The following is a 54,673-nucleotide window of genomic DNA, read 5'->3' as shown; positions in this document are numbered from 1 at the left end:
CCGCGTGTCGCACTCCGCCGCCTGCCCGGCCGTCAGCACGACATCGTGCTCCCCCAGCACCACCCGCAGCCGGCCCGAGAGCACGTACAGCCACTCGTACCCCTCGTGACGGCGCGGCTCGGGCCGCTCGTCGCTCTGCGGCACCAGCACCTTGTACGCCTGGAGCCCCCCGGGCTGCCGGGTCAGCGGCCAGAAGGTCCGCCCGTGCCGGACGAGCGGCTCGGACCGCACCCGGGGATCCCCCGTCTTCGGCGCCCCCACCAGCTCGTCCAGCGCCACCTGATGCGCCTGCGCGATCGGCAGCAGCAGCTCCAGCGACGGCTTGCGCAACCCCGACTCCAGCCGGGACAACGTACTGACGGAGATCCCGGTCGCCTCCGACAGCCCCGCCAGCGTCACCTGCCGCTCCTTGCGGATCCGCCGCAGCCGCGGCCCCACCTCGGCGAGAACTTCGTCCGTACTCATACCGCGCATTGCATTTTCGGCAACACGGTTTGTCAACCCCGCACACACTCCCCGCGCCCGCCGGGATGTGCGCGAGCCACCCCCGTAGGACCATGGCCGTATGCTCCTGGCCCGGCTCGCCGAGGTCTCCCGGGAGGTCGCCGAGACGCCGGCGCGCTCCCGCAAGACGGCCCTGCTCGCGGACCTCTTCCGCGAGACCTCCCCCGCTGACGTCCCCGTGGTGATCCCCTACCTGGCCGGCCGCCTCCCCCAGGGCCGACTGGGCGTCGGCTGGAAACTCCTGAGCCGTACGACGGACCCGGCCCCGACGCCGACGCTCACCGTCGCCGAGACGGACGCCCGCCTCACCGCGCTCGGCAAGGTCGCGGGCACCGGCTCCCAGGCCGAACGCGCCCGCCTGCTCACGGAGTTGATGGCGAAGGCCACAGCGGACGAACAGCGCTTCCTGCTGGGCCTGTTGACCGGCGAGGTCCGCCAGGGCGCCCTGGACGCGCTCGCGACGGAAGCCCTCGCCCAGGCAACCCAGGCTCCCCCGGCGGACGTTCGCCGAGCGGTCATGCTGGCGGGCTCCCTGCAACCGGTCGCCCGAGCCCTCCTCACCGACGGCCCGACGGCCCTCGCGGACTTCCGACTGACCGTGGGCAGACCGGTGTTCCCCATGCTGGCCCACACCGCGGCCTCGGCCGAGGAGGCCCTCACCAAGCTCGGCCCCTGCGCGATCGAGGAGAAGCTCGACGGCGTCCGCGTCCAGCTCCACCGCGACGGCTACGAGGTCCACGTCTACACCCGCACCCTCGACGACATCACCGACCGGGTCCCCGAACTCACGGACGTCGCACGCCGGTTGAAGAGCACCGCGTTCATCCTGGACGGCGAGATCCTGGCCCTGGACCCGGCCACGAACCGCCCGCTCCCCTTCCAGGAGACCGCCGGACGCGTCGGCTCCCGCGTGGACGTCACGAAGGCCGCCGAGACCACCCCCCTGTCCCCCGTCTTCTTCGACGCCCTCTCCGTCGACGGCCGCGACCTCCTCGACCTCCCCTGCACGGACCGCCACGCGGAACTCGCCCGCCTGGTGCCCGAGCCGATGCGGGTCCGCCGCGAGATCGTGAGCGAAACCGCCCCCGCCGAGACCTTCCTCGCGAAAACCCTGGCCAGAGGCCACGAGGGCGTCGTACTGAAAGCCCTCGACTCCCCCTACAGCGCGGGCCGCCGAGGCACCTCCTGGCTCAAGGTCAAGCCCGTCCACACCCTCGACCTCGTGGTCCTCGCCGTCGAACGCGGCCACGGCCGCCGCACCGGCAAGCTCTCCAACCTCCACCTCGGCGCCCGCACCGCCGACGGCGGCTACGCGATGCTCGGCAAGACCTTCAAGGGCATGACGGACGCCATGCTGACCTGGCAGACCGAACACCTCACCACGCTGGCCGTCGCGGACGACGGCTGGACCGTCACCGTACGGCCCGAACTCGTCGTCGAGATCGCCTACGACGGCCTGCAACGCTCCTCCCGCTACCCGGCCGGCGTCACCCTGAGGTTCGCCCGCGTCGTGCGCTACCGCGAGGACAAACGCCCCGAGGAGGCGGACACCGTGGAGACCCTGCTCGCCGCACACCCGGAGGTACGGCCGTGAAGCGGAGCGCGGGCCTGCTGCTGTTCCGGCGCCGGGACGGCCGTACGGAGGTGCTGATCGGGCATATGGGCGGGCCGTTGTTCGCGCGGAAGGACGCGGGGGCGTGGACCGTGCCCAAAGGGGAGTACGGGCCGGACGAGGCTGCCTGGGACGCGGCTCGGCGGGAGTTCCGGGAGGAGTTGGGGGTGGCGGCGCCCGAGGGGGAGGCGGTCGCGCTCGGGGAGGTCACGCAGGCGGGCGGGAAGCTCGTCACCGTGTGGGCGGTCGAGGCGGAGATCGACCTGACGGCGTTCGCACCGGGGACGTTCCGGATGGAGTGGCCGCCCAGGTCGGGGCGGATCCAGGAGTTCCCCGAGCTGGACCGGGTCGCCTGGTACGGCCTCGACGAGGCGCGCGGCCTCCTCGTACCGGCCCAGGCCGCGTTCCTCGACCGGCTCGCGCGGGCGTGAGCTGTCCGGGCGCGGGATCCGGGAGTTCCGCAACATCACGACCGTTTGGCACGGTGTGTGACGGTTACGCGGTTACGATCGGGGCGTGAACCGGGAAGTGACACTGCCTCTGATCGTCGACGACCGGGGGGACTTGCAGGTGGCGGCGGCCGACGTGAGCAAGTTGCTGCGCACGCTGGGCGGGAGGTGGCTGCATCTCGTCGAGGCCGGGGAGTCGGGGTGGGACGAGGAGACGGTGGCCGATCTGACCATCGAGCTGGCGAAACTGGCCGACCGGATCGACGTCGCGTGCATCGCGCACAGTAGCGGGCGGTCGTCGTAGGGGGTCGCTGGAATGGAGTAGTTCCGCGCGAGATCGCCTGGCCCCCGAGTGATCGTGAGGGAAGCATCCCCTGGCGAAAGCAGGCTCGGCTCATGGCTACTTTGTGCAGGCCCTCGGTGTCGGTGCCGGAGTATGTGATCACGATGGAGGAGACGCTCCAGCTGGCGCGGGAGCGGCACGCGGATCATCCTCAACTGCCGCTGGCGCTGCGGCTGATCGAGAACACGGGGGTCAGGACGCGGCACATCGTGCAGCCGATCGAGGAGACGCTCAAGCACCCGGGGTTCGAGGAGCGCAACCGGGTCTACACAGCGGAGGCGAAGGCGCGGGTGCCGGCGGTGGTGCAGCGGGCGCTGGACGACGCGGAGCTGCTCACGACGGACATCGACGTCATCCTGTACGTGTCGTGCACGGGCTTCATGATGCCCTCGCTGACCGCGTGGCTGATCAACGAGATGGACTTCGACCCCTCGACCCGCCAGATACCGATAGCCCAGCTCGGTTGCGCGGCCGGCGGTGCGGCGATCAACCGGGCGCACGACTTCTGCACCGCCTACCCGCAGGCCAACGCGCTGATCGTGGCCTGCGAGTTCTGCTCCCTGTGCTACCAGCCGACGGACCTCGCGATCGGCTCCTTGCTGTCCAACGGCCTCTTCGGCGACGGCATCGCGGCGGCGGTCGTGCGCGGCCGGGGCGGCGAGGGCATCGCGCTGGAGCGCAACGGCTCGTACCTGATCCCGAAGACCGAGGAATGGATCATGTACGACGTCCGGGCGACCGGTTTCCACTTCCTCCTCGACAAGCGGGTCCCGGGGACGATGGAACCCCTCGCGCCGGCCCTCCAGGAGCTGGCCGGCACGCACGGCTGGGACGCCGCCGACCTGGACTTCTACATCGTCCACGCCGGAGGCCCCCGCATCCTCGACGACCTGAGCAAGTTCCTCCAGGTCGACCCCGACGCCTTCCGCTTCAGCCGCGCCACGCTCACCGAGTACGGCAACATCGCGAGCGCCGTCGTCCTGGACGCGCTGCGCCGGCTGTTCGACGAGGGCGGCGCCCCCGACCGGGCGCGCGGTCTGCTCGCCGGGTTCGGGCCCGGGATCACCGCCGAGATGGCGCTCGGACGCTGGAGCCGCTCATGACCGAGGAGACCATCGCCCAGGCGGTACGGCAGTGGCCCGCCCTCGATCTCCAGGGCACCGAATTCGACCCGGTCCTGCGGGAGTTGATGGCCGAGGGCCCGGTGACCCGGATCCAGCTCCCGAACGGCGAGGGCTGGGCCTGGCTGGTGACGCGCATGGACGACGTACGGTTCGCGGTCAGCGACCCGCGCTTCAGCCGCGAGGCCGTCATGGACCGCCCGGTCACCCGGCTCGCCCCGCACTTCATCCCCGAGCGCGGCGCGGTCGGCTTCCTCGATCCGCCGGACCACACCCGGATCCGGCGCTCGGTGGCCGCCGCGTTCACCACGCGGGGCGTCGAGCGGATCCGGGACCGCTCCCGGGCGATGCTGGACGAGATGGTCGACGCGCTGCTCGCCGAGGGCCCGCCCGCCGACCTCACGGCGGCCGTCCTCATGCCGTTCCCGACCGCCGTCATCTGCGAGCTGATGGGCGTCCCCGCAGCCGACCGGCACGTCATGCACACCTGGACCCAGCTCATCCTGTCCTCCACGCACGGCCGCGAGGTCAGCGAGAAGGCCAAGGCCGAGATGGGCGCCTACTTCGCCGACCTGATCGCCCTGCGCGAGAGCTCCACCGGCGAGGACGTCGCCTCGCTGCTCGGCACGGCCGTGGGGGGCGGGGACGTCACCCTCGGCGAGGCCGTCGGGCTCGCCCTCCTCCTCCAGATCGGCGGCGAGGCCGTCACGAACAACTCCGGGCAGCTCTTCCATCTCCTGCTGTCCCGGCCGGAGTTGATGACGCGGCTGCGCGCCGACCCGGCGATCCGGCCCCGGGCCATCGACGAGCTGCTGCGCTGGATCCCCCACCGCAACGCCGTCGGGCTGTCCCGTATCGCGACCGAGGACGTCGAGATCAGGGGGGTGCGGATCCGGGCGGGGGACGCGGTGTACGTGTCGTACCTCGCCGCGAACCGGGACCCCGCCGTCTTCCCGGCGCCGGACGAGATCGACTTCTCGCGCTCCCCTAATCCGCATGTGGCCTTCGGGTTCGGGCCGCACTTCTGCCCCGGCAACATGCTGGCGCGCATGGAGGAGGAGTTGCTCCTCGACGCGGTCCTGGACCGGCTGCCCGGGCTGAAGTTGGCGGTCCCCGCCGGTCAGGTCCCTTTCAAGAAGGGTGCGTTGATCCGTGGCCCCGAGTCGCTGCCGGTGACCTGGTGACGGGCGGCGAGGGTCTCCTCGTACCACCGGGGCACGGGCGGGTCGTCCAGACGCCGGCCCAGCGGGTGACGTTCAAGGTGACCGGGGAGCACTCGCGGATGGCGTCCACGTTCGAGGTGGAGGTGCCGCCGGGGTTCGACGTGGGGGCCCACGTCCACACGCGCAGCGAGGAGTTGTTCTACGTCCTCGAAGGCGAGCTGGACGTCCTCGCCTTCGAGCCGCGCATCCGCACACCCGACAACTGGCAGCGCTGGGAGTCGAGTTCGGGAGGCCGGGTGGTCCGCGCGACCCCGGGCACGGTCATCGTCGTCCCCCCGGGGTGCCCGCACGCGTTCGCGAACCCGACGGACGCTCCGGCGAGGATGTTCTTCCAGGCGTCGCCGCCCCCGGATCACGAGCGCTACTTCGAGGAGCTGCTGGAGATCCTGGGGAGCGGCGGCCCGCCGGACCACGAGGCGATCGAGGAGTTGCGGAGGCGCTACGACATCGAGCAGCTCACGCCTCTGAGACACCGTTAGCGGATGGCCACTCCGGAGAGGGTGCGGGCGATGACCAGCTTCTGGATCTCGCTCGTGCCCTCGAAGATCGTGTAGATCGCGGCGTCCCGGTGCATCCGCTCCACCGGGTACTCCCGCGTGTAGCCGTTGCCGCCGAGTATCTGGATCGCCTGGCCCGTGACCTTCTTCGCCGTCTCGCTGGCGAACAGCTTCGACATGGAGCCCTCGGCGGCGGTGAACGGCTTGCCGTTGATGGCCATCCACGAGGCACGCCAGACCAGCAGCCGGGCCGCGTCGATCTGCGTACGCATCTCCGCGAGCTGGAAGGCCACGCCCTGGTTGTCGATGATGGGACGCCCGAACTGCTCGCGGGTCTTGGCGTAGTCGAGGGCGACCTCGTACGCGGCGCGGGCCGTACCGACGGCCATGGCGCCGACGGCGGGCCGGGACGCCTCGAACGTCGCCATCGCGGCGTTCTTGACGCGCTCGCCCCCGCTCTTCGCCTTCTCGTGCGCGCGGGCGATCCTCTCGTCCAGCTTCTCCTTGCCGCCGAGGAGGCAGGAGCCGGGGACGCGGACGTTGTCGAGGACGACCTCGGCGGTGTGGGAGGCGCGGATGCCGTGCTTCTTGAACTTCTGGCCCTGGGAGAGGCCCTCCGTGCCGGGCGGGATGATGAAGGAGGCGTGGCCCTTGGAGCCGACGTCGGGGTCGACGACGGCGACGACGACGTGGACGTTGGCGATGCCGCCGTTGGTCGCCCAGGTCTTGGTGCCGTTGAGCACCCACTCGTCCTTGGCCTCGTCGTACACGGCGCGCGTGCGCATGGAGGCGACGTCGGAGCCGGCGTCGGGCTCGGAGGAGCAGAACGCGGCGACCTTCACGTCGTTCGCGTCGCCGTACATCTGGGGGATCCAGGTGCCGATCTGTTCCTCGGTGCCGTTCGCGAGGACGCCGACGGCGGCGAGGCCGGTGCCGACGATGGACAGGGCGATGCCGGCGTCACCCCAGAACAGTTCCTCCATGGCCATGGGGATGCCGAGGCCGGTTGCGTCGAAGTACTGCTGGGCGTAGAAGTCCAGGGAGTAGATGCCGACCTTGGCGGCTTCCTGGATGACCGGCCAGGGAGTCTCCTCGCGTTCGTCCCACTCCGCGGCGGCGGGGCGGATGACGTCGGCGGCGAAGCCGTGGAGCCAGTCCCGGACCTCTTTCTGCTCGTCGTTGAGTTCCATGGTGAACTCGGCCATGACTCCTCCAGCGCGGCGGTGCACAATGCATGTGTTACTAGCGGTAACCCAAGTGTGTTACCCGCCAGTAGGAAAAGTCAACTCCGGACGCAGGTGTTAGTTTTCGCAGGCGTGACGGAAACACCACGGGAGAGCGAAATGGACACCACACAGCGGACCGACCAGCAGAGGTCTGCTGACCGTCGCCGGCGGGAGTTGCTGGAGGCGGCGGACCGCGTGGTGCTGCGGGACGGGCCGCAGGCTTCGATGAACGCGATCGCCGCAGAAGCAGGTATTACCAAGCCGATCCTCTACCGGCACTTCGGGGACAAGGGCGGACTCTACGCCGCGCTCGCCATGCGGCACACCGACGCGCTGCTGGCGTCGCTGCGGGCCGCGCTGGACGCCCCGGCGGAGCGGCGCGAGCGGGTCGAGGCGACCCTCGACACGTACCTCGCGGCGATCGAGGCGCGGCCTCAGGTGTACCGGTTCCTGATGCACCCGGCGGAGGGGGATGTCGGACGGCACTCCGCGCCGCTGCTGAAGCGCATGGGCGAGGAGTTGGCCCAGGTCATCGAGGAGCGGTTGGATCTGGGGCCGGGTGGGCAGCAGGTGGCCCGGGTGTGGGGGCATGGGATCGTCGGGATGATGCATGCGGCCGGGGACTGGTGGTTGGGGGAACGGCCTTGTGAGCGGGCCGAGTTGGTGCGGATTCTGGCGGATCTGTTGTGGGGGAGGCTGGCGGCGGCTGGGGATCGGATCGGGGGGCCTGGTTTCTGAGCGATTCGGGGTGCGCGTGCTTCGTGGCTTGTCGCGCCCACGCGGCGGTAGCCGCAAATCGATACAGCCCCGCGCCCCTAAAGAACCTCAGCTCCCCTGAGTCCAAGAGGCTCGGCGTACCTGTCTCAACAGTCGCTTCCGCCGCCAGCCCCCCACCTGGTCCGCGTACGTCATTCCCTCCAGGTGGTCCATCTCATGTTGCAGGCACCTGGCGAAGAACCCTGTGCCCTCAACTGCAATCTTCTCCCCCGTCACCGTGTAGCCCTCGATCACCGTTTCGTCGTAGCGCTCCGTGCCCGCCTCCAGGCCCGGCAGGGACAGGCAGCCCTCCGGGCCCCGGATCGTCACGCCGTCCACACTGATGACGCGGGGGTTGACGAGGTGGCCCACGTGGCGGACCTCCTCGTCGTCGGGGCAGTCGTACACGAAGACCCGCAAGGATTCGCCGACTTGGTTCGCCGCGAGGCCGACGCCCTGGGCCGCGTACATCGTCGCGAACAGGTCCTCCACCAGGGACGCCAGTTCGGGCGTGAAGGCGGGGACCTCGGTGCAGGGCGTGTGGAGGGCGGGGGCGCCGTGCAAAGTGATGGGGCGGACTCGGCCGCGGGTGCCCGGGATGGAGCGGTGTGGCATGGCCGTAAGGGTACGGTCCTTTGTGACACGCGCATGTCGAACGGCCGTGAGACGGTGGCGGGATTCGGGAGTGCGAATGGATCTCGATAGGCTGGCCACACACCACGTTGTCGTCAGGCAGAGGCGCGGCGCGTACGAAGGAGGATCGAGGACTGATGGCAGGCAACTCGGACCCGCTCACGCCGCGGGCCAAGATCGCCGTGACCGCGGGCAAGGCGGTCGCCGCGGCGTCGCGGGCCGCCGGCCGCGGCAGCGGTTCGGTCATCGGCGGCAAGGTCGCCCTGAAACTCGACCCCGACCTCCTCGCCCGGCTCGCGCAGAGCTTGGACGTCGTCCTCGTCTCGGCCACCAACGGCAAGACCACCACGACCCGGCTGATCGCGGAGGCGCTGCGCGCGGCGGGCCCGGTCGTCTCCAACGCGCTCGGCGCGAACATGCCGGCCGGCATCACCTCGGCGCTCGCGGGCGGCTCGGACGCGCGCTACGGCGTGATCGAGGTCGACGAGAAGTACCTCGCCGGAGTCGCCCGGGACACCGACCCGAAGTGCATCGCGCTGCTGAACCTCTCGCGTGACCAGCTCGACCGCGCCGCCGAGACCCGCATGATGGCGGAGGCGTGGCGCGAGGGGCTCGCCGGTTCGAAGGCGGTCGTCGTCGCCAACGCGGACGACCCGCTGGTGGTGTGGGCGGCGTCCTCCTCGCACAACGTGATCTGGGTCGCGGCGGGGCAGATGTGGAAGGACGACGCCTGGTCGTGCCCCTCGTGCGGCGGTGTCCTCCAGTGGCCCGGCGACGACTGGTACTGCGCGGAGTGCGGTTTCCGCCGCCCGCAGCCGAGTTGGGCGCTCTCCGGTGACCACGTCATCGACCCGCACGGCTCCGCCTGGCCGATCCACCTCCAGCTCCCGGGCCGCGCCAACAAGGCCAACGCCGCGTCCTCGGCCGCCGTCGCCGCCGTGTTCGGGGTGCCGCCGCAGGTCGCCCTGGAGCGCATGTACCAGGTGCAGGCGGTCGCCGGCCGGTACGACGTCGTCCAGTTCCAGGGCCGCGACCTGCGGCTGCTGCTGGCGAAGAACCCGGCGGGCTGGCTGGAGACGTTCAGCCTGATCGATCCCGCACCGGCGCCGGTGATCCTGTCGGTGAACGCGCGCGGCGCGGACGGCACGGACACGTCCTGGCTGTGGGACGTCGACTACACGCGGCTGACCGGCCACCCGATCTGCGTCATCGGCGACCGCAAGCTCGACCTCGCGGTCCGCCTCGAAGTGGCGAACCAGCACTTCCAGGTGTTCGACACGGCCGACCAGGCGGTGGCGGCGTGCCCGCCCGGCCGGATCGAGGTCATCGCCAACTACACCGCGTTCCAGGACCTGCGCCGCCGCGTCGGCAACTGAGGGGATTCAAGCAGTGAGCGACAACCAACTGCGGGTCGTCTGGGTCTACCCCGACCTGCTGAGCACGTACGGCGACCAGGGCAACGTCCTGGTCGTCGAGCGGCGGGCGCGGCAGCGCGGTCTTGACGTGGCGCGGCTCGACGTCCGCAGCGACCAGCCGATCCCGACGTCCGGGGACATCTACCTGATCGGCGGCGGCGAGGACCGTCCGCAGCGGCTCGCGGCGGAGCGGCTGATCCGGGACGGGCACCTGTACCAGGCGGTGAACAACGGGGCGATCGTGTTCGCGGTGTGCGCCGGGTACCAGATCCTGGGCCACGAGTTCGTCAACGACCAGGGCCAGCGTCAGCCGGGCCTCGGGCTGCTCGACGTGACGACGACGCGCGGCGAGGGCGAGCGGTGTGTCGGTGACGTCCTCGCGGACATCGACCCCCGCCTCGGGCTGCCGCAGCTCACCGGGTTCGAGAACCACCAGGGCGTCACGCATCTCGGGCCCACGGCACGGCCGTTCGCGCGCGTCCAGATGGGCAAGGGCAACGGCACGGGCGACGGCACGGAGGGCGCGTACAACGACACCGTGTTCGGGACGTACATGCACGGCCCCGTCCTCGCGCGCAACCCGCTGATCGGTGACCTGCTGCTGAAACTCGCACTCGACGTGAACGCGCTGCCGCCGTGCGACGACCGCTGGTACGAGGCGCTGCGGGGCGAGCGGATCGCCGCTGCTCAGCAGCCTGCCTGAGCCGGTTGTTCATCTGCTTTTCGGGGCACCGTCAACAGCCCGTCTGACGGTGCCCCCGCGCAGGTGAGCGGGTGCGTCCAGCAGACGGACGCACCCTTCGGATCGCCCCCTTCCTGACGTTAGGGTGTGCGGGAATCGTGCCGGACGACGTGGTCCGGTCCCCGGCCCACGTGAAGAAGGTTGTTGCGGGCTATGCGCATTGGTGTCCTCACGTCCGGCGGCGACTGCCCCGGCCTGAACGCCGTCATCCGGTCCGTCGTGCACCGTGCCGTCGTCGACCACGGCGACGAGGTCATCGGTTTCCGGGACGGCTGGAAGGGCCTCCTGGAGTGCGACTACCTCAAGCTCGACCTCGACGCGGTCGCGGGCATCCTCGCGCGCGGCGGCACGATCCTCGGCTCCTCCCGGGTCCAGCCCTCCCATCTGCGCGACGGTGTCGAGCGGGCCAAGGGGCACGTCGAGGAGCTCGGGCTCGACGCGATCATCCCCATCGGCGGTGAGGGCACCCTCAAGGCGGCGCGGCTCATGTCCGACGCGGGCCTTCCCGTCGTCGGCGTGCCGAAGACCATCGACAACGACATCGCCGTCACCGACGTCACGTTCGGCTTCGACACGGCCGTCGGCGTCGCCACCGAGGCCCTCGACCGGCTCAAGACCACCGCCGAGTCGCATCAGCGCGTCCTCGTCGTCGAGGTCATGGGGCGGCACACCGGGTGGATAGCTCTCCACTCCGGGATGGCGGCCGGCGCGCACGCCGTCGTGGTCCCCGAGCGGCCCTTCGACATCGACGAGCTGACCCGGCGCGTCGGCGAACGGTTCGCGGCGGGCAAGCGGTTCGCGATCGTCGTCGCGGCGGAGGGGGCCAAGCCCAAGGCCGGGACCATGGAGTTCGACGAGGGCGGCAAGGACGTCTACGGCCACGAGCGGTTCGCCGGCATCGCCCGTCAGCTGTCCATCGAGCTGGAGGGGCGGCTCGGCAAGGAGGCCCGCCCGGTGATCCTCGGCCACGTCCAGCGGGGCGGCACCCCGACCGCGTACGACAGGGTCCTCGCGACCCGCTTCGGCTGGCACGCCGTCGAGGCCGTCCACCGGGGCGAGTTCGGCAGGATGACCGCGCTGCGGGGGACGGACATCGAGATGGTGTCGCTCGCGGAGGCGGTGGAGACGCTGAAGACGGTGCCGCAGGAGCGGTACGACGAGGCGGAGTGCGTGGTCTGAGGTAGGTGCCCCCGGTGGCGGTCGCCGCCGGGGGCAGTCCTACTCTTGTGGGGGCATATCCCCCACTATCTTGGAGCCGCTCTTATGGATCACAGCGGGCACGGCATGACGATGGATCTGCCGCCGTTCACGCTGGGGCGGGGGTTGGAATGGTCCGCTGATCCGTTCTTCCTCATCGCCTGCATTCTCGGAATCGGGCTCTACGGGTGGGGTGTACTGAAACTCCGGCGGCGCGGGGATTCCTGGTCCTGGCCGCGCACCATTTCCTTCGTGCTCGGCGTTCTCACCGTCGCGCTCGTGATGTGTACGAAGCTCAACGACTACGGCATGGTCATGTTCAGCGTGCACATGGTGCAGCACATGGTGATCAGCATGGTCTCGCCGATCCTCGTGCTGCTGGGGGCGCCGATGACGCTGGCGCTGCGGGCGCTGCCGGTCGCGGGGAAGGGGCGCAAGGGGCCGCGTGAGCTGCTGCTCGCGCTGCTGCACAGCCGGTACATGAAGGTGATCACGCACGCCGCGTTCACGATCCCGCTGTTCATCGCGAGCCTTTACGCGCTGTATTTCACGCCGATCTTCGACACGCTGATGGGGTCGAAGGCGGGGCACATCGGCATGATGGTGCACTTCTTCGCGGTGGGCATGGTGTTCTTCTGGCCGATCATCGGCGTGGACCCGGGCCCGAACCGGCCGGGATATCTGATGCGGATGCTGGAGCTGTTCGCGGGAATGCCGTTCCACGCGTTCTTCGGTATCGCGTTGATGATGGCGTCGGAGCCGATGGTGAAGACGTTCGAGAACCCGCCCGCTTCCCTCGGCGTCGACGCGCTGTCGGACCAGAGCGCGGCGGGCGGCATCGCGTGGGCGTTCAGCGAGATCCCCTCGGTGATCGTCCTGATCGCCCTGCTCTTCCAGTGGTACGGCTCGGAGCAGCGCCAGGCGAAGCGCAAGGACCGCGCGGCCGACCGGGACGGTGACAAGGAGCTGGAGGAGTACAACGCCTATCTCGCGTCCCTGAACTCACGCGCACGCTGATCTCAAGGCACCATGGAACGTGGACACGCCCTGTGGAGGGCGGCCCTGAGGAGGGTGTCGCGATGGCCGGTTCCACGGACAGTTCCACCAAGACCATGGGGGTGGTCACCGTCGGCGGACTCGTCGCGGTGACGGCCTACACGGTCGCGCTCGGCAGCAACGGCTGGCTGTGGTTCGGCTGGGTCGTGCTGGGGCTGATCACGCTGGCGCTGGTAGTGATGCGCCGGGCCTGAGGCTCACTGGGGTGCCAGTCGGGCGGCCGGGTGGACGCCCGGCTGGTACTTCGGGAGGCGGGCGGTGATCTTCATGCCCGCGCCGACGGCCGTCTCGATGACGAGGCCGTAGTCGTCGCCGTAGACCTGGCGCAGGCGGTCGTCGACGTTGGAGAGGCCGATGCCGCCCGAGGGGCTGACCTCGCCCGCGAGGATGCGGCGCAGGAGGTCGGGGTCCATGCCGGCGCCGTCGTCCTCGATGACGACGGTGGCCTCGGCGCCGGTGTCCTGCGCCGTGATCCTGATGTGGCATTTGTCGGACTTGCCTTCGAGGCCGTGCTTCACCGCGTTCTCGACGAGGGGTTGCAGGCACAGGAACGGCAGGGTGACCGGGAGGACCTCCGGGGCGATCTGGAGGGTGACGGCGAGCCGGTCGCCGAAGCGGGCCCGCACCAGCGCCAAGTAGTGGTCTATGGCGTGGAGTTCGTCGGCCAGCGTGGTGAAGTCGCCGCGCCTGCGGAACGAGTAGCGCGTGAAGTCCGCGAACTCCAGGAGCAGTTCCCGCGCCCGCTCCGGGTCGGTGCGCACGAACGAGGCGATCACCGCGAGGGAGTTGAAGATGAAGTGCGGCGAGATCTGCGCGCGCAGCACCTTGATCTCCGCCTCGATCAGCCGGGTACGGGAGTCGTCGAGATCGGCGAGTTCGAGCTGTACGGCGACCCAGCGGGCGACCTCGGCCGCGGCCCGCACCAGGACGGCCGACTCGCGCGGCGCGCACGCGACGAGCGCCCCGTGCACCCGCTCGTCCACGGTGAGCGGTGCGACGACGGCCCACCGCACGGGACAGTCGGGCACCTCGCACACCAGCCGGAACGCCTCGCCCCGCCCGGTCTCCAGCGCCCCCGACAGCCGCTCCATGATCTCGGCCCGGTGATGCGCGCCCACCCCGTCCCAGGCGAGCACGTTCTTCTCGTCGGTGAGGCACAGCGCGTCCGTCCCGAGCAGGGAGCGCAGTCTGCGCGCCGACTTGCGTGCCGAGTCCTCGGTGAGCCCGGCCCGCAGCGCGGGCGCCGCGAGGGACGCCGTGTGCAGGGTCTGGAACGTGGCGTGCTCGACCGGCGTGCCGAGGCCGCCGAGGGATTCGGGGCGCGCTGTCCTGCGGCCCAGCCAGAACCCGGCGGCGAGCAGGGGGAGGGCCGCGACGAGAAGCCCGGCGAGAAAGCCGCTCATGGACCGGGCTCCGGGGTGTGGGGGGCGGGGAGGGGGGATCCGTACGAGGGTGGCCGGCCGTGGGGAGGCGGGCTCTCGCCGGACGGCGGACGGGACTGCGGCGGGACCCGGTCACGCGGGGATCCGGCATCCGCCTCCGGCGACGCGCCCTCGGGGGGCGCTGCTCCCGGCCTGCGGTCACGCGGGGACCCGGCGTCCGGCTCCGGCACCCCGGCCTCGCTCCCGGCCCGTCCCGGCTCGCGCTCACGCGGTCGTGCCGTGTCCCGAACCGGCCACGGCCCCGTTCCCGGCGCCGGCTCTCCGCCACGCGCCGTACGCCCGGCGCCCGCCCCCTCCTCCCCCAGCTCCTCCGGCAGATGGAAGCGCGCCAGGATCGCCGCCGTCCCCGCGGGCACCCGCCCCGGGGTCGCCAGGGAGATCAGGATCATCGTCAGGAAGCTGAGCGGGACCGACCACAGGGCGGGCCAGGCGAGGAGGGCGTGGAAGGTGCCCGTCACCGGGAGGCCCGCCATCGTCGTCGCCACCGCCACGAACGCCGAGCCCCCGCCGACCAGCATGCCCGCCGCCGCGCCCGGAGGGGTCAGGCGGCGCCACCAGATGCCGAGGACCAGCAGGGGACAGAAGGAGGACGCGGAGACGGCGAAGGCGAGGCCGACCGCGTCCGCGACCGGGAGGCCGCCGACGAGGAGGCTCGCGGCGAGGGGGGCCGCCATCGCCAGGGCCGTACCGAGGCGGAAGTGGCGGACGCCGCGGGTCGGCAGGACGTCCTGGGTGAGCACGCCCGCGACGGCCATCGTGAGGCCGGACGCCGTGGAGAGGAACGCGGCGAAGGCGCCGCCCGCCACCAGGGCGCCCAGGAGGTCGCCGCCGAGGCCGCCGACGACGCGGTCGGGCAGCAGGAGGACGGCCGCGTCGGCGTCGCCGGTGAGGGCGAGTTCGGGGGCGTAGAGGCGGCCGAGGGCACCGTACAGCGGGGGCAGGAGATAGAACGCGCCGATGAGGGCGAGGACCGCGACCGTGGTGCGGCGGGCGGCGACGCCGTGCGGGCTGGTGTAGAAGCGGACGACGACGTGCGGGAGGCCCATCGTGCCGAGGAACGTCGCGAGGATCAGGCCGTACGTCGCGTACAGGGGGCGTTCCTCGCGGCCCGCCGCCAGGGACGTCGACATGCCGTCGGCGGCGCCGCGGTCGGCGGTGGGGACGTCCGCGCCGCGCGGGAAGACCAGCCTCGTGCCGCGCTCCACGCGGTGGGTGCCCATCGGCAGGCTCACCTCCGTGCCGGTGTACCGGCGGCCGTCCACTGTTCCGGTCACCTTCACGGTCAGCGGGCTCGCGAGGTTCAGATCGAGGGAGTCGTCGATGCGGACGGAGCGCTGTTCACGGAAGGCCGCGGGCTCGTCGAAGGCTTGTTTCGGACCCCCGTCGCCGTGCCAGGCCAGGGCGAGGAAGAGGGCGGGGACGAGGAGGGCGGTGAGTTTCAGCCAGTACTGGAAGGCTTGTACGAAGGTGATGCTGCGCATGCCGCCCGCCGCGACCGTCGCGGTGACGACGACGGCGACGATGACCCCGCCGAGCCAGCCCGGCGCCCCGGTGAGGACCGTCAGTGTGAGCCCGGCGCCCTGGAGCTGGGGCAGCAGGTACAGCCAGCCGACGCCGACGACGAAGGTCCCCGCGAGTCGCCGTACCGTCCTGGAGGCGAGCCGCGCCTCCGCGAAGTCGGGGAGCGTGTAGGCGCCGGAGCGGCGCAGGGGGGCGGCGACGAAGAGGAGCAGGACGAGGTAGCCGGCGGTGTAGCCGACCGGGTACCAGAGCATGTCGGGGCCCTGGACGAGGACGAGTCCGGCGATGCCGAGGAAGGACGCGGCGGACAGGTACTCGCCGCTGATCGCGGCAGCGTTCAGGCGGGGGCCGACGGTGCGGGAGGCGACGTAGAAGTCGGACGTGGTGCGGGAGATGCGCAGGCCGAAGGCGCCGACGAGGACGGTCGCGACGACGACGAGCGCGACGGCCGGGATGGCGTACGAGGAGTTCATCGGGCCCCGGTGCTCACTTGTCTGCGGTCACTTGTCTGCGTTCATTTGTCTGCGGTCATTTGTCCTCGACCAGTCTCACGAAGTCCCGTTCGTTGCGTTCGGCGCGGTGGACGTACCAGCGGGCCAGCAGCACCAGGGGGAGGTAGAGGCAGAAGCCGAGGATCAGCCAGGTCATGCGGCGGGCGCCGGGCATCGCCGCGAACAGCAGGGGCAGGGGGCCGACGAGGAGGGCGAGGACCGCGAACACGGTGAGCGCGGCGCGCAGCTGGGAGCGCATGAGGGAGCGGACGTAGGTGTGGCCGAGGGTGGTCTGCTCGTCGATCTCGGTGCGCGGCCGGTAGGCGCCGGACGGGCGCCTGGTGCGGCGGGCCGGTCCGGTGACGGTGACGCGGCGCTCGGCGGGGTCCTGGTTGGGCACCTTTCAGAGTCTCCTCGTCGGCGGCGGGCCGTAGGGCGTCTTCACGTTCTCCTCATCAGCAGGTCCCGCAGCTCGCGCGCGTGGCGGCGGGAGACCTGGAGCTCCTCGCTGCCGACGAGGACGCTCACCGTACCGGCGTCCAGGCGCAGTTCGCGTATGTGGCGCAGGGCGACCAGGTGCCGGCGGTGGATGCGGACGAACCCCCGGGAGCGCCAGCGCTCCTCCAGGGTCGACAGGGGGATGCGGACGAGGTGACTGCCCTGGCCGGTGTGCAGGCGGGCGTAGTCGCCCTGGGCCTCGACGTGGGTGATGTCGTCGACGGACACGAAGCGGGTGACGCCGCCGAGTTCGACGGGCAGGTGGTCGGGGTCGGGTTCGTGGACGGGGATGTGGGGGGCGGCGCCGCGCAGTTCGGCGACCCGGCGGACGGCTTCGGCGAGGCGCTCCTTGCGGACCGGTTTGAGGACGTAGTCGACGGCCTTGAGGTCGAACGCCTGGACGGCGAAGTCCTCGTGGGCGGTGACGAACACGATCAGCGGGGGCCGCGCGAAGCCGGTGAGGAGCCGGGCGAGGTCGAGTCCGTCGAGGCCGGGCATCTGGATGTCCAGGAACACGACGTCGATGGCCTCGGGTCCGCCGGGCCCCGACTCCAGGGCCCGGTTGATGCGGCGCAGCGCCTCGGTCGCGTCACCGGCGCCCTCGACACTGCCTATGCGCGGGTCGGCGTTCAGCAGGTAGAGCAGCTCCTCCAGGGAGGGGCGTTCGTCGTCGACGGCGAGGGCGCGCAGCATGAATGGGGAGTGTAGGGGGGAACGGGGCCTGTGCACATGTACCCGGCATCGGCGTATCCGCTGGATACAGTGCCCGCATGAACTCTGGCGACGACCTCGACCGGAAGATCATCACGGCGTTGATGGCGAACGCGCGCTCCAGTTTCGCCGAGATCGGGGCGGCGATCGGGCTGTCGTCGACGGCGGTGAAGCGGCGGGTGGACCGGCTGCGGGAGGCCGGGGTGATCACGGGGTTCACGGCGACGGTGCAGCCGGCGGCGCTCGGGTGGCGCACGGAGGCGTACGTGGAGGTGTACTGCGAGGGCGCCGCGCCCCCCAGGCGCCTCGCGGAGGTCGTGCGCAACCATCCGGAGATCACCGCGGCGATGACGGTGACCGGCGGCGCGGACGCGCTGCTGCATGTGCGGGCGCGGGACGTGGAGCACTTCGAGGAGGTTCTGGAGCGGATCCGGACCGAGCCGTTCATCCGCAAGACGATCAGCGTGATGGTGCTGTCGCACCTGCTGCCGGAGGCCCCGGAGGCGGGGGCCAGCCATCCCGCACCGGACGTGCGTGAAGAGGGCTGAACACGCAGCGATCGTGCGTCGACACGCAACGTCGGTTCCTTGTCCTGCGTACCGGTGAGTTCCTACCGTTGATCACACCTCGTAGATTTCACAGGAAATGCGGAGGAACCCCTCTGTGTCCTACTCCCGTGTGCCGCGCCCCCGGCGGTTCCTCGTCTGCGAACCCCGGCACTTCGCCGTGCAGTACGCGATCAATCCCTGGATGCACCCCGACAGACCGGTGGACGTCGACCTCGCGCAGGAGCAGTGGCAGTCGCTGATCCGCGCCTACCGCACCCACGGCCACACCGTCGACACCGTCGAGCCCGCCCCCGGCCTGCCCGACATGGTGTTCGCCGCGAACTCCGCCGTCGTCGTGGCCGGCCGGGTCCTCGGCGCCCTCTTCCACGCGCCCGAGCGGCGCCCCGAGTCCGTCCACTACGACACCTGGTTCAAGGCCGCCGGGTACGACGTACGCCGCCCCGAGTACGTCGTCGAGGGCGAGGGCGACCTCGTCTGGACCGGCCGCTACCTCCTCGCCGGGACGGGGTTCCGCACGACGCGGGACGCGCACCACGAGGCGCAGGAGTTCTTCGGCCGGCCGGTGATCGGGCTGACGCTGACCGACCCGTACTTCTACCACCTCGACACCGCGCTGTTCGTCCTCGACGACGACAACATCTCCTACTTCCCCGAGGCGTTCTCACCGGGCAGCCGCGAGGTGCTGGCGGCCCTGTACCCGGACGCGGTCCTCGCGACCCGTGACGACGCGCTCGCCTTCGGCCTCAACTCCGTCTCCGACGGCCGCCACGTCTTCATCGCCCCGCGCGCCGAGGCACTGGCCGCCCGGCTCGCCGACCACGGCTACGTCCCCGTCCCCGTCGACCTCTCCGAGTTCCACAAGGCCGGCGGCGGCATCAAGTGCTGCACCCAGGAGATCCGCTGATGACGATCATGTCCGAGCTGCGTACCTCTGCCGAGCTGATCAGCGCCGAGGAGCCGGTCCTCGCCCACAACTACCACCCGCTGCCCGTCGTCGTCGCCCGCGCGGAGGGCGCGTGGGTCGAGGACGTCGACGGCCGCCGCTACCTCGACCTGCTCGCCGGGTACTCGGCCCTCAACTTCGGCCACCGCCACCCGGCGCTGATCGAGGCGGCCCACCGCCAGCTCGACCGTCTGACGCTGACCTCCCGCGCCTTCCACAACGACCGGCTCGCCGAGTTCGCCGAGCGGCTCGTCGCGCTGACCAGCTACGACATGATGCTGCCGATGAACACGGGCGCGGAGGCCGTGGAGAGCGGCATCAAGCTCGCCCGCAAGTGGGCGTACGACGTGAAGGGCGTCCCCGCCGGGCAGGCGACCATCGTCGTGGCCGCCGACAACTTCCATGGCCGCACGACGACGATCGTCAGCTTCTCCACGGACGAGACCGCGCGGGCCGGCTTCGGGCCCTTCACGCCGGGGTTCCGGATCGTCCCCTACAACGACCTCGCGGCCCTCGAAGCGGCGATCGACGACACGACGGCCGCGGTGCTGATCGAGCCCATCCAGGGCGAGGCCGGGGTCCTCATCCCGGAGGACGGATACCTGTCCGGCGTACGGGAGTTGACCCGTCGGGCCGGGTGCCTCTTCATCGCCGACGAGATCCAGTCGGGGCTGGGGCGGACCGGGCACACCCTCGCCGTCCAGCACGAAGGGGTCGTCCCTGACGCCGTGTTGCTGGGGAAGGCGCTGGGCGGCGGGATCGTGCCGGTGTCCGCCGTCGTGGGGCGGCGGGAGGTGCTGGGGGTGCTGCGTCCCGGCGAGCACGGCTCGACGTTCGGCGGCAACCCGCTCGCCGCGGCGGTCGGTACGGCCGTGGTCGACCTCCTGGAGACGGGCGAATTCCAGCGCCGCGCCACCGAGTTGGGGGGTGTCCTGCGCGACGGCCTCACCGACCTGGTGGGCCGCGGCGTCGTCTCCTTCCGCTCGCGCGGACTGTGGGCGGGCGTCGACGTCGACCCGGCGCTCGGCAGCGGGCGCGAGATCAGCGAACGGCTCATGCGCGAAGGGGTGTTGGTGAAGGACACCCACGGCTCGACGATCCGCATCGCACCGCCGCTGTGCATCACGGAGGAGGAACTGCGGTCGGCGATCGGGGCGTTGGGGAGGGTGCTGGGCTGATCGCGGCCCGGGTTCCCTCTACGCTTGGCCCTGCGGTGACAGGTCCAGCGAGCAGGGGGAACCCAGGTGTCCAGCGATCCGGACGAGTACGAGGACGGGGACGGGGGCGTCGACAGGCAGGTCTCCGTCGGCCATATGCCGTCGGGCTCCATCACGGTGGGGCCGATGAGCTCGGAGGGGCCTGCGGAAGGGCCGCTGCGGGCGATCCACGAGGTGCGCGAAGACCTGGCCCGCCTACGGCCGGACGTCCTCGACTCCCGCCTCGACGGGATCCTGGCCAGGGCCGAGGCGCAGGTTGAGCACGCCGGGCAACTGCCGCTCCCCCTGGCCCGGTCGCTCCACTCGGAACTCACGCGTTCCTCGGTCGCTTCCCTGTTCTCCTCGGCCCTGCGCCTGGCCGAACTGCTCGCGCAGTACGCCGAGCCCGCCCCCGTGTACCCCCCGCCGGTCGCCGAGGCCGACGAGGAAGTCGCCGACTTCGACTCCTACACCCCCGCCCCACCGCAGGGCTCCTCTTACGGCTCCGCCCCCGGCACACCCGCCAAGCACACCCCGCCCGGCCCCGGCACCGGTTCCGACGACGACGAATGGCCCGATCCGCTCGATGGGTGACATAGCCAAAGGCGCGCTGGGCGGAGCCTGGACGCTGCTCGTCGGCTGGATCCTGCCCACGGCGCTGAACCTCGCGGTGCTGATGTTCGCCGTCGCGCCGAGCCTGCGCGGGCTGGGCCCGTTCGACCGGGTGCGGGCCCTCGGCTCCGGGCACACCGGGATCCTGCTGCTGACCGGCGCACTGCTGATCGGGCTCGCCGCGAACGCGTGCCAGAACGCGCTGTACCGGCTCCTTGAGGGGTACCTGCTGTGGCCCGCGCGGGCCTACGACGCCGGGTGCCGGCGCAGCCGTCGTACGAAGGAGCGGCTGGCCGGGCGGTTGACGGTGCTGCGGCTGGAGCGGCGGCGGCACGAGCGGGGGGCGTTGTCGGAGGCGGATGCCGGGGAGCTGGCGCGGTTGCTGGGGGATCCGGGGATCGCGCGGGCCGTGCCCGGGGACCGGCGCCGGACCGCCGCTCAACGGGCCCTGCTGCAGGAGCGGTTGGCGCGGTACCCGATCGCCGACGACCAGATCGCGCCGACCCGGCTCGGGAACGCGATCCGGCGGTTCGAGGAGTACGGGGCGGACCGGTACCGGATGGACACGCAGCTCCTGTGGAACGAACTCACCGGCTGCGCACCGGATCAGCTCACCCGGCAGACCGAGATCGCCCGCGCGAGTGTGGACTTCTTCGTGGCGCTCCTGTTCGGGCACGCGGCGGTGATGGTGCTGGCGGTGCTCGCACTGGCGGCGGGCGACCGGCCGGACGTGCCGTTGCTGCTGGTCATGGTGGGTGTGCTCGCGGTACTGCTGCCGGTCTGGTACCGGTCGGCGGTGACGGCGACGGACGAGTGGGCGGCGGCGGTACGGGCGCTGGTGAACGCCGGACGCAGGCCGCTCGCGGGGGCGTTGGGGCTGAGGGTTCCTCAACAGCTCGCGGACGAGCGGGAGATGTGGGCGATGGTGTCGCGGCTGTCGCGGATCCCGTACCACGAGCGGGCGTCGGCGCTGGACCGGTACCGGATCACCGGGGACGCCGGAGTCGCGGGAGACGCCGACGGGCAGAGCTGAGGAAGCTCCGGCCGGGTCCGTTCCCGTGTCGTGCGGGCCCGCCTACACTGGCTCCACTTGATGTACCGGCTGACCTGCCGGAACGTCGGAGCGAGGAGCGGGCCTTGTTCTATCAGCTGTTGAAGCACGTGTTGCTGGGCCCGTTGTTGAGGGTGCTGTTCCGGCCGAGGATCGAGGGGCTGGAGAACGTGCCGGAGGACGGGGCGGCGATCGTCGCGGGGAATCACCTGTCGTTCGCGGATCATTTTCTGATGCCGGCGGTCATCAAGCGGCGGATCACGTTCCTCGCGAAGGCCGAGTACTTCACCGGGCCCGGGGTGCGGGGGCGGCTGACGGCCGCGTTCTTCCGGAGTGCCGGGCAGATTCCCGTGGACCGGTCGGGGAAGGAGGCCGGGCAGGCGGCCATCCGGGAGGGGCTCGGGGTGCTGAGCAAGGGGGAGTTGCTCGGCATCTACCCGGAGGGGACCCGCTCGCACGACGGGAAGCTGTACAAGGGCAAGGTCGGGGTCGCGGTGATGGCGCTGACCGCCGGGGTGCCCGTCGTACCGTGCGCGATGATCGGCACGTTCGAGGCGCAGCCGCCCGGGCAGCGGTTCCCGAGCCTGCATCCGGTGACGATCCGCTTCGGCAAGCCGCTCGACTTCTCCCGGTACGCGGGCATGGAGCACGAGAAGGCGATCCTGCGGGCCATCACGGACGAGATCATGTACGCGATCCTGATGCTGTCCGGCCAGGAGTACGTCGACCAGTACGCGGCGGTCGCGAAGGCCCAGACATCGGCGCAGCCGCAGAAGTTCCCTCGTATGCCGCTGAGTTGACGTACACGACGTACGAGGGGACGGCCCCGGCGGAGACCGTCCCCTCGTTTCGTCGGGACGCTTACGGCTTCGGCGTCGCGTGCGGTTCGCACACCACGTCGGCCGCGTCGAGCGTCCCGCGCAGGAGGTACGCGTCGACCCGCTGGTTGACGCACGGGTTGACGAGGGCGGTCACACCGTGGGAGCCCGCGTTCTTCTCGGTGATGAGGCGGGAGCCCTTGAGGCGCTGGTGGAGCGAGACGGCGCCGGTGTACGGGGTGGCGGCGTCACGCTCGGACTGCACGATGAGCGTCTGCGGCAGGCCCCGGTTCGTCCGAACCTCGACCGGCGTCTGCTGCTTCGCCGGCCAGGTCGCGCACGGCAGGTTCAGCCAGGCGTTGGCCCACGTCATGAACGGGTGGTCCTTGTGGAGGCGGGTGTTGTCCCGGTCCCACTTCTTCCAGGACGTCGGCCACTTGGCGTCCGCGCACTCGACGGCCGTGTAGACGGCGTTGCCGTTCTCGGCGGTGGCGTTGCCTGCCGTGTCGGAGAGGTCGGGCGCGGCGGCGTCGATGACGGCCTGGACGTCCCCGGCGGCGTACTTGCTGAGGACGGTCGCGGTGGAGACCCACGACGAGTCGTAGTACGGCGCGCTCTGGAAGAAGCCGATCAGCTCGGCCGGTCCGACGACCCCGCCGAGGGGGGCCTTCTTCGCGGCGGCCCGCAGCTTCAGCCACTGCGCCTGGACCTGGCCGCGCGTGGTGCCGAGGTGGAAGGCGGCGTCGTTGGCGGCGACCCAGTCCTGCCAGTCCTTCCAGCGCGTCTCGAAGGCGACGTCCTGGTCCAGGTTGGCCTGGTACCAGATCTTCTCCCGCGAGGGGTCGACGACGCTGTCGAAGACCATGCGGCGCACGTGCGTCGGGAACAGCGTGCTGTAGACGGCGCCGAGGTAGGTGCCGTAGGACGCGCCGAGGAAGTTGAGCTTCTTCTCGCCGAGCGCGGCGCGGATGACGTCGAGGTCGCGCGCGCTGTTCGGGGTCGTCATGTGCGGCAGCATCGCGCCGCTGCGCTCGGCGCAGCCCTCGGCGTACTCGCGGGCGAGCTTGCGCTGGGCGCGCTTGTCGGCCTCGGAGTCGGGCACCGGGTCCATCTTGGGCGCCTTGACGTACTCCTGCGGGTCGACGCAGGAGATCGGCGCGGACTTGCCGACGCCGCGCGGGTCGAAGCCCACGAAGTCGTACGCCTTGGCCGTGTTGACCCACACGGGCGCCTTGGTGGTGACGCGGCGCGGGAAGCGCAGGCCGGAGGCGCCGGGGCCGCCGGGGTTGTAGATGAGGGCGCCCTGGCGCTCCTCGGGCGTCCCGGTGTTGCGGATGCGGTCGACGGCGAGCTTGATCTGCTTGCCGTACGGCTTCGCGTAGTCGAGCGGCACGCTCACGAAACCGCAGGTGATCGGCTTCTCCAGGCCCCAGTCGGCGGGGCAGTCCTGCCAGTCGACACCGGCCTGCGCGGCCCGTGCGGCGGCGATCGCGACGCCGGCGGCCTCACGGCCCTGGCCGTGGCCGTAGCCGCTGGTGGCGCTCGCGGTGGGGGCGGCGACCGCCCCGGCTATCAGGGTCGCCGTGACGAGCACTCCGGCAGAACCCAGCGCGGCGGTTCTTCTGTGGGGTCTCAAATGCGGTCTCCCTGTACGAAGTTGACGAGTCAGTACGGGAGGGATCCTGTCTGTTGTGCGTTTCTTGTGAACAGAGCCGGCCACCGTTCTTTGCCAATCCGATAAGCGGATGACGATGTCCGTTCGCCGGATCTCTCACCCCAGTTGGGCCAGCGCCTCGTCCAGCACCCGCCGCAGCACGAGCCCGTTCGGTGCGAGCGCGGTCACGAGCGCGGCGGGACCGCTCAGCGGTACGACACTGGCGGCGCCGTCCGCGAGAATCCGCGCCGGCACCGGGGTGTCCGCGAACTCGGGGCGTACGACGAGGAGTTGGCCGACCGCGCGGTGGCCGCCGAGGACGGCGGGGCCGTCCCAGCCGCCGGGTGCGCCGGGGCCGCACGCCAACTCCTGGTCCAGGACGGTGCGTTCGCCCGCGGTGAGCGTCAACCGGCTGGTGAGCCGCCCGGGTTCCTCGCCCGCCCGGCCCAGCACCTGTTCCTCGCGGAAGACGAGCCGGGCGCCGGGGGCGGCGTCGACGCGCGTCGTGACGTACAGGTCGCTGCCGTGTGCGGAGATCAACGGCTCGGGGAGCCAGCGGAGTTCGGCGCCTTCGTGGACCGTCAGGCGGACGTCGTAGCGGGCCTCGCCCTTGTGCTGGCCCGGCAGGGCGATCGTCGCGGCGGCGGAGCCGACGGTGAGGCGGGCGCCGGTCTCGATGTCCGCCTCGACGCGGAAGCGGTCGCCGCCGAGGGGGCCGCTCATCGCGCCGACGAGCAACGCCTTCGCCTCGCCCTCGCGTTCGCCCCGGGTGCGGCGCAGGGCGAGGGGGCCGTCGCTCTCCAGGACCGGCAGCGCGGTGCCGCCCCGGCCGTCGGGGGTGGCCCGCAGGCGGGCGGTCGCCTCTACGCCGTCCACGCACGCACCTGCGCCCGCACCCAGGCGGCGACCTCGGTGACGCCGGCCTCGCTCCTCAGCGACTGGAAGGCGACCGGGAGTTCGGCGCGCTGCGCCTTCGCGTCGGCGGCCATCCGAGCGAGGTCGGAGCCGACGTACGGGGCGAGGTCGGTCTTGTTGACGACCAGGAGGTCGGCGGTCGTGACGCCGGGGCCGCCCTTGCGGGGGATGTCGTCGCCGCCGGCCACGTCGATGACGAAGATCTGCGCGTCCACCAGGCCCTTGGAGAAGGTCGCCGTCAGGTTGTCGCCGCCGGACTCGACGAGGATCAGGTCCAGGGGGCCGACGGTGTCCTCCAGGTCCTCCACGGCCTCCAGGTTCGCGGAGATGTCGTCGCGGATCGCCGTGTGCGGGCAGGCGCCGGTCTCCACGGCCGTGATGCGCTCGGGCGGCAACACGGCTTCCCTCAGCAGGAATTCGGCGTCCTCGCGGGTGTAGATGTCGTTGGTGACGACAGCGAGGCTCAGCTCGTCGCGCAGTTCCCGGCAGAGGGCGGCGACGGTGGCGGTCTTCCCGGAACCGACGGGGCCGCCGAGGCCGATACGGACAGCGCGGCGGGTGCCGTCGGGGCGGTGGGCGTCGGCGCTGGGGGCTGCGGCGTGGGAGTGGGGGTGGTCGAGGTGCATGGGGTGGCTCCTGGAGGCCGAGGGACAGGGGGATGGTCGAAGCCGGTGTGCCGGCTTCCTCACGACGCGAAGAGGCGGGCCGACCGGCTCGCGTGCACCTCCGCTCCCAGTTCCAGGAGGGGGGACGACGCGGCCGGCAACGCGTCCGGGTCCCTGAGGGACGCGGCCTCCACGGCACGGTCCACGACCCGGTCCAGTTCCGCGGCCAGCCGCGCCAGTACTCCGGTCGCGTCGAACGGGTTCAGGCTCAGCAGGCGCACCACCGCGCTCGCCGGTCCGCTGACACTCTCGTACGCCCCGCAGTACGCCGCGTCGCGGGGGCCGAGTCCCGCCGCGCGGGCCGTCACCCCCAGCACCACCGGCTGGTGCGCCCCCTTGGGGAACTCCCGGGCCAGCGCGTCGAGTTCGGGGTCCGGCCAGGTCGCGCGAGCGGCGCGCAGCAGTTGGCGGCCCAGCTTGCGGGAGGCGAGGCGCAGCGCCGGAGCGGGAGTCCGGGCGTCGGTCGCCCCGTCCAGCACCACCGGGTCGGCCCCCGCCGCCGAGGCGGCGGCGAGGGACGCCGCGACCAGCCCCGCCGTATGCAGCCGCCCCCGGCAGAACGCCTCCAGGCTCTCGACTCCCGTGATCCGCCCGGCCCGTACCGCCTCCTCGGCCCCGCCGGAGTGTGCGTGCCCTCCGGCGGGGAAGCGGCCGTCGGCGAGGATCAGCAGTGCTGCTCTGGACATCAGAAGAGGAAGTACCGCTGGGCCATGGGCAGTTCCGCCGCCGGCGTGGCCTCCACCAGTTCTCCGTCGATGTGGACGGCGAAGCTGTCGGGGTCGACGCGGACGTCGGGGCGGGCGTCGTTCTCGCGCATGTCCGCCTTGGTGACGCCGCGCGTGGAGTCGATGGCGACGAACCGCTTACCGAGTTGGAGGCGTTCGGGGAGCCCGTCGTCGATGGCCAACTGGGCGACGAAGTTGAAGGAGTTGGCGGCGGGGGCGCGGCCGATGGCGCCGTACATGGGGCGGGGCAGGATCGGCTGGGGCGTCGGGATGGAGGCGTTGGCGTCGCCCATCTGCGCGTAGGCGATCTGGCCGCCCTTGACCACGAGGTGGGGTTTGACGCCGAAGAACGCGGGCTCCCACAGGACGAGGTCGGCGAGCTTGCCGGTCTCGACGGAGCCGATCTCACGGGCGAGGCCCTGCGCGACGGCGGGGTTGATCGTGTACTTGGCGACGTAGCGCCGTACGCGGTGGTTGTCGGCGCGGCCGTCGCCCGGCAGTGCGCCCCGGCGGCGTTTCATGACGTGGGCGGTCTGCCAGGTGCGCAGGATGACCTCGCCGACGCGGCCCATGGCCTGTGCGTCGGAGGAGATGATCGAGATCGCGCCGAGGTCGTGGAGGATGTCCTCCGCGCCGATGGTGGAGGGCCGGATGCGGGACTCGGCGAAGGCGAGGTCCTCGGGGACGGCCGGGTTGAGGTGGTGGCAGACCATCAGCATGTCGAGGTGTTCCTCGGCGGTGTTGACGGTGTAGGGCCGGGTGGGGTTGGTGGAGGAGGGCAGGACGTTCGGCTGGGAGACGACGGTCATGATGTCGGGCGCGTGCCCGCCGCCCGCGCCTTCGGTGTGGTACGCGTGGATGCCGCGTCCGCCGATCGCGGCGAGGGTGTCGGCGACGAACCCGGCCTCGTTGAGCGTGTCGGTGTGGATGGCGACCTGGATGCCGGTCTGCTCGGCGACGGTGAGGGACGCGTCGATGACGGCGGGGGTGGATCCCCAGTCCTCGTGGAGTTTCAGGCCGAGGGCGCCGCCGCGGATCTGGGAGAGCATCGCCTCGTGCGAGACGGTGTTGCCCTTGCCGAGGAAGCCGATGTTGAGGGGGTACTGCTCCATCGCCTCCAGCATGCGGGCGAGGTGCCAGGGCCCCGGCGTGACGGTCGTCGCCTTGGAGCCCTCGGCGGGCCCGGTGCCGCCGCCGACGAGGGTGGTGACGCCGGAGGCGAGGGCCTCGTCGGCGATCTGCGGGCAGATGAAGTGGACGTGCGCGTCGACCCCGCCCGCCGTGACGATCCGCCCGTTGCCCGCGATGACCTCGGTCTCGGGCCCGATGACGAGGTCGGGGTGGACGCCGTCCATGGTGTCGGGGTTGCCGGCCTTGCCGATGCCGGTGATCCGCCCGTCGCGGATGCCGATGTCGGCCTTGACGATGCCCCAGTGGTCGACGATCACGGCACCCGTGATGACGGTGTCCGGCGTGCCGTCTGCGCGCGTAGCACGGGCCTGGCCCATGGACTCGCGGATGACCTTGCCACCGCCGAACACGGCCTCGTCCCCGGCGAGTCCGGGCCCGCCGGAGCGGTCCTCCTCGATCTCGATCAGCAGGTCGGTGTCCGCGAGGCGGATGCGGTCGCCGGTGGTGGGGCCGAACAGGTCGGCGTACGCGGCGCGCGAGATCTCAGGCATCGAGGGCACCTCCGGTCTCCCCGCGCAGCCCCGGTACGATCCGGGCGCCGGCCAGCGGGACGAGTTCGACGTCGACGGGGATCCCCGGTTCGAAGCGGACGGCCGTCCCGGCGGCGACGTTGAGCCGCTTGCCGCGCGCGGCGGCACGGTCGAACTCCAGGCCGGGGTTGGCCTCGGCGAAGTGGTAGTGGGAGCCGACCTGCACGGGGCGGTCGGCGGCGTTGAGGACGGTCAGCCGGGTGACCTCGCGGCCCGCGTTGTACACGATCGGGCCCTCCTCGAACAGGATCTCTCCAGGAATCATCGCGGCGCCTCAGACGATCGGGTCGTGGACGGTGACGAGCTTCGTGCCGTCCGGGAAGGTCGCCTCGACCTGAACGTCGTGGATCATCTCGGGGATGCCCTCCATGACGTCGTCCCTGGTGAGCAGCTTGCGGCCGGACGCCATGAGTTCGGCGACGGTACGGCCGTCGCGCGCGCCTTCGAGGATGTGCGAGGTGATCAGGGCGACCGCCTCGGGGTGGTTGAGCCTGAGGCCGCGCGCGCGGCGCTTCTCGGCGACGTCGGCCGCCACATGGATGAGCAGCCTCTCCTGCTCGTGCGGGGTCAGTTGCACGTCCCACCTCACCTCCTCGCGCCGGACCGTGCGGGGTCCGGCAGCCGTTGCCACGGGAAAAGCCCTGGTGGCGTGATGCGGAGGCTAGTTGCGGCTCGTTTCAGGGACGTTAACCGAGCTGTGACCCTTCGAGGCGGGGAGCCTGCATGCTCATCAGGGCCCGTACGCCGCCGGTGAGCGCCTTCTCCATGTCCTCCGGAGTGGCCCCCAGCACAGCGATCTGGGTCACCAGCCCCTGCGCCATCGCGATCATCGCGCGGGCCAGCGCGTCGGCGTCGGCGTCCTGCGGCATGATCCCGGCGTCCTTGTAGCCACGGACCACCTCCCGCCACGACCCGAGCACCCTCTCGTACCCCTCCCGCACCTGCGCGGCCAGCTCCTCGTTGCGCAGGACCTCGGTCCACGCCTGTACCAGCAGCCGGGGAAACAGCCACTCGCCGCTCTCCGTCCGCCCCGGCCGGGCCGCCTTCATGCGCCTCAGCACCCTCGGCACCAGTTCGTCCGGCAGGGGCGCCAGGCTCTCCCCCTCCGCCTCGGCGTACACCTCCACCACCACGCCGAGCACTTCACCGACGATCGCGCGGATCAGCTCGTCCTTGCCGCTGAAGTAGCGGTACACCGCGCCCGCCGAGAGGTCCGCCTCCTTCAGCACGTCCTGCATCGACGTGGCGTGGAAGCCGTTGCGGGCGAAGCAGCGTTCGGCCGCGTCGAGGATCTGCCGGCGGCGGGCGTCGAGGTGCGCCTGGGATACACGAGCCATGCCCCCAACTTAAAACGAACGTTCCTTCTTGACAAGGGACACCGATCGGGAGCACGGTATGGGCGACGTAAAACGAACGATCCTTCTTTTTAGGGGGCCGCGATGCGGACAGCACAGACCACGGAACGGGAAGCACCCACCCAGACCTCACCGGAGGCCCCACCCACCCCTTCTCCTTCTCCTTCCCGCCACCTCATCGCCACCCTCGTCCTCGTCCCCCTCATCGCCGCCCTCGCCCTCTGGGCCTTCGCCTGGCCCGCCGCCCGCACGGCGCCCCGCGACCTGCCGCTCGGCGTGGCGGGCCCGAGCGCGGCCGTGACCCAGGTGGAAGGTCAACTCCGAGAGCACAAGGGCGCGTTCGAGCTTCACCGGTACGCCGACGAGGCCGCCGCCCGCGACGCGATCGAGGACCGTGACGTGTACGGGGCCGTGGTCGTCACCCCGGACGGCACGAAGCTGCTGACCGCGTCCGCCGCGAGCCCGGTCGTCGCGCAGCTGCTCCAGCAGGCGGTGGCCCAGCAGCCCGGCGTCAAGGTCGTGGACGTGGTCGCCGCCCCGGCGTCGGATCCCCGGGGCGCCGCCCTCACCGCGAGCGTCCTGCCGCTGGCGATGGCCGGGATGGCGGCCGGCGCGGTCGTGACGATGCTGGGCCTCGCGGGCCTGCCGGCGGTCGTGGCGCTGCTGGGCTCGGCCGCCCTGGTCGGCTCGGTCGGCGCCGGTATCGCGGACGGCTGGCTCGGTGTCCTCAGCGGCGACTGGTGGGCGGAGGCGGGCACCCTGTCGCTGGCGACCCTCGCGGTGAGCGCGGCGGTGGCCGGTGTCTCCGCCCTGGTCGGCCGCGCCGGCATCGGCCTGGTCTCGGCGGTCGTGATGCTGCTCGGCAACCCCTTCTCCGGCGCCGCCTCGGCCCCCCAGATGCTGCCCGCCCCGGCCGGCGCGATCGGCCAGTGGCTCCCGCCGGGTGCCAGCGCGACGCTCCTGCGCTCGGTCTCCTTCTTCGACGGCGCGGCGGCCCTCACCCCGGCCCTCACGCTGGCCTGGTGGGCGGCGATCGGGCTGGGGCTGGTGCTGCTGGGTACGGCGCTGAAGAAGCGTACGGCGCCCGGGGCGCGGCGGTCGGCCGCCGTGAACTGACCGGCGTACCCCACAGCGCGCCCCCGCCTGCCGGGCGAGGGCGCGCTCCCCTGTTCCCGGGGACGCCTCAGCCCACCGCCGGCCCCCGGTGCTCCGCCGCGATCCCGAAGCGCTGGCGTTCACGGGGAGCCGACGTGACCTCGCGGACCGTCGACACCGCGCTGATCACCGGCTCCTCGACGGGGACGTCCATCGCGTCGAGCCGTTCCAGGTCCGCCGCGGAGACCAGTGCCACCAGGGGTTTTCCGTGCCGTGTGACGACGACGCGCTCGCCGCCGTAGACGACCCGGTTGATCAGATCGGCGAGTTCAGCCCTGGCTTGCGTCACCGGAATCTCGTAGGCCATGCCCCTAGCCTAGGGCCCTTCTGATGGATCTCCGCGGCGTCGCGACGCCCGGCACGCACTCTCGCCGCACCGCGCGAAAGCCCCCGTAGCTCCGCTACGAGAACTTCCACGCGGCACACCGAGAGCACGCACCGAACGCCGCTCCTTCACCCACGGATATCCATCAGAAGGGCCCTACGCAATAGCGGCGTCGACGTCGGTGGTGGCGAGCTTGGCGTAGACGTCCGGGCGGGTGCGGCGGATGCGGGCGGCGAGAGCCGTGCCGGCCAGGAACACCGCCGGGGTGAGCGCGACCAGGGACCAGTTGACGGCCGGGGCGGCGCCGGTGAACAGGTCCAGGCGCTTGCAGACCAGCACGGTGGCGGCGGTGAGGAGGACGCCGGCCGCGGCGGGTGCGACCAGGGTGCGTATGCGTCCCTCGCCGTGTTCGGCGGCGTTGCGGCGGAAGAAGGCGACCACCGCGAAGGCCGCCAGCGCCTGGAGGACGAGGATGCCGACCACGCCGGGGGTGTTCACCCACAGGAAGAACTTGGTGTAGGGGTCGACGCCGATCACGGCGAAGACGGCGACGACCACGGCCGCCAGGACGCTCTGGGCGATGCCGGCCACCCAGGGCGAGCCGTGCCGGCCGTGCACCCGGCCCAGCGCGGCGGGGGCGACCCGCTCGGCGGACAGGGCGTAGACGTAGCGGGTGATGGCGTTGTGGAAGGCGAGCAGGGCGGCGAGGACGCTGGTGACGATCAGGACGCGCTGGACGTCGGTCGCCCAGCCGCCGACGTACTGGGTCATGGCGGTGAAGAACATCTCCGCCGGGTTCTTCGCCGCGGCGGCGACGGCCTGGTCGCTGCCGAACGCCTGCACGATGATCCAGGCGATGAAGGCGTAGAAGAGGCCGAGGAAGCCGACCGCGAGGTAGGTGGCGCGGGGGACGGCGCGGTCGGGGTCGCGGGCCTCCTCGCGGTAGATGGCGGTGGCCTCGAAGCCGATGAACGCGGCGACGGCGAGGCCGAGCGGCCCGCTCATCCCGGAGACGAAGACGTTCGAGGGGGCGAAGGAGTCGAAGGTCAGGCCGCTCGCGCCGCCCTTGACCAGGACCGCGCCGGCGAGCAGCACCAGGACGGCGGTCTCCGCGATCAGCAGGGCGGCCAGGACCTTGGCGCCGAGGTTGACGGACCTGAAGCCCAGGAACCAGACGACGGCGATCCCGGCGAAGGCGTACACCGGCCAGGGCAGGTCGACGCCGAGGAGGTCGTTCGCGGTGGTCGAGGCGAAGAAGCCGAAGGCACCGAACATGCCGATCTGGAGGGAGTTGTACGAGAACACCGCGACGAGCGCCGCACCCAGCCCCGCCGGGCGTCCGAGGCCCCGGGCGATGTACGAGTAGAAGGCGCCGGCGTTGCGGATGTACGGCGTCATCGTGGTGAAGCCGACCGCGAAGAGGACCAGCACCGCGCCGACGGCGAGGTAGGCGACCGGGGCGCCGATGCCGCCGAAGAGGATGGCGAGGGGCGCGACACCGGCCATCACCGTGAGCGGGGCGGCCGCGGCGACGACGAAGAAGACGATGTCGGCGACGCCGAGGCTGCCGCGCTGGAGCTGAGGGCTCTGATCGGTCCCGGCGGCCGGTGGGGGCTGCTGCGGAGCGGTGGGGACGAGGGGCTCGGTCATGGAGGTCTCCGCGTGGTGTGAGTGGTCGGGGAGCGGGTGGAACGTCCAGGAGACGCGGACCGGTCATGACGACGACCTGGGTCTATCGTCTCCCGGCGCCGTGGGTGCGCCGGCCGGCGAGCCAGGTGCCCAGGACGGGGAGATGCGCGAGGTCACCCGGGGCGGCCTCGGCCGGGTCGGCGGCGAGATGCACCAGGTCGGCGCGCATTCCGGGACGCAGCGCGCCCCATTCCTGCTCCTCGAACGCCTGGTGGGCGCATCCCGCGGAGTAGGCGGTGAGGGCGGTGTCGACGTCGATCCGCTCCTCGGGGAGCCAGCCGCCCTCGGGAACTCCCTCGGGCGTCTGGCGGGTCACGGCGGTGGCGATGCCCCGCAGTGGTTCATGGGCGGTGACCGGCCAGTCGCTGCCGAAGGAGAGCCGGGCGCCGGAGGCGAGCAGGGCGGCGGCCTGGTACTGCCGTCCGCCGCGTTCCGGGCCGATCCTCGGCAGGGTCAGCTCGGTCATCAGGGGGTCGGGCTGGGCCCACAGCGGCTGGAGGTTGGCGATCACGCCGAGCGCGGCGAACCGGGCCAGGTCGGCGGGGTCGATCAGCTGGGCGTGGGCGATGACCGGGCGACGGTCGCGGGCGCCGTTGGTCCGGGCGGCGGCCTCGATCGCGTCCAGGGCGGCCCGGACTCCGCCGTCGCCGATGGCGTGGAGGTGGGCGCGGAAGCCGAGCGTGTCGACGGCGGTGACGGCCTCGGCGAGTTCTCCGGGGGTCCAGTTGGCGATGCCGTGCGAGTGGGGGCAGTCGGTGTAGGGCTCCAGGAGGGCGGCGGTGCCCGCCTCGATGACGCCGTCGGCGAAGAACTTCACGCTCCGCGCGGTCAGCAGTCCGGGGGCGGAGCTCTCCACCTTGTCCCGGTCCGCGGTGAAGCGTTGGATGCGCTCGCGCCAGCCGTCGGGCTCCAGGACGAAGGCCAGGTCGGCCCGTACGGGAAGCCCCGGCCCGGTGGTCGCGGCGGTGATCCAGACGTCGGCCTGGTGCGGTTCGACCCAGGCGTCCTGCACCCAGGTCACGCCGGCCGCGGCGAACCGGGCGGCGGCCTCGCGCAGCGCCGCGACCTGTACCTCGTGGGACGCGGTGGGAACGAGGGCGAGCACCGGGCCGAGGGCGCCGAACTCGCGCAGGGTGCCCAGCGGTTCGGCGGATCCCTCCCGGCGCAGGATCTCGCCGCCGGCCGGATCGGGGGTGGCGGCGGTGTAACCGGCCCGGCGCAGGGCCTCGCTGTTCACCCAGGCGGTGTGGTGGTCCATGGTGCGCAGGACGACCGGGCGGCCGGGTACGGCGGCGTCCAGCCACCGGGCGTCGAACCGGCCGTCGGGGGCGAGCCACGGGTCGAAGCCGTCGCCGGTGATCCACTCCGCCTGGGGGTGTCCGGCGGCCCAGTCCCGGACGGCCCCGACGATCTCGTCGACGCTGCCACGGTCTCGGACCGGGACCCCGGCCAGCCCCAGTCCTCCCATCACCGGGTGCACGTGTCCGTCGCCGAACGCCGGCAGCAGGGCGCCGCCGGCCAGGTCGACGACGGCGGTACGCGGTCCGCGGGCGGCCAGCGCCTGCGTGCCGAGGGCGGTGATCCGGCCGTCGGTGACGGCGAGGGCGTCGTGGACGGGGGCGTCCGCGGACCCGGTCCGGACGGTCCCTCCGGTGAAGACGATGTCGGCGTGCATGGCGTGCGGCGCTGCCTTTCCTCCGGCCGGCTGCCTAACTGAATGGCATTCGGTTTCCGGTAATGTAGGCGCCTCCCGGGCGACTGGGAAGAGTTTTACTGAATGCCATTCGGTAACTTCTGGGTTACGGCACACGGAGACGAGGAGCCACTGTGGGACGGCCGCGCACCCCCCTGCTGGACCGCCGGCGCATCGGTGCCGCGGCACTGCGCCTGGCCGACGAGAAGGGCACGCTCTCCATTCCGGCCCTGGCCAAGGCCCTGGGCGTCGCCCCGTCCGCGCTCTACCACCACGTCACCGGCCGCGACGAGATCATCTCGCTGATGCGCGAGGAACTCGCCCTGACGATGGGAGGCGACCAGGACTGGTCGCAGCCCTGGGACAAGGCCCTGGAGGACTGGGCCCGCTCCTACCTCGCCGCCTTCGCCGCCCACCCGGGGTCCGTCCCCCTGCTGGCCACCGCCCCGCTGGCCGAACCCTTCATGCACGCGATGTACGAGAAGGTCGCGAAGCTGCTCCTGGACGCCGGGTTCGCCGCGAAGGAGGTCATGCCGCTGATCACGGCGCTGGAGAGCTTCGTCCTCGGCTCCGCCCTCGACCTGGTGGCGCCGCCCGTGATGGTCCCCGACGTCGCCCGCGACACGGCTCCGCACCTCAGCGCCGTACTCGACCAGACCCCCGCCGACCGCAGCCGCGCCACCCTGGCCTTCGACCTCGGACTGCGGGCCCTGCTCACCGGATTCCGCGAGCTGCCGCGTCACTGACCCCTCCCCTACGTACGTCCTGTACATTTTTTACAGGCGCCGAAGGAGGGTCACCCATGAATGCCCATGCCCGTCACGTCCTGCCCGAGTTCCACGAACGCACGAGCAACGGCACGCGGACCCTGGACCCCTACTCGAAGCTCCTGGAGGAGCGGATCGTCTTCCTGGGGACGCCGGTCGACGACATCTCGGCGAACGACGTGATGGCCCAGTTCATGCACCTGGAGTACAAGGACCCGGACCAGGCGATCTCGCTGTACATCAACTCCCCGGGCGGCTCGTTCACGGCGATGTCGGCGATCTACGACACGATGCGGTACGTCAGCTGCGACGTGGAGACGATCTGCCTGGGCCAGGCGGGCTCGTCGGCGGCGGTCCTGCTCGCGGCCGGCACCCCGGGCCGGCGGCTGATGCTGCCCGGCGCGCGGGTGGTGATCGGCCAGCCCGAGGCCGGCGAGTTCCAGGGCCAGGCCAGCGATCTCGCCATCCAGGCCGAGGAGTTGAGCCGGGTCCGCGCCCTGCTGGAGGAACTGCTCGTCCGCCACACCGGCCGCACCCCCGAGCAGGTCACCGAGGACATCGAACGGGACCTGATCCTCGACGCGGACGCGGCGGTCGCGTACGGCGTCGTCGACCGGATCGTGTCCAACCGCGGGGCGAGCGGCGGAAGGTGAGGTCTGGATGCTGCCGGAACTCCCCCCGCTCCCGGCGCTGACGCGCGCGGAGGCCGATCTGATCGACCACTACCTGGCGGTCGTCGACCTCGTCGGCCGCATCAACCCGAGCCGGGACGGCGACACCTACCGGGGCCTGAGGGCCGCGCAGGCGCTGGTGGCGAAGGCTGCGGCGCTGCGCGACGCCCTGACGCTGATGCACCAGCGCGGCGAGCACGAGGTCCACGCCGAGACGCTGGCCCGCGCGCTGCGGGTCCTGGACGGCGACCGCCGTACGGCGAGGGTGACGCTGCCGCCGCCCCGGAACTGAGCCTTCCGCAGGACGCGTGCGGCGCGGGGGACTCGGGCCGCGTGCGCCCCACGCGCCCTCCCGTGTCCCGCCGCCGCACAGGAGCACATCGGCGCACGGCCCCCTCGTCCCCCGTGCGCGTGCCTCCGCCCGTGCTCCCGCGCGGCGACGTACGGGGGCGTCACGGAGTGCGTGATTCCGCATCGGCACGGCGGGTCCGGCGAAGCGGCGGCCGGTGGCGTAGAACCGTCCCCCGTTCGGCGTAACGAGGTTTCCCCCGGGCGGCCCTCAGGACTTGCGCAACCTGCGGATACGGGGTGCGGACCGGGGCATTCCGGCCCTGATCGACGGCTGCGCAGGTGACGGACACGTGACCGTTCTCTGAACTGTTCACCCGAATGGCCCAGTCGTGAGTAAGGCCACAAATCCTCGAATTCGTTGGGTATTTCGGTCACGAGTGAGTCAAGATCCCTGACTGACGACAAGCCCCCGCCACAGAGGCGGGGCGGTCCGGGTGGACGCCGAGTCCTGCCGCTGCCCGGATGACCGAGTCGACAGGAGTGCATCGGCAGGAGTGGAGGACCCGAGCAGTACGGGTCGCCGGAACGGTCACACCATGGCCGTACCGCGCAGCCCTTGGGGTGAAGCCGTGGTGACACGGCCGGGCCAACTTCGCCAGCCCGAATCCGACAGGTCATCCTTCTCAGGCGGTTGACGAAGGGTTGCGCATGACTGCGCTCAATCGTGTCCCGTCGATGATGGTCCGAGCCGGTACGGTCTCGGCCTTCGCACTGGCCGCCGTGGGCGGCTCCGTGGTCGTACCGGGCGTCGCCTCCGGCGCCGAGGCGGCCACCGCGTCGACGAAGGCGCTCCAGGTGGCGGCGTCCAAGAAGGGCGCACCGTACAAGTACGGCGCCGCCGGGCCCAAGCGGTTCGACTGCTCGGGGCTCACGCAGTACGCGTTCAAGAAGGCCGGCAAGTCCCTGCCGCGCACGGCGGCCCAGCAGTACAACAGGACCAAGCACATCTCCACGTCGAAGCGGCAGAAGGGGGACCTGGTCTTCTTCCACTCGGGCTCGAACGTCTACCACGTCGGGATATACGCGGGCGCCAATAAGGTGTGGCACTCGCCGAAGACGGGTGACGTGGTGCGGCTCCAGAAGATCTGGACCAAGAGCGTCTGGTACGGCCGGGTCAAGTAGCCCGGTCCGCGACCGCCGTCCAGGGCAGCTCGCACAGCACCGTCTTGCCGCCCTCCTGCGTGGGCCGCACCTTCAGGCGCCCCCCGCACTCCGCCGTCAGCGAGCGGATGATCACCATCCCCCGGCCGTTGTCCTGCTGGACAGCGGCCGGGAGGCGTTTGGGGAAGCGCGGGTGGCTGTCGGTGACGCCGACGCTGAGCTGTTCGTCCCGGTCGAGGACGAGGTCGACGGTGAAGGTCGGCGACTGACCCAGGGTGTGCTGGACGGCGTTGGTGGCGAGTTCGGAGACGATCAGGCGGATGGTCTCGGCGAGGTCCGCGCCGGGCGGCAGGCCCCACTCCGCGAGCGTGCCCGCGGTGAAGGTACGGGCCGCGGCGACCGACAGCGGGTCGCTCGGCAGGGTGACGGATGCTTCCAGGTGGTCTGCCATGGCGACGTCGTCCCTTTCCCACGGGACCGGCGTCCGACACGCGGCGGATGGTTCGAGTACGGTCCCGGAACTGGTGCTTCACCGTCAGACTGCCATTTCCACGGCCGTCCTGTGCGGCGATCCACCAGGATGTGCATATATCTGTCGCCCGAAGCGGTGAACTCTGCCACGACAGATCGGATTTGGGCGGCCCGCAAGGAGTAATGGGGAGCAGTGAGGAGAAGGGCATGCAACACGGCCCCGCCGTACGCCGCCGCAAACTGGGCGCGGAACTGCGTGCGTTACGCAATCGGGCCCGGCTCACGAGCGGCGAGGCGGCCCGGCTGGTGGGCTGGCACCAGTCGAAGGTGAGCCGGATCGAGACCGGCACCAGCAGTGCGAAACCGGCCGATGTGGCGCTCCTCCTGGACGCCTACGGGGTGAGCGACCACCGGCTGCGGGAACTGATGCTGGTGCTCGCCGGGGACGGCGAGAGCGTCGGCCGGGACCACTGGTGGCACGCCTACCGGGGTGTACTGCCGCCCACCTACCGGGACTTCATCAGCCTGGAGTCGCAGGCGAGCGCGATGCGCACGCTGGAGACGACGGTGGTCCCGGGGCTGCTCCAGACCCCCGAGTACGCCCGCGCGGTGACCCGCTCGGCCCTGGAGGGCGCGGACGAGGGCCAGTTGGACGCGCTGGTGGAGGTGCGCCTGGCCCGGCAGGACGTGCTGCGCGGGGATCCGCCGCTGCTGCTGAGCGCGGTGCTCGACGAGGCGGTGCTGCGCCGTCAGGTGGGCGGGCCCGAGGTGATGGCGGCACAACTGGAACGGCTCCTCGACGACGCGCGGCTCCCCCAAGTGACGCTCCAGGTACTCCCGTTCACCGCCGGAGCGCATATCGGCGTCACGGGGCCTTTCGTTGTCTTCTCGTTTTCGAGCGTTTCCGATCTGGATGTGGTCGTTCTTGACCACTTGACGAGTAGTCATCACCTTGAGGGGAAGGAAGACCTCCGGGCCTACTCGGAGGCTTTCACCAACCTTCAGATCCACGCCCTTTCACCCGAGGACTCGTTGGATTTCATCGCCGGGATAGGTGACGGCGCGTAAGGAGGCACCCCCATGTCAGCACTGCCTCGGAACGTACCTTCCGCAAGCGCACTGCATCTCGCACTGCCCGAGGCTCGATGGCTGCGCAGCAGCTACAGCACCGGAGCCAACAACTGTGTGGAGACCGCCCCGTTCACGGGTCTCCTCGCGGTCCGCGACTCCAAGTCCCCCACCGGACCCGCACTGCTCTTCACCCCGGGGAGCTGGGCAGGGTTCACCTCGGCACTCTGATCAAGCGCGGCGCTCAGGAAACACAGCACGGCCGTGTCCGCCGACTCATGGTCGTGTCGCGTCGATCACCCGCACAGCGCGGTCCAGCTCGACCCCGGAGAGGTCCGCGCGGGCGGTCAGCCGCAGCCGTGAGACACCGTCGGGCACGGAAGGGGGCCTGAAGCACCCCACCGCGAGCCCCGCCGTCCGGCAGTCCGCCGCCCAGCGGAGGGCCGCCTCGGGCGACGGGGCGCGCACGGAGACGACCGCGGCGTCGGGACGTACCGCGTCCAGGCCCGCGGCCGTCAGCCGGTCGTGCAGCTCGCCCGCGACCTCGCGGGCCCGCCGCGCGCGCTCGGGTTCGCGCCGCAGCAGCCTGAGGGCCGCGAGGGCGGCGCCGGCCGCCGCCGGGGCGAGTCCCGTGTCGAAGATGAACGTGCGGGCCGCGTTGACGAGATGGTCGATCACCTTCGCCGGTCCCAGCACCGCGCCGCCCTGGCTGCCCAGCGACTTCGACAGGGTGACGGTGACGACGACGTCGTCCGCGCCCGCGAGCCCCGCCGCGTACGGCGCCCCGCGCCCGCCGTCGCCGACGACCCCGAGGCCGTGCGCGTCGTCCACGACCAGCCCGGCGCCCGCTTCCCGGCAGGCCGCCGCGAGCCGCGGCAGGGGGGCCGCGTCGCCGTCCACGGAGAACACGGTGTCGGAGACGACGACCGCCTCCCCGTCGTACGTGCGCAGCGTCTTGCGGACGGCCTCCGGGTCGGCGTGGCCGACGACCTGGACGGTGCCGCGGGCCAGGCGGCAGCCGTCGATGAGGGAGGCGTGGTTGCCCGCGTCGGACAGGACGAGGGTGCCCTCGGGGGCGAGGGCGGTGACCGCGGCGAGGTTGGCGGCGTAGCCGGAGGAGAACACGAGCGCCGCCTCGGCGCCGCAGAAATCGGCCAGTTCGCGTTCCAGTTCGGCGTGCAGCTGCGTCGTACCGGTGACGAGGCGGGAACCGGTCGCGCCGCCGCCCCAGGTCCTGGCCGCCTCCGCCGCGCCCCCGGTGACCTCGGGGTGGCGGGCCAGGCCCAGGTAGTCGTTGCTCGCGAGGTCGAGCAGGGGACTGTCGGCGGGGCGCGGGCGCAGGGTGCGGACGAGTCCGGCGCGGCGGCGCGCGGCCGCGTGGTCGTCGATCCAGCCGAACGCCATGGGTCCTCCGGGGATTTTGTAGACAGCGAACAGACCCTAGCGGGCCGACAAGCCGCCCACTGTGTGGCAATACCCACACGTCAAACGGTGTCTGTTGTGCGATCCCCACCTTGGCCGCGAGGCGTCCGGTAGGACAGGATCGGCTCCCATGGACCTGCTGACGACGCTGGTGGACAAGGGGCTTCGGCGCGAGCCGCCGACCCGTGAGGAAGCGCTCGCCGTGCTGCGCACCTCCGACGACGACGTGCTGGACGTGGTGGCCGCGGCCGGGAAGGTGCGCCGGCACTGGTTCGGGCGCCGGGTGAAACTGAACTACCTGATCAACCTCAAGTCGGGCCTGTGCCCCGAGGACTGCTCGTACTGCTCGCAGCGGCTCGGTTCCACGACCGGGATCCTCAAGTACACGTGGATCAAGCCGGACGAGGCGTCCCGTACGGCCGCCGCCGGGGTCGCCGGGGGCGCCAAGCGGGTCTGCCTGGTGGCGTCCGGGCGCGGCCCGACCGACCGTGACGTGGAGCGGGTCGCGGGCACGATCAAGGCCATCAAGGACGAGAACGAGGGCGTCGAGGTCTGCGCCTGCCTCGGCCTGCTCACCGACGGCCAGGCGGAGCGGCTGCGCGAGGCCGGCGCCGACGCCTACAACCACAACCTCAACACGTCCGAGTCGACGTACGGCGAGATCACCACGACCCACACGTACGCCGACCGCGTCGACACCGTGCAGAAGGCGCACGCGGCCGGGCTCTCCGCCTGCTCCGGGCTCATCGCCGGGATGGGCGAGAGCGCCGAGGACCTCGTCGACGTCGTCTTCTCGCTGCGCGCGCTCGACCCCGACTCGGTGCCGGTCAACTTCCTCATCCCCGTCGAGGGCACGCCCCTCGCCGAGGAGTGGCACCTCAGCCCGCAGCACTGTCTGCGGATCCTCGCGATGGTGCGGTTCGTGTGCCCCGACATCGAGGTGCGGATCGCGGGCGGGCGTGAGGTCCACCTCCGGTCGATGCAGCCCCTCGCGCTGCACCTCGCCAACTCGATCTTCCTCGGCGACTATCTGACGACCGAGGGCCAGGCCGGACAGGCGGACCTGGACATGATCGCGGACGCCGGGTTCGAGGTGGAGGGCGCGGACCAGGTCACGTTGCCCGACCATCGGGTGCAGGCGGGGAGCGGCGGCGGGTGCGGGTCGCACGAGGGCGGCGGGGTGTGCGGTACGTCCGACTCGGCGCCGTCGGTGTCCGCGTCCGGTGAGCCCCGTACCGATCTCGTCGCCGTCCGCCGTCGGGGCGTCGGAACGGACCTCGCGCCGAATGCCTGACGTACCCGAGTTGTTGGAGCTGGACCGGCGGCACGTCTGGCATCCGTACGGTCCGATGCCCGGTGCCGTCGAACCGCTCGTCGTCGAGGCGGCGAGCGGGGTCCGGCTCCGGCTCGCGGACGGCCGGGGCGAGTTGGTGGACGGCATGTCGTCGTGGTGGTCGGCGATCCACGGCTACCGGCACCCGGCGCTGGACGAGGCCGCGCGCGAGCAGCTCGGCCGGATGAGCCACGTCATGTTCGGCGGGCTGACCCACGAACCCGCCGTCCGGCTCGCGAAGTTGCTCGTCGACATCACACCCGAGGGCCTGGAGCACGTGTTCCTCGCGGACTCGGGGTCGGTGTCGGTCGAGGTCGCGGTCAAGATGTGCCTCCAGTACTGGCGTTCACTCGGCCGACCGGGCAAGCAGCGCCTGCTGACCTGGCGCGGCGGCTACCACGGCGACACCTGGCACCCGATGTCCGTGTGCGACCCCGAAGGGGGGATGCACGAGCTGTGGTCGGGCGTCCTGCCCCGCCAGCTCTTCGTGGGCGCACCGCCGTCGGAGTACGACGAGGGGTACGCCGACGAGCTGCGCGCGGCGATTGCGCGCCACGCGGACGAGCTGGCCGCCGTCATCGTGGAGCCGGTCGTGCAGGGCGCGGGCGGGATGCGGTTCCACTCCCCCGCGTACCTGCGCGTGCTGCGCGAGGCGTGCGACGAGCACGGCGTGCTGCTGGTGTTCGACGAGATCGCGACCGGGTTCGGGCGTACGGGCGCCCTGTTCGCGGCGGACCACGCGGCGGTGACGCCGGACGTGATGTGCGTCGGCAAGGCGCTGACCGGCGGCTATCTGACCCTCGCGGCGACGCTGTGCACGCCGCGCGTCGCCGAGGGGATCTCGCGCGGCGAGGTCCCGGTGCTGGCCCACGGGCCGACGTTCATGGGCAATCCGCTGGCCTCCGCCGTCGCCCGCGCCTCGATCGAGCTGCTGCTCGGGCAGGACTGGGCGGCCGAAGTGAAGCGGATCGAGACGGGGTTGACGGAGGGGCTCGCAACAGCCGCTTCGGTGCCGGGAGTCCGGGACGTCCGGGTTCTCGGGGCCATCGGGGTCGTCCAGTTGGACCACCCCGTCGACATGGCGGCGGCTACGGCGGCGGCCGTGCGCGAGGGCGTGTGGCTGCGGCCGTTCCGCGACCTCGTCTACACGATGCCGCCGTACGTCACCGGCGACGACGACGTCGCCCGGATCGCGCGCGCGGTGTGCGCCGCCGCGCGGGAGGGATGAGCATGGCGGTCCTGGTCGTCACGGGGACGGGCACGGAGGTCGGAAAGACCGCTGTCACGGCGGCAGTTGCCGCCGCGGCGGTCGCGGCGGGGCGTACGGTCGCCGTGCTGAAGGCCGCGCAGACCGGGGTAGGCCCTGAGGAGGCGGGGGATGCCGCCGAGGTCGCTCGGCTCGCCGGGGCGGTCACCGTCGCCGAGTGCGCGCGCTATCCCGAACCGCTCGCCCCGGCAACCGCCGCGCGGCGGGCGGGACTTGCTCCGGTGCGCCCTCAGGACGTCGTCGAGCTGGCCCAGAAGCTGGCGGTGGAGCACGACTTGGTGCTCGTCGAGGGGGCCGGGGGGCTGCTCGTGCGGTTCGACGAGGAGGGGGGCAACCTCGCCGACGTCGCCGCGCTGCTGGGGGCGCCGGTGCTGCTGGTCGCCTCCGCCGGGCTCGGGACGCTCAACACGACCGAGCTGACGGCCCGTGAACTGCGGTCCCGTGAGGTCGAGTTGCTCGGGGTCGTCATCGGGAGCTGGCCTCGGGTGCCGGATCTGGCGATGCGGTGCAATGTCGAGGATCTGCCGGTGGTGTCGGGGGCGCCGCTGCTGGGGGTGCTGCCGGAGGGGGTGGGGGCGCTGACTCCGGCCGACTTCCGGGAGGCTGCGGGGAGTTGGCTGGCGGGGCGGCTGGACGGCGTCTGGGACGCGGAGGAGTTCCGGGCGGGGCTGGAGTGAGGCTGGGGAGTTGGGGTTTTACGCCCGACTCCCTTCCCCCTAGGGCGATTCCGCCAGGATCCGGACCAGCTCGATCCGTGACCTGATCCCCAAGCGGTTGAAGACTCCCCGCAGATGGTGGTCGATCGTGCGCGGGCTCAGTGCGAGGCGCGCGGCGATCTCCCGGTTCGTCGCGCCGTCGGCGGCCATGCGGGCGACCAGCAACTGCTGGGCCGTGAGCGCGTCGACGGGGCTGGTGGACGCGCGTAGCGGCGCGGCGGGTGCGCCCAGGGCCCGCAGTTCGGCGCGCGCGAGGTCCGCGCAGTGCGGGGAGCCGAAGGAGGTGAACGCCTCAAGTGCGCTGTGCAGCCGGTCCCTTGCCTCGGTCCGGCGGCGCAGGCGGCGCAGCGCGCTGCCGAACAGCAACTCCGTGCGGGCGCGTTCGAAGTCGCGGGTGCCGTCGGCGTGCAGGTCGAGGGCGGCCCGGTAGTGGTCCACGGCCTCGGCGCCCGGTGTGAGCAGGGCCCGGCAGCGGGCGCTCAGGGCGAGGTCGTCGGGGCTGCGGACGGCTCGCGCCCAGCGGTCGTAGTCGGCGTGGGCGGCCCGCGCGACGCGGGTGTCGCCGGTGCGGACGGCGGCCTCTACGTACGCGGGGGTCGCGAGGTGCCGTATCGCGCGGTGGCCGTGGCCGGGGCCGAACCCGGCGAGCGCGCGGAGTCTCGCGGCGGCGGCGTCGAACTGTCCGGTGCCGAGGTCGAGGACGGCCAGCGCCCACTGGGCGAGGGCGGCGGGCAGGCCGAGGCCGTGCGCGAGGGCGTGCGCGCGTGCGGCGGCGGCGCGTTCGCGGCACAGGTCGGCGTCCCCGGTGAGCGCCGCGAACATCGCCAGGGCCGCCTGGAGGTGGCAGGCCGCGTTGTCCTGGCCGGTCGTGTACGCGTCCCTCAGCGCCTCCAGCGCCGCCGCCTCCGCCGCCCGTGGCCGCCCGGTCCAGAAGTCGGCGTACACCTGGAACTCCCGTGCCTGGACGACCGTCCCGGCGGCGCCCCTCGCCCTCGCCGACTCCGCCGCTCTGTGCGTCGCGGTGGCGGCGCGGGTGTGGTCGCCGAGCATCAGCGCCGCGATGCCGGCGTGCACGAGGAGGGTGGGGTCGCCGCCGGGGCCGCAGCGGCCCGCGGCGGCTTCCAGGAGGTCCCTGGCGTCCCGGTAGCGGCCGTCGACGGCCGCCGCGAGGCCGGGGAGGACTCCGGGCGGGGTGACGCCGGTGCGGTGGGTGAGGGCGAGGGCTTCCCGGCAGCGGCGGAGGTCGCCGGTGTAGATGGCGGCTTCGGTGGCTCGGGCGAGGAGGTGAGGGGTGTCGGTGGGGTCGGGGGTGGTGTGGCCTTTGGTGCTGGTGCGGCTCGTGGTGTCGGCGTGGCGAAACGTTCCGCCGCCTCCGCCGTCCTCGTCGCCCTCTTCGTCCTCGATCCCGCTCCTCCTCGCCACCCCCGCCAGCACCGCGTCGAACGCCTCCCCCGCGTTGCCCGCGCGCAGCGCGAGGACCCCCGAGAGGGCGTCGGCGTCGGTGCGGGCCGCGAGGAGGCGGGCGTGGTCGCCGTCGCCCGACTCCCAGGCGTCGGCCGCCGCGCGCGCGAGGAGGCGGGTGCGGACGGCGGGGTCGGGGGCGAGGGTCGCGGCACGTTCCGCGAGGGCGCGGGCGAGCGCGGGGACGCCCGCCGCGCGCGCGTGGCCGGCCGCCGAGGCGAGTTCCCCGGCGAGCCGCCCGCTGGGCCCGAGGGCGCCCGCGCCCCGGTGCCAGGCGCGGTACGGGGTCTCGGCGGCGCCGTTCAGCACGCGCGCGAGGAGGCGGTGGGCGTCGCGGCGGTCCGTGAAGGTCGCCGTCTCGTACGCGGCGACGCGGATCCAGTGGTCACGGAAGGCGACGCCGTCGGGAGTGGTGCAGGCGAGCCCGGCGGCCTCGGCGGCCTCCAGGGGGCGCGCGTCGAGGCCGGCTGCGGCCACCGCGCGCAGGAACGCGCGGGTGGGGACGGGGTGCTGGTCGGCGGCGGCGAGCAGGAGCAGGCGGCGCGTGTCCTCGGGGAGCGCGCGGATCTCGCGTCTTCGCGCGCGCAGGAGGTCGGGGGCGAGGGCCGCCGGTTCGGAGGGCAGGGGGTCGAGGCCGGCCGCCTGGCGGGCGGTCAGCCGTGCCGCGATCTCGGCGGCGGCGCGGGGGTCGCCGTACGCGCGCACGCGCACCCGCGCCCGGACGCCTTCGGTGGGGGCGAAGGCGGGGCGGGGCGGTGGCGAAGTGCGGTCGAGCGTGGGGGGAGTCACCGGAGTCACCACACTATTCACGTTACTGGCGGGTTACTTGAGCCGTAAAGACCGGCGACTTCACCGATGCGGCGCGCGGAGAGCGCACCGGACACTCCTGGCGACCCCACCCGTACCAGGAGGCATCATGCAGCGCCCCATGCGTCGCATCGCCGCGGCCGTCTCGGCCGTGTTCGCTTCGCTCCTTCTGTCGCTCTCCCTGTCCGTTCCGGCCGCCCACGCGGCGACGCACAATCCGGTCATTTTCGTGCACGGTCTCAGCAGTGACTCCAGTAGCTGGGACGACTGGGTCGCGGACTTCAAGGCGGACGGCTACACCGCGTCCGAGCTGGACGCGTGGTCCTACAGCTGGACGCAGTCGAACGTCACGACCGCGCAGCAGCTCGCCACGGAGGTCAAGAACGTCCTCGCCCGCACGGGCGCTTCGAAGGTCGACATCGTCGCTCATTCCATGGGTGTGCTCAGCACGCGTTACTACCTGAAGAACCTGGGTGGAACGGCCTATGTCGACGACTTCGTGTCGACGGCGGGCGTCAACCACGGGACGACGACCGCGGCCTGGTGCGCGTGGCTGTACACGTCGTGCTCGGAGATGAACACCGGGAGCTCGTTCCTGACGTCCCTGAACTCCGGTGACGAGACGCCGGGCAGCGTGTCGTACGCGAGCTACTGGTCGAACTGCGACGACGCGCTCACGCCGGACACGACGGCGATCCTGAGCGGGGCGACGAACGTCGAGGTCGGGTGTATCTCGCACACCGACATGAACAACGACTACGGCGTCTACCAGCAGGTCCGCAACTTCATCGCCTGACGGCTCGTTTCCGAGGGGGTGCGCGGCGCCCGTGCGGGGGACAATCGCGGCAGAGCCCGCGGGCAGGAGGTCCCCATGCCGACGCGCACCCCCAAGGACGCCGTCCGCCACCCGGTCTTCGCGCGTTTCTACACGCGCTTCAGCGTCGCGGCCGAGCCGTCCGTGGGGCCGCTGCGCGCCGAGCTGCTGGCGGGGCTCTCCGGGCGGGTCATCGAGATCGGCGCCGGGAACGGACTGAACTTCGCGCACTATCCGGCGGCCGTCTCCGAGGTCGTCGCCCTCGAACCGGAGCGGCTGCTGCGGCAGTCGGCGCGGGTGGCCGCGCTGCGCGCCGAGGTGCCGGTCGACGTCGTGCCGGGGGTCGCGGAGGCGCTGCCGGTGAAGAGCGAGGCGTTCGACGCGGCCGTGCTGTCGCTGACGCTGTGCAGTGTGCGGGACGTGGAGCGGGCGTTGCGGGAGGTCCGGCGGGTGCTGCGGCCGGGGGGTGAGCTGCGGTTCTTCGAGCACGGGCGGGGTGGGGGCGCGGTGATGCGGGGTGTGCAGCGGGGGCTGGACCGGACGGTGTGGCCGCTGTTGTTCGGGGGGTGTCGTCTGGACCGGGATCCGGTGGCGGCGATCGTCGGGGCGGGGTTCGAGCTCGGGGAGCACCGCAGGATGCTGGTGCCGCCGACGGGGTTGGTGACGCCGGCTTCGTACTGCGTGCTGGGGACGGCTCGCAAGGCGGTGGGCTGAGCGCCGCGGGCTCTGCGGGCCGGGGTCTCCACCCGTGGGTGGAGAGGGAGTTGGGGACTTGAGAGGGATACCGTCCGCTGAGGGGGCGACCCTACGCTCGGAGGCACGAGGAAGGTGCCGAGCGAGGAGGCCGCAGTGTCCGTATCCGCCGTGCAGCAGGACTCCGGGCTCGACCGGGTCGCGGCCCGGGCGCGGGGCCTGACGAAGGCGTACGGCTCCGGTGAGACCGCCGTCCTGGCGCTGGACGGGGTGGACGTGGACATCGCGCGGGGCCGGTTCACGGCGGTGATGGGCCCCTCGGGGTCGGGCAAGTCGACGCTGATGCACTGCCTCGCCGGTCTGGACTCCGTCTCGGCGGGCCGCGTCTGGCTGGGCGACACGGAGGTCACGACGCTGAACGACCGCGAGCTGACCCGCCTGCGGCGCGACCGGGTCGGTTTCATGTTCCAGTCGTTCAACCTGATCCCGACGCTGACGGCGGGCGAGAACATCACCCTGCCCATGGACATCGCGGGCCGTGAGCCGGACCGGAAATGGCTGGCCGAGATCATCGGCACCCTGGGCCTGCGCGACCGTCTCAAGCACCGCCCCGCCCAGCTCTCCGGCGGCCAGCAGCAGCGCGTGGCGTGCGCCCGCGCCCTGGTCTCCCGCCCCGACCTGATCTTCGCCGACGAGCCCACCGGCAACCTCGACTCCCGAGCCGGCCTGGAGGTCCTCACGATCCTCCGCCAGGCCGTCGACGCCCTGGGCCAGACGGTCGTGATGGTCACCCACGACCCGACCGCCGCCGCCCACTCGGACCTGGTCCTGTTCCTGGCGGACGGCCGCATCGTGGAGGACATGGAACGGCCCACGGCGGAGGGGGTGCTGGAGCGGCTACGGCTGTTCGCGGGCGGGGGCGGTGCATCGCCGGAGCCGGACGGGGCGGGAGTGGGCGACGGTGAGGTGCACGGGCGGGACCCGGCTCGTGGAACCCACGCGGGCCGGGCCCCGGACGCGGCCGGAGCCGGTGGGACACGCCGGCCGGACGATCCGGAAGCCGGTCCCGGTGCGACGGGCGGCCCGGGTCCGGCGGATGCCGACGCCGACGGCACTCGCCCCGCCCCCGGCGCACCCCCGGTCCCCCGCTCCGACCCCCGCGCGGAGGACTGAGCCATGCTCAAGGCCACCCTCCGCAGCTTCCTCGCCCACAAGGGCCGGCTCCTGTTGTCGGCGCTCGCCGTCGTCCTGTCGGTGGCGTTCGTGGCGGGGAGTCTGATCTTCTCGGACACGGTGACGCGGACGTTCGACCGGCTCTTCGCCTCCACCTCGGCGGATGTGACGGTGGAGCCGAGGGACGACCTCACCTCGGCGGTCCCCACCGGCGCTGTCCAGACCCTCCCCGCCGCCCTCGCGGAGCGCCTCGCGGCAGTCCCGGGCGTGGCGGACACCCACACAGAGGTGAACGTCGGGAACGCGACGGTCGTCGACGCGGAGAACGACCCGGTGGGACCGACGACGGGCGCCCCCACCCTCGCGCTGGACTGGCACCTCACCGACCGCAGCCCGGTGGAGCTGACCTCCGGCCGGCCCCCGCGCGGTGCCGGGGAAGCGCTGCTGGACGCGGACACGGCCGACAAGAAGGGCGTGCGGACCGGCGACGAGCTGACGGTGCTGGCCCAGCCGGGGACGTTCAGGGTCACCGTCGTGGGGATCGTCACTTTCACGACCACCAACCCCGGCGCGGCCCTCCTCTTCCTGGACCCGGCGGTCGCGGCGACGAAGCTGCTGGGCTCGCCGGACCGGGCGACGGCGATCGAGCTGCGCGCGGCGCCGGGCGTCTCGGACGAGGCCCTGAAGGAGCGCGTGGCGAGCGCGCTGGGCTCCGGGCCGTACGACGTGAAGACGGCGGGCGAGCAGGCGAAGTCCTCGGCGGAGCAGCTCGGCGGGTTCCTGGACGTGATCAAGTACGTGATGCTGGGCTTCGCGGGGATCGCGGTGCTGGTGGGCGTGTTCCTGATCGTCAACACGTTCTCGATGCTGATCGCCCAGCGGACCAGGGAGCTGGGCCGGCTGAGGGCGCTGGGCGCGGACCGGCGTCAGGTGCGGCGCTCGGTCCTCACGGAGGCCGTCCTGCTGGGCCTCACGGGCTCGACGCTGGGTCTGGCGGCGGGCATCGGCCTGGCGGCGGGCCTGATCAAGCTGATGTCGGTGTTCGGGATGAACCTGAAGACGACGGAGATGGTGATCGGCTGGCCGACACCGGTCGCGGCGTACGGGGTGGGTGTGGGCGTCACGTTCGTCGCCGCGTACCTGCCCGCGCGCCGGGCGGCGGCCGTCTCCCCGATGGCGGCGCTGGCGGACGCGGAGGTCGCCGGCGTGGGCCGCCCCCTGCGGGTGCGCGCGATCGTCGGCGCGGCCCTGGCCGCCCTGGGCGCGGCGGCGCTGGCGGGCTGCGCGACGGCGACGAGGACGGCGTCGGCGGCGTCCCTGCTGGGCCTGGGCGTCGTCCTCACCCTGCTGGCGACGGTCGTCGCGGGCCCGCTCCTGGTCCGTCCGGTGATCAGGGTGCTGGGCGGCGCGTTCCCGGCCCTGTTCGGCCCGGTCGGCCGGATGAGCCAGCGCAACGCCCTGCGCAATCCGCGCCGTACGGGCGCGACGGCGTCCGCGCTGGTGGTGGGCCTCGCGCTGGTCGGCGGGATGTCGGTGGCGAGCGCGTCGATGTCGGCGTCCTTCGACCGGCAGATCGACCGGACGCTGGGGGCGGACTTCGTCGTCCAGAGCGGCAACTTCACCCCGTTCACGAAGGAGGTCACGGACCGGATCCGGGCGACGGAGGGGGTCGGGCTGGCCGTCCGGACCCGTTTCGCGCCCCTCGCGGTGCGTCTCCCGGACGGCGAGCGGGTGAAGACGACGGCCGCCGGTTACGACCCGCGGCTGGACGAGGTCGCGCACATCACGTACGCGCGGGGCGACACGGCGGCGGCGCTGGCGGCCGGGCACGTGGCGATGGACGTGGACTTCGCGCGCGAGCACGGCGTGCGGATCGGCAGCGTCCTGCCGACGGAGTTCCCGGGCGGACGGCGGACGGAGCTGACGGTCGGCGCGCTCACCGACATGGACTCCGCGGAGGGGTTCGGGGCGCGGGGCGGGCTGTTCCTGGGGCTGGCGACGGTGGAGCGGTTCGTGCCGGGCGGCCAGGAGTCGGCGGTGTACGTGAACGCGGCGCGGGGGACGGGCGCGGGGACGCTGCGCGAGAAGCTGGAGCGGACCCTGGACCCGTATCCGCAGGTGCAGGTCCGTGACCAGGCCGACTACAAGAAGCTGGTGCACGACCAGATCGCGGTGCTGCTGTACCTGGTGTACGCGCTGCTGGGCCTGGCGATCGTCATCGCGGTGCTCGGCGTGGTGAACACGCTCGCGCTGTCGGTGGTCGAACGGACCCGGGAGATCGGCCTGTTGCGGGCGATCGGACTGGCCCGGCGGCAGTTGCGGCGGATGATCCGGCTGGAGTCGGTGGTGATCGCGGTGTTCGGCGCGGTCCTGGGGCTCGCGCTGGGCCTGGTGTGGGGGGTGTGTGTCCAGCAGGTGCTGGCGTTGCAGGGGATGACGGTGCTGGCGGTCCCGTGGGGGACGGTCGTCGCGGTGGTGGTCGGCTCGGCGGTGGTGGGGGTGGTGGCGGCGCTGCTGCCGGCGCTGCGGGCGTCACGGATGAACGTACTGGCGGCGATCGCACACGAGTGATGGGATGCGGATGAACGTTCAAGTCACTTGACGACAGATAGCTGTCGCAGGCAAGTCGCTATTGATCAGGGGGAGTTCATGACGCGTCCGTTCCGTTTCGGGGTCAATCTGCTGGAGCCCACGCCGTTGGACGTCTGGCGGGCGAAGTGCCGCCGGGCCGAGGAGCTGGGGTACGACGTACTACTGGTCCCGGACCATCTGGGGATGCCGGCGCCGTTCCCGTCGCTGGTCGCGGCGGCGGAGTCGACGAGTCGGCCCCGGGTGGGCACGTTCGTCCTGAACACCGGTTTCTGGAACCCGGCGCTGCTGGCCCGCGAGGTCGCGTCGACGGCCGCGCTGACCGGTGGCCGTCTCGAACTGGGCCTGGGCGCCGGGTACGTGGAGGCGGAGCACGAGGAGGCGGGGCTGCCGTGGGGCTCGCCGGGTGAGCGGGTGAGCCATCTTCGGCGCACGGTCGAGGAGTTGAGGAAGCGTCAGGGGGACGGCGTACGGGTGCCGTTGCTGATCGGCGGGAACGGCGACCGCATGCTGCGGCTGGCGGCGGAGCACGCGGATGTCGTCGCCTTCGCGGGCGCGCGGGTCGTCGAGGGGAGCGCGACGGGGCAGATAACTCCCCTGTCGCCGGAGGAGCTTGACGAACGGGTCGCGAAGTACGAGGAGTTGGCGTCCGGCCGCGAGGAGCCGGCGGAGCGGAACCTGCTGGTGCAGCAGGTGGTCGTCACGGACGATCCGGAGGGCGTCGTACAGCCGCTGCTCGAACGGATACCGGGGCTCACCGCCGAGCAGGCGCTCGCGCTGCCGATCCTCATGATCGGGTCGCGGGAGGAGATCGCGGCGAAGGTGCGGGCGCTGCGGGAGCGGTACGGCTTCACGTACTTCACGGTGCTGGAGGCGTTCATGGAGGCGTTCGGGCCGGTGCTGGCGGAGTTGCAGGGCCTGGAGCCGGTGGCCGAGGGCCGTCCGGATGCTGGAATGTCCGTCGAGGGGGTGCCCGGCGTGCTGTGATCGCCGTATGCCTGATCTGCACATAAGGGCCGCGTCGCCCGAGGACCTCGACACCGTGCTGGCCTTCTGGAAGACCGCCGCCGAGGGGACGAGCATCAGCGACGACCGGGCGGGCGTCGAGCGGCTGGTCGCCCGCGACCCCGAGGCGCTGATCCTCGCCGAGTCGGGCGGTGAGCTGGTCGGCACGGTGATCGCCGGGTTCGACGGCTGGCGCTGCCACCTGTACCGCCTCGCCGTCGACCCCGCCCGCCGCCGCGAGGGCATCGGCTCGGCGCTGCTGGCCGCCGCCGAGGAGCGCTTCGTGACGCTGGGCGGGCGGCGGGGCGACGCGATGGTGCTGACGCGCAACGAGACGGCGCACCATGCGTGGGCGGCGGCGGGGTACTCGCCGGAGGAGAAGTGGCGGCGATGGGTGAAGCCGCTGGCCTAGCCAGGCGGCTTTGCTCGTCCTTTACCCTTGAGGGGACTGTGCGCTCTTCCAGGGGGCACGGTCCCCTCCGATTTCTCTGCTTTCCCTGCTTCCCTACTTTCACGAAAGGTGTGAGCGTCCGCCCATGGGCGAGCCTCCCAGTACCCGACCTGCCGGTGCCCGACATCGCGCGTTCCTCCCCGCCCTGCCCGATCATGGGACGGAGGTGACCCGATGACCGAAGTGCTCCTCCTGCTGGTGGCGGTGCTGCTGTCGTTCGCGTGCGGTGCCTTCGTCGCCGCCGAGTTCTCGCTGACCACCGTCGAGCGCAGCGAGCTGGAGCGGGCGGTCGAGCGCGGCGAGCGGGGCGCCCCCGGCGCCCTCAAGGCCGTACGGAACCTGACCTTCCAGCTCTCCGGTGCCCAGCTCGGCATCACCGTCACCAACCTGATCGTCGGCATGCTGGCCGAACCGTCGATCTCGAAGCTGCTCTCCGGCCCCCTGGAGTCGGCCGGACTGCCGTCGAGCGCGTCGCGGTCGGTGGCGCTGGTGATCGGTACGGCCCTGTCGACGGTGTTCCTGATGGTCGTCGGCGAGCTGGTGCCGAAGAACTGGGCGATCTCCTCGCCGCTGGCGGTCGCGAAGAGCGTCGGCAACGCGCAGCGCTGGTTCAGCGCGGCGTTCCGGCCGTTCATCACGCACCTCAACAACACGGCGAACCGGATCGTGCGCCTCTTCGGCGTCGAGCCGACCGAGGAGCTGGCCGCCGCGCGCGGGCCGCAGGAACTCGCCGCGCTGGCCCGGCACTCCGCGAAGGAGGGCGCCCTGGAGGCCGACACCGCCGAACTGTTCGTGCGCACGCTGAACCTGACCGACCTGACCGCGGAGAACGTGATGACCCCGCGCGTGCAGGTGATGGCCCTGGAGGCGCAGGCGACCTGCGAGGACGTCGCGAACGCGACCCGCGCGAGCGGGCTGTCCCGGTTCCCCGTCTACCGGGGCAACCTCGACTCCGTCGTCGGCACGGTCCACATCAAGGACGCGCTGGCCGTCCCCGCCGAGCGCCGCGCGCGCGTACCGGTCGCGGAGATCATGCGCGAGCCTCTCCTCGTCCCCGAGTCCCTGACCGTCGACCGCCTCCTGGACCGGCTCTCCGGCAAGCGCACGATGGCCGTCGTCATCGACGAGTACGGCGGTACGGCGGGCGTCGCGACGCTGGAGGACATCGTCGAGGAGGTCGTCGGCGAGGTCCGCGACGAGCACGACCCGCACGAGACGCCCGACCTCGCCGCCGCGGGCACCGACGAGGCCGGACGCGCCCTCTACTCGGCCGATGGCTCCGCCCGTACCGATCAGCTCGCCCGCGTCGGCCTGCGGGCCCCTGAGGGGCCGTACGAGACGCTGGCGGGCCTCGTGGCGACGGGGCTGGGCCGGATCCCCGCCGTCGGCGACAGCCTCGACGTCGCCGGGTGGCATCTGGACGTCGTCGACGCCACCGGACGCCGCGCCGCGCGCGTCCTGCTGCACGCGCCCCTGCACGACGAGGAAACGGAGGAGGAACGATGACCGCGGTCCAACTGCTGATCGGCCTGGCGACCCTGGTCGTCAACGCCTTCTTCGTCGGCGCGGAGTTCGCGCTGATCTCCGTACGCCGCTCGCAGATCGAACCGTACGCCGAGCAGGGTGACCGGCGCGCGCGCAGTGTGCTGTGGGGGCTCGAACACGTCTCCGCGCTGATGGCCGCCGCGCAGCTCGGGATCACGCTGTGCACGCTGATCCTCGGTGTCGTCGCCGAACCCGCCATCGAGCACCTGCTGGAGCCGGTGTTCCACGCGGTCGGTGTTCCCGAGAGCGCCGGGCACGCCGTGTCGTTCGTCATCGCCCTGGTCCTCGCGACGTACCTGCACATGCTGCTCGGCGAGATGGTGCCCAAGAACATCGCCCTCGCCGAACCCGTGCGCAGCGCGCTGCTCCTCGGGCCGCCCCTGGTGACGCTCTCGCGCGCGCTGCGGCCGGTCATCTTCACGATCAACGCCTTCGCCAACACGCT

General features: G+C 72.1%; 57 protein-coding genes and 1 riboswitch (2 of these 58 running past the window's edge). Of the genes, 36 read left to right on the top strand and 21 right to left on the bottom strand.

The window, feature by feature from the left end; genetic code table 11:
• Positions 1-465, bottom strand: partial view of a helix-turn-helix domain-containing protein gene (locus ACLZOT_RS33735; protein ID WP_416972931.1) — the 5' portion only. It extends 120 nt beyond the left edge of the window; the window shows 465 of its 585 coding nt (coding positions 1-465); the start codon lies at positions 463-465; its stop codon lies beyond the left edge, outside the window.
• A 100-nt stretch (positions 466-565) separates the two neighbouring features.
• Between ACLZOT_RS33735 and ACLZOT_RS33730 the strand changes: the two genes are divergently transcribed.
• The 6 genes from ACLZOT_RS33730 (at position 566) to ACLZOT_RS33705 (ending at position 5,731) form a co-directional block, all read left to right on the top strand.
• Positions 566-2,098 (top strand): ATP-dependent DNA ligase, encoded by a 1,533-nt coding sequence (locus ACLZOT_RS33730; RefSeq protein WP_416972930.1) that lies wholly within the window; start codon positions 566-568, stop codon positions 2,096-2,098.
• Positions 2,095-2,547, top strand: a complete 453-nt coding sequence (locus tag ACLZOT_RS33725; RefSeq protein ID WP_416972929.1) for an NUDIX domain-containing protein — start codon at positions 2,095-2,097, stop codon at positions 2,545-2,547. Before ACLZOT_RS33730 ends, ACLZOT_RS33725 begins: the two co-directional genes overlap by 4 nt.
• Before the next feature lie 85 nt (positions 2,548-2,632).
• Positions 2,633-2,869 (top strand): DUF6213 family protein, encoded by a 237-nt coding sequence (locus ACLZOT_RS33720; protein WP_029184107.1) that lies wholly within the window; start codon positions 2,633-2,635, stop codon positions 2,867-2,869.
• 92 nt (positions 2,870-2,961) lie between these two features.
• Entirely contained in the window at positions 2,962-4,011 is a 1,050-nt protein-coding gene (locus ACLZOT_RS33715) for a type III polyketide synthase (protein WP_416972928.1), read from the top strand.
• Entirely contained in the window at positions 4,008-5,213 is a 1,206-nt protein-coding gene (locus ACLZOT_RS33710) for a cytochrome P450 (RefSeq protein WP_416972927.1), read from the top strand. The genes ACLZOT_RS33715 and ACLZOT_RS33710 overlap by 4 nt, the downstream gene beginning before the upstream one ends.
• A complete protein-coding gene (locus tag ACLZOT_RS33705) occupies positions 5,210-5,731 on the top strand; it encodes a cupin domain-containing protein (protein WP_416972926.1) in 522 nt (173 codons plus the stop codon). The genes ACLZOT_RS33710 and ACLZOT_RS33705 overlap by 4 nt, the downstream gene beginning before the upstream one ends.
• Here ACLZOT_RS33705 and ACLZOT_RS33700 read toward each other — a convergent pair.
• Complete coding sequence (locus ACLZOT_RS33700) at positions 5,728-6,954, bottom strand: acyl-CoA dehydrogenase family protein (RefSeq protein WP_416972925.1); 1,227 nt, start codon at positions 6,952-6,954, stop codon at positions 5,728-5,730. The two genes, ACLZOT_RS33705 and ACLZOT_RS33700, sit on opposite strands and share 4 nt — an antisense overlap.
• 138 nt (positions 6,955-7,092) lie before the next feature.
• Here ACLZOT_RS33700 and ACLZOT_RS33695 point away from each other — a divergent pair, with 138 nt between their 5' ends.
• Positions 7,093-7,713: a TetR family transcriptional regulator gene (locus ACLZOT_RS33695; RefSeq protein WP_416972924.1), complete on the top strand. Its 621-nt coding sequence runs from the start codon at positions 7,093-7,095 to the stop codon at positions 7,711-7,713.
• Positions 7,714-7,800: 87 nt separating this feature from the next.
• Here ACLZOT_RS33695 and def read toward each other — a convergent pair whose 3' ends face one another.
• Positions 7,801-8,346: a peptide deformylase gene (def, locus tag ACLZOT_RS33690; RefSeq protein WP_416972923.1), complete on the bottom strand. Its 546-nt coding sequence runs from the start codon at positions 8,344-8,346 to the stop codon at positions 7,801-7,803.
• A gap of 155 nt (positions 8,347-8,501) precedes the next feature.
• Between def and ACLZOT_RS33685 the strand changes: the two genes are divergently transcribed.
• The 5 genes from ACLZOT_RS33685 (at position 8,502) to ACLZOT_RS33665 (ending at position 12,968) form a co-directional block, all read left to right on the top strand.
• Positions 8,502-9,740 (top strand): MurT ligase domain-containing protein, encoded by a 1,239-nt coding sequence (locus ACLZOT_RS33685; protein ID WP_416972922.1) that lies wholly within the window; start codon positions 8,502-8,504, stop codon positions 9,738-9,740.
• 13 nt (positions 9,741-9,753) lie between these two features.
• Positions 9,754-10,482, top strand: coding sequence for a type 1 glutamine amidotransferase (locus ACLZOT_RS33680; RefSeq protein WP_416972921.1), 729 nt, complete (start codon positions 9,754-9,756; stop codon positions 10,480-10,482).
• Between the two features lie 192 nt (positions 10,483-10,674).
• Positions 10,675-11,700, top strand: a complete 1,026-nt coding sequence (locus ACLZOT_RS33675; protein ID WP_416972920.1) for a 6-phosphofructokinase — start codon at positions 10,675-10,677, stop codon at positions 11,698-11,700.
• An 84-nt stretch (positions 11,701-11,784) separates the two neighbouring features.
• Positions 11,785-12,735, top strand: coding sequence for a cytochrome c oxidase assembly protein (locus ACLZOT_RS33670; RefSeq protein ID WP_416972919.1), 951 nt, complete (start codon positions 11,785-11,787; stop codon positions 12,733-12,735).
• Positions 12,736-12,797: 62 nt separating this feature from the next.
• Entirely contained in the window at positions 12,798-12,968 is a 171-nt protein-coding gene (locus ACLZOT_RS33665) for a hypothetical protein (RefSeq protein ID WP_416972918.1), read from the top strand.
• A 3-nt stretch (positions 12,969-12,971) separates the two neighbouring features.
• On the opposite strand, the gene ACLZOT_RS33660 is transcribed toward ACLZOT_RS33665, so the two are convergent.
• The 4 genes from ACLZOT_RS33660 to ACLZOT_RS33645 are packed head-to-tail and all read right to left on the bottom strand — an operon-like array spanning position 12,972 to position 17,419.
• Positions 12,972-14,177 (bottom strand): sensor histidine kinase, encoded by a 1,206-nt coding sequence (locus ACLZOT_RS33660; protein WP_416972917.1) that lies wholly within the window; start codon positions 14,175-14,177, stop codon positions 12,972-12,974.
• A complete protein-coding gene (locus ACLZOT_RS33655) occupies positions 14,174-16,210 on the bottom strand; it encodes a sodium:solute symporter family transporter (RefSeq protein ID WP_416972916.1) in 2,037 nt (678 codons plus the stop codon). The genes ACLZOT_RS33660 and ACLZOT_RS33655 overlap by 4 nt, the downstream gene beginning before the upstream one ends.
• A 55-nt stretch (positions 16,211-16,265) precedes the next feature.
• Positions 16,266-16,628, bottom strand: coding sequence for a hypothetical protein (locus ACLZOT_RS33650; protein WP_416972915.1), 363 nt, complete (start codon positions 16,626-16,628; stop codon positions 16,266-16,268).
• A gap of 41 nt (positions 16,629-16,669) precedes the next feature.
• The gene (locus ACLZOT_RS33645; RefSeq protein ID WP_416972914.1) at positions 16,670-17,419 is read right to left on the bottom strand and encodes a LytR/AlgR family response regulator transcription factor; all 750 of its coding nucleotides are present in this window, start codon (positions 17,417-17,419) and stop codon (positions 16,670-16,672) included.
• A 77-nt stretch (positions 17,420-17,496) separates the two neighbouring features.
• On the opposite strand from ACLZOT_RS33645, the gene ACLZOT_RS33640 reads away from it, so the two are divergent.
• The 6 genes from ACLZOT_RS33640 to ACLZOT_RS33615 all read left to right on the top strand — a co-directional run bounded on the left by ACLZOT_RS33640 (position 17,497) and on the right by ACLZOT_RS33615 (position 22,608).
• Positions 17,497-17,985, top strand: a complete 489-nt coding sequence (locus tag ACLZOT_RS33640; protein WP_416972913.1) for an Lrp/AsnC family transcriptional regulator — start codon at positions 17,497-17,499, stop codon at positions 17,983-17,985.
• A gap of 115 nt (positions 17,986-18,100) precedes the next feature.
• Positions 18,101-18,910 (top strand): dimethylargininase, encoded by an 810-nt coding sequence (ddaH, locus tag ACLZOT_RS33635; protein WP_416972912.1) that lies wholly within the window; start codon positions 18,101-18,103, stop codon positions 18,908-18,910.
• Complete coding sequence (gene rocD, locus ACLZOT_RS33630) at positions 18,910-20,127, top strand: ornithine--oxo-acid transaminase (protein ID WP_416972911.1); 1,218 nt, start codon at positions 18,910-18,912, stop codon at positions 20,125-20,127. Before ddaH ends, rocD begins: the two co-directional genes overlap by 1 nt.
• A 66-nt stretch (positions 20,128-20,193) precedes the next feature.
• Entirely contained in the window at positions 20,194-20,739 is a 546-nt protein-coding gene (locus ACLZOT_RS33625; RefSeq protein WP_416972910.1) for a hypothetical protein, read from the top strand.
• Complete coding sequence (locus ACLZOT_RS33620; protein ID WP_416972909.1) at positions 20,732-21,790, top strand: hypothetical protein; 1,059 nt, start codon at positions 20,732-20,734, stop codon at positions 21,788-21,790. The genes ACLZOT_RS33625 and ACLZOT_RS33620 overlap by 8 nt, the downstream gene beginning before the upstream one ends.
• Before the next feature lie 104 nt (positions 21,791-21,894).
• Positions 21,895-22,608, top strand: a complete 714-nt coding sequence (locus ACLZOT_RS33615; protein ID WP_416972908.1) for a lysophospholipid acyltransferase family protein — start codon at positions 21,895-21,897, stop codon at positions 22,606-22,608.
• 61 nt (positions 22,609-22,669) lie between these two features.
• Here ACLZOT_RS33615 and ACLZOT_RS33610 read toward each other — a convergent pair whose 3' ends face one another.
• The 8 genes from ACLZOT_RS33610 to ACLZOT_RS33575 all read right to left on the bottom strand — a co-directional run bounded on the left by ACLZOT_RS33610 (position 22,670) and on the right by ACLZOT_RS33575 (position 29,643).
• Complete coding sequence (locus ACLZOT_RS33610) at positions 22,670-24,262, bottom strand: alpha/beta hydrolase (protein WP_416972907.1); 1,593 nt, start codon at positions 24,260-24,262, stop codon at positions 22,670-22,672.
• A 135-nt stretch (positions 24,263-24,397) separates the two neighbouring features.
• A complete protein-coding gene (locus tag ACLZOT_RS33605; RefSeq protein ID WP_416972906.1) occupies positions 24,398-25,156 on the bottom strand; it encodes an urease accessory protein UreD in 759 nt (252 codons plus the stop codon).
• Positions 25,144-25,821, bottom strand: coding sequence for an urease accessory protein UreG (gene ureG, locus ACLZOT_RS33600; RefSeq protein ID WP_416972905.1), 678 nt, complete (start codon positions 25,819-25,821; stop codon positions 25,144-25,146). Before ureG ends, ACLZOT_RS33605 begins: the two co-directional genes overlap by 13 nt.
• Positions 25,822-25,880: 59 nt before the next feature.
• Positions 25,881-26,546, bottom strand: coding sequence for an urease accessory protein UreF (locus tag ACLZOT_RS33595; RefSeq protein WP_416972904.1), 666 nt, complete (start codon positions 26,544-26,546; stop codon positions 25,881-25,883).
• Positions 26,546-28,267: an urease subunit alpha gene (locus tag ACLZOT_RS33590; protein ID WP_416972903.1), complete on the bottom strand. Its 1,722-nt coding sequence runs from the start codon at positions 28,265-28,267 to the stop codon at positions 26,546-26,548. The genes ACLZOT_RS33595 and ACLZOT_RS33590 overlap by 1 nt, the downstream gene beginning before the upstream one ends.
• Entirely contained in the window at positions 28,260-28,571 is a 312-nt protein-coding gene (locus ACLZOT_RS33585; RefSeq protein WP_416972902.1) for an urease subunit beta, read from the bottom strand. The genes ACLZOT_RS33590 and ACLZOT_RS33585 overlap by 8 nt, the downstream gene beginning before the upstream one ends.
• Positions 28,572-28,580: 9 nt before the next feature.
• Complete coding sequence (locus ACLZOT_RS33580; RefSeq protein WP_037782101.1) at positions 28,581-28,883, bottom strand: urease subunit gamma; 303 nt, start codon at positions 28,881-28,883, stop codon at positions 28,581-28,583.
• A 109-nt stretch (positions 28,884-28,992) separates the two neighbouring features.
• A complete protein-coding gene (locus tag ACLZOT_RS33575) occupies positions 28,993-29,643 on the bottom strand; it encodes a helix-turn-helix domain-containing protein (RefSeq protein ID WP_416972901.1) in 651 nt (216 codons plus the stop codon).
• A 102-nt stretch (positions 29,644-29,745) separates the two neighbouring features.
• Here ACLZOT_RS33575 and ACLZOT_RS33570 point away from each other — a divergent pair, with 102 nt between their 5' ends.
• Positions 29,746-30,777, top strand: coding sequence for an ABC transporter permease (locus ACLZOT_RS33570; protein ID WP_416972900.1), 1,032 nt, complete (start codon positions 29,746-29,748; stop codon positions 30,775-30,777).
• Positions 30,778-30,844: 67 nt separating this feature from the next.
• Here ACLZOT_RS33570 and ACLZOT_RS33565 read toward each other — a convergent pair whose 3' ends face one another.
• The 3 genes from ACLZOT_RS33565 to ACLZOT_RS33555 form a co-directional block, all read right to left on the bottom strand.
• A complete protein-coding gene (locus ACLZOT_RS33565; protein WP_416972899.1) occupies positions 30,845-31,123 on the bottom strand; it encodes a type II toxin-antitoxin system Phd/YefM family antitoxin in 279 nt (92 codons plus the stop codon).
• 174 nt (positions 31,124-31,297) lie between these two features.
• Positions 31,298-32,791, bottom strand: a complete 1,494-nt coding sequence (locus ACLZOT_RS33560; RefSeq protein ID WP_416972898.1) for an APC family permease — start codon at positions 32,789-32,791, stop codon at positions 31,298-31,300.
• 82 nt (positions 32,792-32,873) lie between these two features.
• On the bottom strand, positions 32,874-34,505 hold the full coding sequence (locus tag ACLZOT_RS33555) for an amidohydrolase (RefSeq protein ID WP_416972897.1): 1,632 nt from the start codon (positions 34,503-34,505) through the stop codon (positions 32,874-32,876).
• Between the two features lie 152 nt (positions 34,506-34,657).
• Here ACLZOT_RS33555 and ACLZOT_RS33550 point away from each other — a divergent pair, with 152 nt between their 5' ends.
• From ACLZOT_RS33550 to ACLZOT_RS33535, 4 genes are all read left to right on the top strand, one after another.
• Positions 34,658-35,269, top strand: coding sequence for a TetR/AcrR family transcriptional regulator (locus ACLZOT_RS33550; protein ID WP_416972896.1), 612 nt, complete (start codon positions 34,658-34,660; stop codon positions 35,267-35,269).
• 56 nt (positions 35,270-35,325) lie between these two features.
• Positions 35,326-35,943: an ATP-dependent Clp protease proteolytic subunit gene (locus ACLZOT_RS33545; protein WP_416972895.1), complete on the top strand. Its 618-nt coding sequence runs from the start codon at positions 35,326-35,328 to the stop codon at positions 35,941-35,943.
• A gap of 7 nt (positions 35,944-35,950) precedes the next feature.
• Entirely contained in the window at positions 35,951-36,253 is a 303-nt protein-coding gene (locus ACLZOT_RS33540) for a hypothetical protein (protein WP_416972894.1), read from the top strand.
• A 488-nt stretch (positions 36,254-36,741) separates the two neighbouring features.
• Positions 36,742-36,957, top strand: a riboswitch (cyclic di-AMP (ydaO/yuaA leader).
• Positions 36,958-36,960: 3 nt separating this feature from the next.
• Positions 36,961-37,434 (top strand): C40 family peptidase, encoded by a 474-nt coding sequence (locus ACLZOT_RS33535; protein WP_416972893.1) that lies wholly within the window; start codon positions 36,961-36,963, stop codon positions 37,432-37,434.
• On the opposite strand, the gene ACLZOT_RS33530 is transcribed toward ACLZOT_RS33535, so the two are convergent.
• Positions 37,427-37,864, bottom strand: coding sequence for an ATP-binding protein (locus tag ACLZOT_RS33530; protein ID WP_416972892.1), 438 nt, complete (start codon positions 37,862-37,864; stop codon positions 37,427-37,429). The two genes, ACLZOT_RS33535 and ACLZOT_RS33530, sit on opposite strands and share 8 nt — an antisense overlap.
• Positions 37,865-38,091: 227 nt before the next feature.
• Here ACLZOT_RS33530 and ACLZOT_RS33525 point away from each other — a divergent pair, with 227 nt between their 5' ends.
• Both ACLZOT_RS33525 and ACLZOT_RS33520 read left to right on the top strand, forming a co-directional pair.
• A complete protein-coding gene (locus ACLZOT_RS33525) occupies positions 38,092-38,952 on the top strand; it encodes a helix-turn-helix domain-containing protein (RefSeq protein WP_416972891.1) in 861 nt (286 codons plus the stop codon).
• 12 nt (positions 38,953-38,964) lie between these two features.
• On the top strand, positions 38,965-39,183 hold the full coding sequence (locus ACLZOT_RS33520) for a DUF397 domain-containing protein (RefSeq protein ID WP_416972890.1): 219 nt from the start codon (positions 38,965-38,967) through the stop codon (positions 39,181-39,183).
• Between the two features lie 45 nt (positions 39,184-39,228).
• Here ACLZOT_RS33520 and ACLZOT_RS33515 read toward each other — a convergent pair whose 3' ends face one another.
• Positions 39,229-40,356 (bottom strand): 8-amino-7-oxononanoate synthase, encoded by a 1,128-nt coding sequence (locus ACLZOT_RS33515; RefSeq protein ID WP_416972889.1) that lies wholly within the window; start codon positions 40,354-40,356, stop codon positions 39,229-39,231.
• 148 nt (positions 40,357-40,504) lie between these two features.
• Here ACLZOT_RS33515 and bioB point away from each other — a divergent pair, with 148 nt between their 5' ends.
• The 3 genes from bioB to bioD are packed head-to-tail and all read left to right on the top strand — an operon-like array spanning position 40,505 to position 43,651.
• Positions 40,505-41,668: a biotin synthase BioB gene (bioB, locus tag ACLZOT_RS33510; RefSeq protein ID WP_416972888.1), complete on the top strand. Its 1,164-nt coding sequence runs from the start codon at positions 40,505-40,507 to the stop codon at positions 41,666-41,668.
• Complete coding sequence (locus ACLZOT_RS33505) at positions 41,661-42,935, top strand: adenosylmethionine--8-amino-7-oxononanoate transaminase (protein ID WP_416972887.1); 1,275 nt, start codon at positions 41,661-41,663, stop codon at positions 42,933-42,935. The genes bioB and ACLZOT_RS33505 overlap by 8 nt, the downstream gene beginning before the upstream one ends.
• Before the next feature lie 2 nt (positions 42,936-42,937).
• Positions 42,938-43,651 (top strand): dethiobiotin synthase, encoded by a 714-nt coding sequence (gene bioD, locus ACLZOT_RS33500; protein WP_416972886.1) that lies wholly within the window; start codon positions 42,938-42,940, stop codon positions 43,649-43,651.
• A gap of 39 nt (positions 43,652-43,690) precedes the next feature.
• On the opposite strand, the gene ACLZOT_RS33495 is transcribed toward bioD, so the two are convergent.
• On the bottom strand, positions 43,691-45,949 hold the full coding sequence (locus ACLZOT_RS33495; protein ID WP_416972969.1) for a LuxR C-terminal-related transcriptional regulator: 2,259 nt from the start codon (positions 45,947-45,949) through the stop codon (positions 43,691-43,693).
• 118 nt (positions 45,950-46,067) lie between these two features.
• Between ACLZOT_RS33495 and ACLZOT_RS33490 the strand changes: the two genes are divergently transcribed.
• The 8 genes from ACLZOT_RS33490 to ACLZOT_RS33455 form a co-directional block, all read left to right on the top strand.
• Positions 46,068-46,754: an esterase/lipase family protein gene (locus ACLZOT_RS33490; protein ID WP_416972885.1), complete on the top strand. Its 687-nt coding sequence runs from the start codon at positions 46,068-46,070 to the stop codon at positions 46,752-46,754.
• A 75-nt stretch (positions 46,755-46,829) separates the two neighbouring features.
• Positions 46,830-47,486, top strand: coding sequence for a class I SAM-dependent methyltransferase (locus ACLZOT_RS33485; protein ID WP_416972884.1), 657 nt, complete (start codon positions 46,830-46,832; stop codon positions 47,484-47,486).
• A gap of 135 nt (positions 47,487-47,621) precedes the next feature.
• On the top strand, positions 47,622-48,638 hold the full coding sequence (locus ACLZOT_RS33480; RefSeq protein WP_416972883.1) for an ABC transporter ATP-binding protein: 1,017 nt from the start codon (positions 47,622-47,624) through the stop codon (positions 48,636-48,638).
• A gap of 3 nt (positions 48,639-48,641) precedes the next feature.
• A complete protein-coding gene (locus ACLZOT_RS33475; RefSeq protein WP_416972882.1) occupies positions 48,642-51,209 on the top strand; it encodes an ABC transporter permease in 2,568 nt (855 codons plus the stop codon).
• Positions 51,210-51,287: 78 nt separating this feature from the next.
• Positions 51,288-52,214, top strand: a complete 927-nt coding sequence (locus tag ACLZOT_RS33470) for an LLM class F420-dependent oxidoreductase (protein WP_416972881.1) — start codon at positions 51,288-51,290, stop codon at positions 52,212-52,214.
• Between the two features lie 7 nt (positions 52,215-52,221).
• Positions 52,222-52,644 carry a GNAT family N-acetyltransferase gene (locus ACLZOT_RS33465; RefSeq protein WP_416972880.1) on the top strand — a complete coding sequence of 141 codons (423 nt, stop codon included), beginning with the start codon at positions 52,222-52,224 and terminating at the stop codon, positions 52,642-52,644.
• A 213-nt stretch (positions 52,645-52,857) separates the two neighbouring features.
• Entirely contained in the window at positions 52,858-54,189 is a 1,332-nt protein-coding gene (locus ACLZOT_RS33460) for a hemolysin family protein (RefSeq protein ID WP_416972879.1), read from the top strand.
• A protein-coding gene (locus ACLZOT_RS33455; RefSeq protein WP_416972878.1) for a hemolysin family protein crosses the window boundary here: on the top strand, positions 54,186-54,673 show its start. It continues 526 nt past the right edge of the window; the window shows 488 of its 1,014 coding nt (coding positions 1-488); its start codon is at positions 54,186-54,188; the stop codon falls past the right edge of the window. Before ACLZOT_RS33460 ends, ACLZOT_RS33455 begins: the two co-directional genes overlap by 4 nt.

This window comes from Streptomyces sp. 4F14 (assembly GCF_048159485.1).
Classification (GTDB): Bacteria; Actinomycetota; Actinomycetes; order Streptomycetales; family Streptomycetaceae; genus Streptomyces.
The sequence above is the reverse complement of the archived record's forward strand: the minus strand, read 5'-3'. Positions and strand labels throughout refer to the sequence as shown.

Bases quoted from the DNA above. Each gene is read 5' to 3' on its own strand.
- ACLZOT_RS33685 (WP_416972922.1), top strand. From the start codon at position 8,502: ATGGCAGGCAACTCGGACCCGCTCACGCCGCGGGCCAAGATCGCCGTG.
- ureG (WP_416972905.1), bottom strand. From the start codon at position 25,821: ATGCACCTCGACCACCCCCACTCCCACGCCGCAGCCCCCAGCGCCGAC.
- ACLZOT_RS33620 (WP_416972909.1), top strand. From the start codon at position 20,732: ATGGGTGACATAGCCAAAGGCGCGCTGGGCGGAGCCTGGACGCTGCTC.
- ACLZOT_RS33675 (WP_416972920.1), top strand. From the start codon at position 10,675: ATGCGCATTGGTGTCCTCACGTCCGGCGGCGACTGCCCCGGCCTGAAC.
- ACLZOT_RS33655 (WP_416972916.1), bottom strand. From the start codon at position 16,210: ATGAACTCCTCGTACGCCATCCCGGCCGTCGCGCTCGTCGTCGTCGCG.
- ACLZOT_RS33585 (WP_416972902.1), bottom strand. From the start codon at position 28,571: ATGATTCCTGGAGAGATCCTGTTCGAGGAGGGCCCGATCGTGTACAAC.
- def (WP_416972923.1), bottom strand. From the start codon at position 8,346: ATGCCACACCGCTCCATCCCGGGCACCCGCGGCCGAGTCCGCCCCATC.
- ACLZOT_RS33525 (WP_416972891.1), top strand. From the start codon at position 38,092: ATGCAACACGGCCCCGCCGTACGCCGCCGCAAACTGGGCGCGGAACTG.
- ACLZOT_RS33670 (WP_416972919.1), top strand. From the start codon at position 11,785: ATGGATCACAGCGGGCACGGCATGACGATGGATCTGCCGCCGTTCACG.
- ACLZOT_RS33460 (WP_416972879.1), top strand. From the start codon at position 52,858: ATGACCGAAGTGCTCCTCCTGCTGGTGGCGGTGCTGCTGTCGTTCGCG.
- ACLZOT_RS33700 (WP_416972925.1), bottom strand. From the start codon at position 6,954: ATGGCCGAGTTCACCATGGAACTCAACGACGAGCAGAAAGAGGTCCGG.
- ACLZOT_RS33485 (WP_416972884.1), top strand. From the start codon at position 46,830: ATGCCGACGCGCACCCCCAAGGACGCCGTCCGCCACCCGGTCTTCGCG.
- ACLZOT_RS33695 (WP_416972924.1), top strand. From the start codon at position 7,093: ATGGACACCACACAGCGGACCGACCAGCAGAGGTCTGCTGACCGTCGC.
- ACLZOT_RS33560 (WP_416972898.1), bottom strand. From the start codon at position 32,791: ATGACCGAGCCCCTCGTCCCCACCGCTCCGCAGCAGCCCCCACCGGCC.
- ACLZOT_RS33545 (WP_416972895.1), top strand. From the start codon at position 35,326: ATGAATGCCCATGCCCGTCACGTCCTGCCCGAGTTCCACGAACGCACG.
- ACLZOT_RS33590 (WP_416972903.1), bottom strand. From the start codon at position 28,267: ATGCCTGAGATCTCGCGCGCCGCGTACGCCGACCTGTTCGGCCCCACC.
- ACLZOT_RS33515 (WP_416972889.1), bottom strand. From the start codon at position 40,356: ATGGCGTTCGGCTGGATCGACGACCACGCGGCCGCGCGCCGCCGCGCC.
- ACLZOT_RS33470 (WP_416972881.1), top strand. From the start codon at position 51,288: ATGACGCGTCCGTTCCGTTTCGGGGTCAATCTGCTGGAGCCCACGCCG.
- ACLZOT_RS33555 (WP_416972897.1), bottom strand. From the start codon at position 34,505: ATGCACGCCGACATCGTCTTCACCGGAGGGACCGTCCGGACCGGGTCC.
- ACLZOT_RS33715 (WP_416972928.1), top strand. From the start codon at position 2,962: ATGGCTACTTTGTGCAGGCCCTCGGTGTCGGTGCCGGAGTATGTGATC.
- ACLZOT_RS33535 (WP_416972893.1), top strand. From the start codon at position 36,961: ATGACTGCGCTCAATCGTGTCCCGTCGATGATGGTCCGAGCCGGTACG.
- ACLZOT_RS33660 (WP_416972917.1), bottom strand. From the start codon at position 14,177: ATGAGCGGCTTTCTCGCCGGGCTTCTCGTCGCGGCCCTCCCCCTGCTC.
- bioB (WP_416972888.1), top strand. From the start codon at position 40,505: ATGGACCTGCTGACGACGCTGGTGGACAAGGGGCTTCGGCGCGAGCCG.
- ACLZOT_RS33505 (WP_416972887.1), top strand. From the start codon at position 41,661: ATGCCTGACGTACCCGAGTTGTTGGAGCTGGACCGGCGGCACGTCTGG.
- rocD (WP_416972911.1), top strand. From the start codon at position 18,910: ATGACGATCATGTCCGAGCTGCGTACCTCTGCCGAGCTGATCAGCGCC.
- ACLZOT_RS33645 (WP_416972914.1), bottom strand. From the start codon at position 17,419: ATGCTGCGCGCCCTCGCCGTCGACGACGAACGCCCCTCCCTGGAGGAG.
- bioD (WP_416972886.1), top strand. From the start codon at position 42,938: ATGGCGGTCCTGGTCGTCACGGGGACGGGCACGGAGGTCGGAAAGACC.
- ACLZOT_RS33540 (WP_416972894.1), top strand. From the start codon at position 35,951: ATGCTGCCGGAACTCCCCCCGCTCCCGGCGCTGACGCGCGCGGAGGCC.
- ACLZOT_RS33565 (WP_416972899.1), bottom strand. From the start codon at position 31,123: ATGGCCTACGAGATTCCGGTGACGCAAGCCAGGGCTGAACTCGCCGAT.
- ACLZOT_RS33490 (WP_416972885.1), top strand. From the start codon at position 46,068: ATGCAGCGCCCCATGCGTCGCATCGCCGCGGCCGTCTCGGCCGTGTTC.
- ACLZOT_RS33520 (WP_416972890.1), top strand. From the start codon at position 38,965: ATGTCAGCACTGCCTCGGAACGTACCTTCCGCAAGCGCACTGCATCTC.
- ACLZOT_RS33595 (WP_416972904.1), bottom strand. From the start codon at position 26,546: ATGTCCAGAGCAGCACTGCTGATCCTCGCCGACGGCCGCTTCCCCGCC.
- ACLZOT_RS33710 (WP_416972927.1), top strand. From the start codon at position 4,008: ATGACCGAGGAGACCATCGCCCAGGCGGTACGGCAGTGGCCCGCCCTC.
- ACLZOT_RS33665 (WP_416972918.1), top strand. From the start codon at position 12,798: ATGGCCGGTTCCACGGACAGTTCCACCAAGACCATGGGGGTGGTCACC.
- ACLZOT_RS33575 (WP_416972901.1), bottom strand. From the start codon at position 29,643: ATGGCTCGTGTATCCCAGGCGCACCTCGACGCCCGCCGCCGGCAGATC.
- ACLZOT_RS33730 (WP_416972930.1), top strand. From the start codon at position 566: ATGCTCCTGGCCCGGCTCGCCGAGGTCTCCCGGGAGGTCGCCGAGACG.
- ACLZOT_RS33570 (WP_416972900.1), top strand. From the start codon at position 29,746: ATGCGGACAGCACAGACCACGGAACGGGAAGCACCCACCCAGACCTCA.
- ACLZOT_RS33465 (WP_416972880.1), top strand. From the start codon at position 52,222: ATGCCTGATCTGCACATAAGGGCCGCGTCGCCCGAGGACCTCGACACC.
- ACLZOT_RS33475 (WP_416972882.1), top strand. From the start codon at position 48,642: ATGCTCAAGGCCACCCTCCGCAGCTTCCTCGCCCACAAGGGCCGGCTC.
- ACLZOT_RS33640 (WP_416972913.1), top strand. From the start codon at position 17,497: ATGAACTCTGGCGACGACCTCGACCGGAAGATCATCACGGCGTTGATG.
- ACLZOT_RS33530 (WP_416972892.1), bottom strand. From the start codon at position 37,864: ATGGCAGACCACCTGGAAGCATCCGTCACCCTGCCGAGCGACCCGCTG.